Source organism: Nocardia ignorata NBRC 108230, from assembly GCF_001612905.1.
Taxonomy (GTDB): Bacteria; Actinomycetota; Actinomycetes; order Mycobacteriales; family Mycobacteriaceae; genus Nocardia; species Nocardia ignorata.
The window spans coordinates 57,370-115,040 of the sequence record NZ_BDBI01000011.1 but is presented as its reverse complement, the minus strand read 5'-3'; the positions used below and the strand labels follow the sequence as shown (position 1 = coordinate 115,040).

Here is a 57,671-nt window from a genome sequence, read left to right as displayed (position 1 = left end):
TATTCCTCGCTGGAGGAAAACCTGTCGTGGTACATCATGCACCGGTTCATGTCGGTGGAGCGGGCCAAGGCGGTTCGCCGCGGGGTGAACGAGCTCGTCGACCGGCTGCGTCCCGACGCTCTCACGCTGGTGGAGGCGATGGGTGTGCCGGAGTCGATGCTGCGGGCCGAGATGTTGCACGACGCCAGCGTTTTCGACCGCAGCTGACAGCCCACACCCCCGCGACGGCGAGGGTGACCGCTGCCGCCGCGCCACCGAAGACATCGGTGGCGTGGTGGTAGCCCCGCTCGATCATCCCCAGGGTGACCGGGACGAGCATCAGCGCGGTGAGCGCGACGACTACGAGCCGCGCCCGGGCGCTCGTCACCAGACACGCGAATGTCGTTGCGACTGCGACCAAGTGGACGGTGTGGCCGCTCGGATAGGCGAGATAGTCGTGTAACTGCCTGTCCCACAGAGGTTTCAACAACCACGTATTGATCGCCACCGCGAGCTCCGGGACGACGAGCATCGTCGCCGCGCGCCACCATCGGCGCCGCACCAGGAACCAGCAGCAAAACCCCAGCAACCCGATCAGCACGGTCGCGCCGTTGCTCGGCGACACCAGAATCGAGCCCCACTCGGGGGAGACCGAACGCTGCACCGGTTCGGCGATCGCCCGGTCGATATCGGTCGCCCCGTCGTCGGCCGGAAACGTCAGCGGGATCAGGGCGGTGACGCTCGCGCAGGCCGCGAGGACGGTAGTGCGAAGTGCCTGGCCGGGGTGGATCACGGCCCCGACGATAGCGTTCGGTTCAGGCAGGCCCGTAGGTGAGCACGGCGGTGACCACGAACCACAGCACCCACACGATCGCGATGATCATGCCGACGGCGAGGGTGATCCGCAGGAACGCACGCCCGAAATCCAGATCACCACCGACCCGGGGATACAGCTTCCACGGGCTGTACCAGGGTGCGACGAGACCGCGCCGCGACTGCGCCTCCTGCTCGAGCCGTGCCTGCTCCTCCGCGTACGCCTCGGCCTGGGCCTGGGTGGGCCCACCGTGCCACAGCGTCACATCGATCGGCCCGAGGAACCCCTCGTTGAGCAGATCCTGCGGGGCGGGCAGGTACGGCAGGATGCCGAGGCCACGGAACGCGATGGCGATGTCGTTGGCCGTCCACCGGTTGTGTTCCTTCTCGGCGAGCACCTCGAAGTACTGCTCGAGCCGGTAGGGATCGTCGGTGACGACCACGTCGAAACTCGGGTCGTGCCAACCCTGATGGATGTCGATATCGGCGCCGGGCTGCGGCACGATCAAGCCGAGACCGTGCACCGCACGCTGCCCGAGCCCACGCGCGGCGAGGTAGTCCTGCAGCGCGAAGGTGTGCTCCCTGGAGCGTTCCAGCGGCGTCGACTTCTCACCACCGGCGAACTGCGCGAGTTCACCGGAGACCATCCACGGGCCGTTGAGCGGGATCTCGAGCACACCGTGCTGGGTGGCGGTGAACGTTTCGGCCTCGATCACCACACAGCTGGTCGGCGTCCACACCACCGCGTCGAACTGGTGCAGCCGATCGTTGTGGAACAGGCTGCAGTTGATGGTGGCGACACCGTGCGGACTCGACGGGTCCTTCCAGGTGCGCAGCCAATTGATCAGTGCCCGCTCGGCATCGGTGCCTGCCGCATTCTGCACGCGCACGAGCATGGAGGTCCGCCCTTCTTGGTCGGTGGCGCCGCAAGCCGAGAACCGTTGGCGTACATCGTAGCTCGCCGGCGAGCCGATGCCGGTCAGGATGCGGCCGGTGGCTGGTCGGCGCCGCGCGGCTCAGCTGGGCTCGGCGGCGAGCTCGCCCGCCTCGACGGCGGCGACGAGCTGCGCGTGATCGGCTTCGGTGCGGTCGGCGTAGCGTACCGCGAAGCGCGCCACGGCCTCCTCGAAGCGGTCGTCGTCGGGACCGTCGCCGTCCAGGTACCCGGCCAGCGTGCGCGGATCGAGCGAGCGCGCGTGCGCCCGCGCCAGCAGGGCACCCGCCAGCCTGCCGTAGTCGTCGAGATCGTCGGCCGACAACCCGGCCGGGTCGATGGCGCCCTTGAAGTTGCGGAACTGGCGCACGATGAACGGCAGTGGCGTGTCGAACTCGATGGTCGTCCAGCCGAGCAGGATGTCGGTGTCGGACTGCACGCTGCGCGCCCCGGCGACGATGCGCTCACCCTCGTGCCGGTGCGTGGTCGCCGGAAGGAACGGCGCCAGCGCGGACGGCCTCGCCTGTTTGGCCTGCAGCACCAGCGACTCGCCGTCGTTGCCGTGTAGCAGCACCACGTAACTGTGCAGCCCCACGCTGCCGGTGCCCACGACCCGGAACGCGACATCGGAGACCGCGAACCGCGACAGCAGCGTGCGCCGCGACTCCCGGATGGTGCCCGCGTAGCGTTCCAGCCCGTCGATCACCGCCTCGCGGACCTGCTCGTGGACCGGGGTGAGGACCGGCGGATCGCTGATGAAGCAGTGCTTGCGGATGCCGGTCTCGTGATCGTCGATGTGCTCGGTGAGCTTCGCGACCACTTTCGCGCTGGTGTTCTTGCGCGCCTTCTTGGCGGCCTTCTTGAAGTCGTCGTGCAGGTCCTGGGCCTTGGCCTTGGTGAGAATCGACTCGTCGTGCAGATCGGTCCAGGACTGCAGGAACGGCAGCTCGGCGAGGCCGGCGACGGTCCGGCGATAGGAGGCCGCGGCGTCGCGGGCCGCGCGCAGGCAGTCGTCGGCGTCGGCACCGCTCTCGCGTCCGGCCAGGACGAGGCTCGCGGCGAGACGTTCGAGATCCCATTCCCACGGCCCGAAAATCGTCTCGTCGAAATCGTTGATATCCATCACGATCTCGCCGCGCTGGGTGCCGTAGAGGCCGAAGTTGGCGGCGTGCGCGTCGCCACAGATCTGGGCGGGCAGGCCGCTGTCCGGACCGGCCGCGAGATCGGCGGCCATCAGGCCCGCCGCGCCGCGGAAGAAGCTGAACGGCGAGGCCGCCATCCTGCCGATGCGCAACGGGATCAGGTGTTCCAGCCTGCCCTGATTGCTGGCCTCGACGAACTCGAGCACCCCCGGTCGGTCGGGGCTCTCGGCCGGGCGATCGCGCTCGGTCACCGGCACCTTCGCGGCGGCGGCACGGCCACGGGCGCGGGCCTGCTCGGGGGAGACGGAGGAGCGCAGATCGATACCACTGTCGGACACGACTGTCGAGGTTAGCGGTTCGGCGGCCGGACAGCGCCACGACCGATCACCTGCCGCGAAATGGGCGCGGGTTTCGGCGTGGCCGGATGGCGCGTCGGGGGGTCGGTGCGGTAAGCAGGGGCGTGGCAACCGAATCGGGAACGCCTGGCACGAGCGACACCGACGGCGGTGGCGTGTTCAGCGACCGCATCCTGACCGTGCCCAACGCCCTGAGCGTGCTCCGCCTCATCGGCATCCCCGTCTTCCTGTGGTTGATGCTGGTCGAGCACGCCGACGGCTGGGCCTTCGCCCTGCTGATCGCCAGCGGCTTCACCGATTTCCTCGACGGCAAACTGGCCAGACTGCTCGATCAGTCCTCGCGCCTTGGCGCCCTGCTCGACCCGTTCGTCGACCGCCTGTATCTGCTGACGACACTGGCCGCCTTCGTCCTGCGCGACCTGATTCCGTGGTGGCTGGCAGTGATCTTGATCGCTCGCGACCTTGTTCTCACCGTGACGCTGTCGGTGTACAAACGGCGTGATCTGCCCGCGCCGGAAGTGATCTACCTGGGCAAAGCGGCGACCTTCGCGCTGATGTCGGGTCTGCCGTGGCTGCTCACCGGGGAAATGGTCTGGGTGGGCGCGGGTTTCGGCTGGGCCTTCGGTTGGGCACTGTTGATCTGGGGCACCGCACTGTACGTGTGGACCGGGGTGCTCTACGCGGGTCTGGCGGTCGCGGTCGCACGATCGATACCGCCTGTGCCGCACCGAGGGCGCTAGCCGTTACTGTTGCGTGCAACGTTCACGACGAAAGGACGTCCTGTGACCCGGACCCCTGAGGATCTGCACTACACCGAAGAGCACGAATGGGTGCGGCGGACCAGCCCCACAGCGGTCCGTGTCGGTATCACCGACTACGCCCAGTCACAGCTCGGTGACGTGGTGTTCGTCCAACTGCCCGACGCCGACGCCGACGTCACGGCGGGCGAGAGCATCGCCGAGGTCGAATCGACCAAGAGCGTGTCCGACATCTACGCCCCGCTCAGCGGCAAAGTCGTTGCGGTGAACGAGGATCTGGTCCAGGCCCCGGAGACGCTCAACAGCGACCCCTACGAGGCGGGCTGGTTGTTCGAGCTCGCCTTCGACGACGCGGCGAGCCTGGACGCGGCGCTCGCCGAACTGCTGGATGCGGCGGGTTATCAAGGAGTTATCGGGGGCTGACGCAGCCTTCACAGTTCTCCCTGCACGGGCACGCCCCGGCAGGGTACGGTCAATGCCGAAGACAGCACCTGCTTGCATGGATAATCAGGTTCGAGGAGGAGAGAAACGGTGAGCGAGAACAGGGACCCGGGTTACGGGGAGACCGCGGCCGAGACGACATCGGTCTTCCGCGCGGATTTCCTCAACGAGGTCGATTCGTCGCGCTCCGGAGAGCCGGCCGGCGAACAGCCGGTGCAGGGCGTCGAGGGCCTGCCGGTCGGTGCCGCCCTCCTGGTGGTCAAGCGAGGCCCGAACGCGGGTTCGCGCTTTCTGCTCGACCAGCCGACCACGTCGGCCGGTCGTCACCCCGACAGTGACATCTTTCTCGACGACGTCACCGTCAGCCGTCGGCACGCCGAGTTCCGGCAGGACGACGACTCGTTCCAGGTGGTGGATGTGGGCAGCCTCAACGGCACCTACGTCAACCGGGAGCCGGTGGACTCCTCGGAGCTGCAGAACGGCGACGAAGTCCAGATCGGCAAGTTCCGGCTGGTCTTCCTGACGGGGCCGCGCGCACAGGCCACCGAGTCGTCGACGGGAGCGGGTTCGCGATGACCCGTCCGGTGCTGGTGCTCGCGAAGGGCGCAGTGCTGTGACCGGGGCGGCGCAGTGGGCACGCGGAGGGATGTCGATCGGCTCCGTGCTCGACCTGCTGCGACCAGATTTTCCCGACATCACCATCTCCAAGATCAGGTTCCTCGAATCGGAGGGCCTGATCCGGCCGGAACGGACACCGTCGGGTTACCGGCGGTTCTCGGTGGCCGACTACGAACGGCTGCGTTTCGTGCTCACCGCACAGCGCGATCAGTACCTGCCGTTGAAGGTGATCAAGGAGCAGTTGGAAGCGATCGACAGCGGTGCTGCGACGTTGGGTGTGCGTGAGGCGCGAGCTCGCGCGCACTCCCTGCGTGGCGTCAAGGAGTACACCGAGGACGACGCGCCCGCCGCGCCGCGCCGCCTCGGTGTCGTTCCGGGGGAGATCACGCCCGAAGAATTACGTTTCGATGTCGCGGTGCGGCTCACCCGCGCCGATCTGCTCGCCAAGGCCGGCATCGAGGAGCGTTTCCTCGATGACCTGCTCCGGGCCGGACTCATCGTCCCCGGGGCGGGTGGATTCTTCGAGGCCGATGCGGTGACGCTGGCGCGTGCGGCCAAGGCGATGGCCGAATTCGGTTTGGAGGCACGGCATCTGCGTGCGTTCAAGCTGGCCGCCGACCGGGAGGCGGCGCTGGTCGCCCAGATCGCCGCACCGATCGCGAAGAGCCGCGACGCCGACGCGCGGGCCCGCGCCGAGGAAACAGTTCGCGAATTGGCCGCGTTGTCACTGAACCTGCATGCGGCACTGGTGAAAGCCGCGGTGCGCAACGCGTTGGGTAGCTGACGCGCGCGAGCGCCGGGTGGCCGGATTCGCCTAGACTCGTGATACCGGGCGGGGCAGCGGTCGTGCCGTCGGCGGCGAGTATGGGAGGCAGGACAGTCGCATGAGTGAGATGCGCGTTATCGGCATCCGTGTCGAGCAGCCACAGAACCAGCCCGTGCTGCTGCTGCGGGAGGCGGCGGGCGAGCGGTATCTGCCGATCTGGATCGGGCAGGCCGAGGCCACCGCGATCGTGCTCGAGCAGGAAGGGGTCACCCCCATTCGTCCGCTCACCCACGATCTGATCAAGATTCTCATCACCGAACTCGGACACACCCTCAAGGAAGTGCGGATCGTCGATCTGCAGGAGGGCACCTTCTACGCCGATCTGGTCTTCGACGGCGACCTGCGGGTCTCGGCCAGACCGTCGGACTCGGTAGCCATCGCGTTGCGCGTGGGATGCCCGATCTTCGCCGAGGAGCCGGTGCTCGCCGAAGCCGGGCTGGTGATGCCCGACGAGCGCGAGGACGAGGTCGAGAAGTTCAAGGAGTTCCTCGACTCGGTGTCTCCCGACGATTTCAAGGCGACCGACAGCTAGGGCCGGACTATTTTCTGACCCTGAAGTAGAGGTCGAGGGAATCGCCGCTCACGGTGCTTGGTCCGATGACCGTATGGGTCCGACAATGACAGGAGTAACCTCGAAAGTCGGGCAACATCCGTCGTGACTCCGGTACTCGAGAACGTCGGCAGAGCAAGGAGCGGTCAGTGGAAGAGCAAACGCAGGATGTAGTGCAGCCTGGCTTGTTCCCGGACGACTCGGTTCCGGATGATCTGGTCGGTTACCGGGTGCCGAGCGCGTGTCAGGTCGCGGGAATCACCTACCGTCAGCTCGACTACTGGGCGCGGACCGGGTTGGTCGTCCCGTCGATCCGGGGCGCGGCGGGATCGGGGAGCCAGCGGCTGTACTCGTTCAAGGACATCCTTGTCCTCAAGATCGTGAAGCGCCTGCTGGACGCGGGCATCTCTTTACAGAACATCCGGATCGCCGTCGATCACCTGCGCAGTCGTGGCGTGGGCGATCTGGCCGGGATCACCCTGTTCTCCGACGGCACCTCGGTGTACGAATGCACCTCACCCGAGGAAGTCGTCGATTTACTGCAGGGCGGGCAGGGCGTCTTCGGAATCGCGGTCAGCGGCGCCATGCGGGAACTGACCGGCGCCATCGCGGACTTCCCCGCCGAACGAGCCACCGCCATCACCGACCGCCCGGAGGACGAACTGTCCTACCGGCGCAAGGCCAGGGAAAACCGCAAGACGGGCTAGCGGTGATCTCGCGCGTACGCGGTGAACTCCGTGTACGCGCGATCACTTGTGCGGGGTGTGGTTCAGCCGTCGGCTGAGCAGTCAGAAGGTGCCGTGGGCGGGCGGCGGAGTGCCGTGGAGTAGGGCACGGCCGAGGTGATGGTGTTTCCAGCGGACCGGGTCGTGCAGTGTGTGCGTCCGTGCGTTGCGCCAGAAATGGTGCAGGTTGAGATCCGCTGCGACACTGCGGGTTCCGCTCACCTCGAACAGTGCGCTCGACACGTCCACTGCCGCGCGGTCGGCGACGATCTTGGCCGTCGCGACGGCGAGGGACGCTTGACCCGCCGCGGTCTGCTCGTCGGTGCCCGAGAGCGGGGCCCGGATCGCCGAATCGACGGCGGTCGCCGCAGCGGTCAGGGTAGCTTCGGCCGTTGCCACCGTCACCACCAACTCGCCGAACCGCTGGATCAGCAGCGGGTCGTCGACGGCACGGTCGACACCGGCCTCGAACCACGGCCGGGCATGTTCGCGCACGAATTCCGTTGCGGCGGTGAGAGCTCCGCGTGCGATACCCGTGTCTATCGCGGCGTGCAGGAGCTGGGCGTACGCGCCGTAGGCGGTGGGTCCGGCGAGGGCTTGCGCCCGGGGAACGAGCTGCTCGGCTCGCACCCGCACACCGTCCAACTCGACGGTGCCGCTGCCGGTCGTGCGCTGACCGAGGCCGTTCCAGTCGTCCACGATCCGGACGCCCGGCGTTCGGGCCGGTAGGTAGGCGATGTATTCGCCCGCGGGCAGGCCGCTGCGCGCGTCCGGGTCGTCCAGTCGGGTCAGCACGGCGAGCAGATCAGCGAACAACGAGCCGGTGCAATAGTATTTCGTGCCGTCGATCCGGAATTCGTCGTCCACCGGACGCAGCGTGGTCGAGATATCGGTGATGGTCCGGCCACCGCGTTCGGATTGGGCATTGGCGATGCGCGCACCGCCGAGCACCGCTCGAAAGTATTCGCGTCGCTGTCCGGCTGTGCCGGCCAGTCGCAACAGATTCAGATAGACGAAATGACTGTGTGGGATCTGTGCGATGTTCGGATCGGCCACCGCCAGCAGCCGCACCACTTCCGTGACCACGCTCGGCCCCAGATCGGCCCCACCGAATTCGGCGGGAACCGTGATCGCGAGCAGACCGGAGGACGCCAGCCGATCCAGCTGCACGTAGGGCAACTGGCGGTCGCGATCACGGGCGGCGGCGCCGGGCGCGAACTCGCGGGCGAGTTCGGCCGCGACGGGCACGGCCTGGTCGGGGGAGGTGATGAGCTGGGCGGTGGCCGCGGTCATCAGCCGACCACCGTCGCGGGAACCCGGGCCGCCTCGAGTTCACGAACCAACGGCAGCACCTTCGCCCCGAAGTACTCGATGTCCTCCTGGAAATGCAGGAATCCGCCGAGAATCAGGTCCACCCCGAGATCGCGATAGGCGACGATCCGCTCGGCCACTTGCTCGGGTGTGCCGATCAGCTGCGTGCGGAATCCGTCGTTGTACTGCACGAGATCCTCGAACGACGAATCCGCCCACATACCCTTGCGGTCGCTGGTGGACGCACCCGCCTGCTGCACCGCGTCGCGGAAACCCTCGACCGCGGTCTTGTTCGCCTTCTCGATGATCTCGCGCAACGTATCGCGCGCTTCCTTCTCGGTGTCGCGGGCGATGATGAACCCGTTGAGCCCGAATTTCACCTCGCGGTCGTTCTCCCGGGCGACGGCTCGCAGGTCGTCGAGCTGTTCGGTGACGCCGTCGAAGTCCTTGCCGTTGGAGAAATACCAGTCGGCGTAGCGGCCGCCGTTGCGCCGGGCAGCCGTCGAATTGCCGCCCTGGAACAGTTCGGGATTGGGCCGCTCCGGGGTGTTCAGCGGTTTCGGCTTCAAGGTGAAATCGCGGATGCGGTAGAAGTCGCCGCCGTAGTTCACCTCGTCCTCGGTCCAGATCTTGCGGATCACCTCGAGGAATTCGCCGCTGCGCCGATACCGTTCGTCGTGCTCGAGCCACGGCTCGCCGAGCGCCTGGAATTCGCCCGCGAACCAGCCCGACACCACATTGATCGCGAACCGGCCGTTCGAGAGGTGATCGGCGGTCGCGCCGAATTTCGCGAGCACCGCCGGATGCCACAGCCCGGGATGAATGGCGGCGATCACCTTCAGCCGTTCGGTGGCCAGCAACAGCGCCAGGCTGAAGGACGTGGATTCGTGCTGGAATTCGGCACCGTAGGACGCGGTGTAGCGCACCTGCGAGAGGGCGTAGTCGAAGCCGTTGCGTTCGGCGGTCTGCGCGAGCTTCTTGTTGTACTCGTAATCCCAGCTGGTGCGCTGTTCGATATCGCTGGTGACGAGGCCACCGCTCACATTAGGCACCCAGTAGGCGAACTGGATCTGATCGGTGATCCGCTCGGTTGTCATAGCTGCTCCAGAGGTTGGTGCGGGAGGGGGTTGGCTGTCGCTATCCGACGGCGACCGGTGCGAACGTCGATCGTGCGAAGCGGCCCGCCGGTGCGAACTTCGCCAGCAACTCGCCCGCGTCCACACCGGAGACCTGGGTGATGTAGGCGGCGGCGTCCTCGGGGGTGTCGATGGCGAGGAACGGCTGTGGCCGGTGCAGCAGCCCGACCAGCGCCGAGGCGAAGCGCGGGTCGACGGCGGCGGTGGCGAAGAACTGACCGCCGATGTCGGCGAACTCGGGGTCGCTGAGGAACAGCCGGGTCACCTTGGCGGCGGCATCGCTGCGGGCGGCCAGGAACGCGGCGTACTGCTCGCCGATCCACTGCTCGTCGAAGGGCCCGTCGTGCACCGCGGCGGCCGCGACCAGGCGCTGTGCCTGGATCAGCCCACTCTGGGCGCCCTGCCCGGCGACCGGATCGTAGGCGACCGCGGTGTCGCCGAAGGCCGCGACCGGGTGGCCGCTCTCGGTGCGTCCCACACCCGCCCGCACGACCGGCCGCACCGCGCCTTTGAGCCAGGAGTGGGGGTCTTCGGCGATCACCTGGGTGGCCTGGACCTCCGGCAGATCCCAGTCGATGTAATCGCGGTAGAGGTCCTTCACGATGCGCAACGCCGACTCGGCGGAATCGGCCGCGGCGAATCGGGTCTCCCAGTCGCTACCGGGACGCGCCCAGCCGAGGAAGGCCCAGCTCGGACCCACGTCTTTGTGCAGGTACGGGCCCCACCACGCTTCGCCCTGCTCGGCCAGGATGGAGAACAGACTGTGCGCGCCGCCGGCCGGGCCGCGGTGCGCGAACACACCGGAGTCGTAGCCGAGGCCGGTCACGGTGACGGTGAGCAGCGAGCGTTGCGGCTTGTCGTAAACGGTGCGGGTGGTGTCGATCGGGAAGAGGTCGGACAATCCGCCGCGACCGGTGGCGACCAGGGTGAGGTCGTTGGCGGCGGCGATCACGTCCAGTGACTGCGGGGTGACGTTGTCGACGACGAACTCGCCGCCGCGCGCACGGAAGGCGGTGAGTCGTTCGTCGGCCTTGAGCCGGGTGTCGACCGCGACCCCGACATACCCGTCGAAGGTGCCGTCGAAGGCGATCACTTCGGCGTTCTCCGGTCCGGCGATGCGGACACTGAGTCCGGTGTGGCGGGGTGCGCGGCCGGTGTAGCTGTCGAGCCCGAGCGCGGCTTCGGCCTGCTGGGTTTCGCCGAATTCGAGGGCGGTGCCGGTGGCGGGCACCTCGTCGCGCAGTGCGCGTTGATCTCGGTCGCTGTAGAGGGTGACGGTGAAACCGGCGTCGAGTAGTCCTAGCGCCGCAGTGACGCCGGTTTGGCCGGCGCCGATTACCGCGGCCGAACGAGTGGAGCGGGAAGCGGGAGTCTGCGATGTCATACCGGAATACTGCGCTGACCTGCACCCGATGAAGAGTGTTGCGATCAGCGCGAATTCATTCCTACGCGCCCGCCGGTTCGTTCACCGACCCCGGCCGTGACACCGCGTGCGGTAGCACGGTGGACCGCGGACCACCGACGCGATACCCGGCACCACGATGGTGCTCGGGTAGCCGATCACCGGCTCCGAAGAGGGCGTTGCGCAACGTCCCCGGCTCGTATTCGGTGCGGTACACACCGCGTTCGGTCAACACCGGAACGACATGGTTCACGATGTCCTCGAATGTGCCGGGGGTGATGGCGTAGGCCAGGTTGAACCCGTCCAGATCGGTGTCGGCGACCCACTTCTGCAGCAGGTCGGCGACAGTTTCGCCGGAACCGGTGAACACCGGCCCCATGCCGCCGATACCCGCCCAGCGCCCGATGTCGCGCACCGTCCATTCGCGGCCGTCGTCGTCGAATTCCTGGAATGCCGCCACCGCCGACTGGATGGCGTTGCTGCGCACCTCACCGATCGGGTCGTCGAGGTCGTATCGCGACAGGTCGATTCCCATCCAGCCCGACATGAACACCAGCCCGCCCTCGACGCTCGCGTAGGACAGGTATTCCTCGTGTTTGGCCCGTGCCGCCTCGTCCGTCTCGTCGGTGATGATGGTGGCCAGCGCGTAGATCCTGGCCTCGTACCGTCCACGTCCCGCCGCCTCCAACGCGTCGCGAACTCGCGAAACGGTCTGGGCCAGTACGCGTTTGGAGGGACCTGCGATGAAGATCGCCTCGGCGTTCTCGGCCGCGAACTGTACCCCGCGCGGCGAGGCGCCCGCCTGATAGATCACCGGCGTGCGCTGCGGTGACGGCTCCGACACGTGAATCGGCATCGCCGAAATTCCTTGCCGCCGAAGGCAGATAGCCCGTCACCACATTCCAGCCGAGGCGTCCGCGCGTGAGGTGGTCGAGGGTCGACATGCGGCGCGCGAACGGAAAAGGATGCTCGAACCCGGTGCCGGTGGTGATGCCGAAGCCCAGATGCTCGGTCACCGCCGCCATCGCCGACACCAGCAGCAGCGGGTCGGCGACGGGTGTTTGCGCCCCTTGGCGTAGCGCGGCGGTGTCGTCGCCGCCGTACACGTCGTAGGCGCCGAGGACATCGGCGATGAAGATGCCGTCGAACCGCCCGCGTTCCAGGAGTTTCGCCAGCTCGGTCCAGTACCCGATATCGGTGTAGCGGTGGGACTGGTCGAGCGGATGACGCCACAGTCCCGGTGACTGGTGGGCCACGCAGTTCATGTCGAACGCGTTGAAGCGGATCGGCCTGCTCATCGCGTCACCTCCGTCCGGCGCTCGCCCGCGCTCCAACCGAACGGCAACTCGGTGCCGTTGAGCAGGTGGTCACCGACCGCGCGGGCTTTGAAGATCGCCGGATTGTGCACGGAGACGGTGCGCGCATTGCGCCAGTGCCGGTCCAAGCGCAGCTGTTCGGACACGATGGACGCGCCACCGAGCTCGAACAGCTGGGTCGTGGCGGCCAGCACGATATCGATCACCGCGAGTTGTGCTTGCGCGGCGGCCAATTCGGCGGCGGCTAGGTCACCGTGGTCCTTCGCCCCGGCGTCGAGGACGCGGTCGAGAATGTCCGCCACAGCCAGCACGGTCGCGCGCGCGGTGAACGCCGCCGCCGACAACTTGCCGATCACCTGCTGGACGAGGGGGTCCTCGCGCGGCAGGTCGGCCGAGGCGTGCGTGTAGGTGCGGGTGCGCGCACTCACCCATTCCGTGGCGTCGCGCTCGGCGCGGGCGGCGATCCCGGCGAGCACCGCGAGCTGCACCAACTGCAGGTAGGCGGTGCCGTAGGTGGGGCCCGCGACACCGTAGCCGGGCCCGAGGATCCGATCGGGCGCCACCACGACATCGGTGAACTCGGTGGTGCCGCTGGCGGTGAGCCGCTGCCCGAAACCGTCCCAGTCGTCGTGCTGCACCACCCCCTCGGCGTTCGCGTCGACCAGCACACCGAGGCGCTCACCGTCACGATCGGCGGCGACCAGGATGTGATCGGCGAACAGTGAACCGGTGCTGTAGTACTTCACCCCGTTCAGGAGCAGCCGGTCGCCGTCCTCGGTCAGCCGGGTGCGATACCGGTCGACGCCGCCCACGCCGGGTTCGGTGATCGCGTTACCGACCAGGGCGCCCTCGGCCACCGCCCGCAACCACCGCTCCCGCTGCGGGCCCGGCTCGGCCAGCCGCTGATCCTCCACGAACGACCAGTGCACCCGCAGCGCCTGCGGCAGGTTCGACTCGGCGGCCGCCAGGTCGATGAGCAGCCGGAACAGCTGACGCACGCTCGCACCGTAGCCACCGAACTCGACCGGTACCCGCAGGGCACCGAACCGGGCCTCCTTCAGCCAGGAGACCTCGTCGAACGGCAATCGCCGGTCGACCTCCCTGGCCACCGCACCGGCGGCGATCCGGTCGAAGATCGGGGCGAAGACGGCATCGAGCTCGGAATCTGTGATCGCGGACGCGGTGGAGGAAGTCATGCCGACACGATCGCGCAGCGGGCCGCCGGATTCACCGGTTGCGCGCAGGGGGATCGAAACGTCTCCCGTCCCAGTGGGGGAGTGACGAGCACTACACCCCCGGCGGACCCCTGGTGGCGCGACCGGGGGTTTGCTGCCTCTAGACTCGGAGGTGCGTCGCCGTCGTGCGGGAGAGTCCTGGGATCGCAAGAGTCCGGGCGCCGAAGGAGCAGCACCTCCCCGTCAATCTCTCAGGCAACAGGGACCGCGCGGTGATTCGACGCCTCTGGAAAGCGGTGGCATCCGGCTGCCCGCCCACGGGGAAAGGGGCACGGTCTCGACCGGCTACCGAATCTCTCAGGCGCACAGACAGAGGGGGAGGGCTGGTACCCGTCGGCCACGAGGCCGACCCGCCCGACCTGGAGCTGCCGTGACCCGTTCGTTCGCCGACCGCCACATCGGACCCGATTCCGACGAACTCGCCCGGATCCTCGCGACCATCGGCGTCGAGTCCGTCGACGCGCTCGCGACCACGGCGTTGCCCGCCACCATCCTCGACGAGTCCGGCCTCGCCGCGCTGCCCGCGCCCGCGAGCGAACACGAGGTACTCGCCGAGCTGGCCGGCCTTGCCCAGGCCAACACCGTCGCGACCTCGATGATCGGGCTCGGCTACTACGACACGCTCACCCCGCCCGTGCTGGTGCGCAACCTGCTCGAGAACCCCGCCTGGTACACCGCCTACACCCCGTACCAGCCCGAGATCAGTCAGGGCAGGCTCGAGGCGCTGCTCAACTTCCAGACCATGGTGTCGGACCTGACCGGCATGGACGTGGCCAACGCCTCGATGCTCGACGAGGCGACCGCCGCCGCCGAGGCGATGACGTTGCTGCGCCGCGCGGGCAAGTCCAAGTCGAACCGGCTGCTGCTCGACACCGACCTGTTCCCGCAGACCAAGACCATCATCGGCACCCGCGCCGAGCCGCTCGGCATCGAACTCGTCGAGGCCGACCTGTCCACCGGGGTGCTGCCCGAGGGCGACTTCTTCGGCGTGATCGTGCAGACCCCCGGCGCGTCGGGCCGCATCGTCGACTGGACCGAGGTGTTCACCGCCGCCCACGAGCGTGGCGCGCTGGTCGCCGCCGGTGCCGACCTGCTGGCGATGACTTTGATCACCTCGCCCGGCGAACAGGGCGCCGACGTGTGCTTCGGGACCACCCAGCGTTTCGGTGTCCCCATGGGCTTCGGTGGCCCGCACGCCGGATACCTCGCTGTGCGCACCGCGTTCGCCCGTCAGCTGCCGGGTCGCCTGGTCGGTGTGTCGGTCGACGCCGACGGCGCTCCGGCCTACCGCCTGGCGCTGCAGACCCGTGAGCAGCACATCCGCCGCGAGAAGGCCACCTCCAACATCTGTACCGCCCAGGTGCTGCTGGCCATCGTCGCCGCCATGTACGCGAGCTACCACGGTGCCAACGGACTGCGGGCCATCGCGCGCCGGGTGCACGAGCACGCCGCCGCCGTCGCGACCGGTCTCGGCGGTGCGGTGGTGCACGGCGCGTTCTTCGACACGGTGCTCGCGCACGTGCCCGGTGGTGCGGAAGCCGTTGTGGCCAAGGCGAAGTCGAAGGGGATCAACCTGCGACTGGTCGACGCCGACCACGTCTCCATCGCCTGTGACGAGGCCACCACCGAAGCCCATGTCGCCGCCGTCGTCGAATCCTTCGGCACCGCACTGACTCCCGAGTCCGGCGCGGGCGCCGAACCGGTCGGTATCGAGACCCGCACCTCGGAGTACCTGACGCACCCGGCGTTCACCCGCCACCACACCGAGACCGCCATGCTGCGCTACCTGCGTTCGCTCTCGGACAAGGACATCGCCCTGGACCGCAGCATGATTCCGCTCGGTTCGTGCACCATGAAGCTCAACGCGACCGCCGAGATGGAGGCCATCACCTGGCCCGGTTTCGCCCGGCTGCACCCCTTCGCCCCCACCGAGGACTCGCCGGGCATTCGCAAGCTCGTCGCCGACCTCGAGCAGTGGCTGTGCGAGATCACCGGCTACGACGCGGTGAGCCTGCAGCCCAACGCCGGTAGCCAGGGTGAGTACGCGGGACTGCTCGCCATCCGCCGCTACCACCTGGACCGTGGCGACGACCACCGCGACACCTGCCTGATCCCGTCGAGCGCACACGGCACCAACGCCGCCTCGGCGGCCATGGTCGGCATGCGGGTCGAGGTGGTGAAGTGCCAGGAGAACGGCGACATCGACCTCGACGACCTGCGCGCCAAGATCGCCGACCACGCCGAGCGGCTGGCCTGCATCATGATCACCTACCCGTCAACCCACGGCGTGTACGAGCACGAGGTCGCCGAGCTGTGCGCGCTGGTGCACGACGCGGGCGGTCAGGTGTACGTGGACGGTGCGAACCTGAATGCCCTTGTCGGACTTGCCCGTCCGGGCCGCTTCGGCGGCGACGTGAGCCACCTGAACCTGCACAAGACCTTCTGCATCCCGCACGGTGGCGGCGGTCCGGGCGTGGGCCCGGTGGCGGTGCGTTCGCACCTGGCGCAGTACCTGCCGGGTGATCCGCTCGAGAACGGTTCGCACGCGGTATCGGCCGCCAACTACGGTTCGGCCTCGATCCTGCCGATCACGTGGGCCTACATCCGGATGATGGGTGCCGATGGGCTGCGCTCGGCCACGCTGACGGCCATCGCGTCGGCCAACTACATCGCCCGCCGTCTCGACGCCTACTTCCCGGTGCTCTACACCGGCGAGAACGGGATGGTCGCCCACGAGTGCATCCTGGATCTGCGCGAGATCACCAAGCAGACCGGTGTCACCGTCGACGACGTGGCGAAGCGACTGGCGGACTATGGTTTTCACGCACCGACCATGAGTTTCCCGGTGGCGGGCACGCTGATGGTGGAGCCGACCGAGAGCGAGAACCTCGAGGAACTCGACGCCTTCATCGACGCCATGATCGCCATCCGCGGCGAGATCGACCAGGTCGCCGCCGGTGTCTGGCCCGTCACCGACAACCCGCTGCGCGGCGCGCCGCACACCGCGGCCTGCCTCGTCGGCGAATGGGACCACCCCTACAGCCGTGAAACCGCCGTCTACCCGCGCGGTGTGGGACATGCCCGGCCGAAGATCTGGCCTGCCGTGCGCCGCATCGATGGCGCGTTCGGCGACCGCAATCTCGTCTGCTCCTGCCCGCCGCTCGACGCGTACCAGGACTGATCCCCGCTGATCCGGGCCCCGCCGATGTTGTTCGGCGGGGCCCGGATTCGTTCGCGGCCCGGAATTCGGGCACCCGGTGGGCTGCCCGGCGTGGCGACGGTCGGTACGGTGGCGGGTGGGGCGGGATGTTCCCATGACCAGGAGGGGATCGAATCGTTGAGTATCGGCGAGATAGTGCGCGAGATCGAGGTAGCCGGAGCACCGTACGGGGTCACCGTCGGACCGGACGGTGCGTTGTGGTTCACCCTGGTGACCCAGGGTGCCATCGGGCGGTATGCCGAGGGGCAGGTCGAGACCTTCGCCCTCGACCCCGTCGGTGGCCAACCCACGGTGATCGTGGCGGGCGACGATAACGCCCTGTGGTTCACCGAGTTCCACGGTGGCCGGCTGGGCCGGATCACCCTCGACGGCGCGGTGAGCAGCCTGACGATGGACGGCCCCTACGGTGTCTGCGCTGGGCCCGGCGGGATGTGGTTCACCGAATTGCAGGCCGGTCGGGTCGGCCGGATCGCGGGCGACGGTGGGATCGAGGGGGTCGCGGTCGACGGAATGCCGTCGATGATCACCGCGGGCTCCGACGGCGCGGTCTGGTTCACGGTGAACCAGGGCAATGCGATCGGCCGCATCGACACCGACCTCACAGTGACACTGCACCCGCTGCCCACCCCTTCGGCGGCCCCGGTCGGCATCGCCGCAGGCCCCGACGGCGCGGTGTGGTTCACCGAGATCGGCGTGGGCGCGATCGGTCGCATCGACAGCACGGGTACGGTTACCGAATGCGCTCTGCCAGACCGTGATTCACGCCCGCACGCAATCGTCACGGGGCCCGACGGTGCGCTCTGGTTCACCGAATGGGCCAGCGGAAACCTCGGCCGGATCGACACCGACGGCAAGATCGACCACCTGACCCTCCCCGGCGCCGAGCCCCACGGACTCACCGTGGACTCCACCGGCCATCTCTGGGTGGCTATGGAATCCGGTGCTCTGGTAGAGGTTTCACCAGGCTGACCTTTGGGGTACCTCTGCCACGCCAGGTGGGTACTGCTGCGGTCATCGACTTGTGGTGGCCGCAGCATCGGTGATTGCCACGAAATCTGCGTAGCGCCCGCCTTTTTCGACGAGTTCATGGTGGGTGCCATGCTCCACGACACTTCCCTTGTCGAGGAACAGGACGTGGTCGGCGGTTCGGACCGTGCGCAGGCGGTGGGCTACGACGATGACGGTTCGTCCGGCCATCAGGCGTTCGATGCCCTGGTGGACGGCTGCTTCGTTGGCGGGGTCGAGCGCCGAGGTGACTTCGTCGAGCAGGACGATGGGTGCGTCCTTCAGGAGGGCGCGGGCGATCGAAACACGTTGGCGTTCACCACCGGACAGCAGCGCGCCGCCCTCACCGACGGCGGCCGACCAGCCGCCGGGCAAACGGTCGACCACCTCGTCCAGCCCGGCCGCGGTCGCCGCCGCCCGCACCTCGGTGTCGGTGGCATCGGGGCGGCCGAGGCGGATGTTGTCCTCGATCGTGCCGTCGAACAGGTACACGTCCTGGAAGACGATGGCGATGGACGACATCAGGGTGGCGGTGTCGATGTCGCGCACGTCGACACCGCCGATGCGGATCGCGCCCGCGTCGACATCGTGGAATCGGGCGAGCAGTTGGAGCACCGTGGATTTCCCGGCGCCGGAGGGCCCGACGATCGCGAACCGCTGACCCTGCGGCACCTGGAACGTCAGCCCGTCCAGCACGGTGTGCCCGTCGCGCGCGAAGCCCACGGCATCGAACGCGAGATCGTGGCGGAGCGGTCGGATCGGATCACGCGGTTCAGCAAGCGGTTCGGTACTGAGCAGGTCGTCCAGCCGGGTGAGCTGGGAGTGCGCGCTGCGCAGCTTGCCACCCAGATCGGCCAGTGATAGCAACGGTTCGGCGCAACGGGCGGCGAGCACCAGGATCGCCAGCAGCTCGGCGGCGCCGATCCGGCCGCCGAGGGCGAGGTAGGCCCCGAGCGCGAGCAGCACGGTGAACATGGTCTGGACGACGAGCGTGAGACCGACCATCCCCGGCAGCGCGGTTCGGACCGAGCGATGAGTGGCCCGCTGCAGCTCCCGCAGCGCATCGTCGAGCAGACCGAACCGCTCGGTGCTTCGGCCACCCGCGCGCAGCACCGGCTGGGCCCGCAGGTATTCGATGACGCGGCCCGCCGCCTCGTGGTCACGGGCGTGGCGTTCGGCGTCGGTGACCGCCAGCGCACGACTCGCCCGGATCTGCACCACGGCTACCAGGGGGACGGCGACCAGCGCGGCCAGTCCGAGCCGCCAATCGAAGACCGCGATCACCACCACGATGGTCGCCGGCGTCAACGTCGCGGTGATGAACGGGCTGAGCAGGTGCGCGATCACGCCCATCGCCTCGAGCACACCCCGGCTGGCCAGCACCGACACCTCACCCACCCGGTCCGGCCCGAACCAGCCGACCGGCAGCCGCGCCAGGTGGTCGCCGATGCGGTGGTAAGTCCCGCGCAACAGCGTGGTGCCCGAGCGGAATCCCGACAGATCGCTGACATAACGCAGCACGGCGTACACCCCGACCGCGCACCCGAACCCGATCAGCCACGGCCAGGCCCGCGCGGGTTCGCTGCCGAACAGCTCACGCAACACGGGAACAAGCAGCAGGTAGGACAACCCTTCGAGCACGGCGGTGACACCCATCAACACCACGGTCCGGCGAACCGGACCCGCGTACTGATGGCCGAGCACCCGTAACAGTGTGCGGATCATGACAGCTCGCTTCCTTGTTCGGCCCGCCAGAACGCGGCGAACGCGCCGCTCTCGGCCAGCAGCCGGGTGGGTGCGCCGCGCTCGACGATCACGCCGTCCCGCAGCAGGACGACGGTGTCGGCGTCGGCGATGGTTTCGTGTCGGTGGGCGATGACGAGCACCGTGCGGTCACCGCGCAGGTTCGCCATGGCCCGGCGTAACGCCCGCTCGGTCTGTGGGTCGGCGAAGGCGGTCGCCTCGTCGAGCACCAGTACCGGGGGGTCGGCCAGTAGGGCACGGGCGAGCGAAAGCCGTTGTGCCTCACCGCCGGAGAGCCCGGCCTGTTCGCCGAGAACGGTGTCGTACCCGTACGGCAGGTCGAGGATCCGTTCGTGGATCACGGCCAGCCGGGCGGCCTCGATCACCCGTTCACGGTCGGCGTGTGGCACCGCGAGCGCGATATTGTCGGCCACCGAGGCGCGCAGCAGCCGCACATCCTGGAAGACGAACGACACCGACCGGTAGAGCCGATCGCTGCCGATGTCGCGCAGATCGGCACCACCGAGGACGACGCTGCCGTGACTCGGGTCGAAGAATCGCAGAAGTAGTTGCGCCAGTGTCGATTTGCCGCTGCCCGACGGTCCGACCAGCGCGGTGACGGTACCCGGCTCGAGGACCAGATCGATACCGCGCAGCACCTCCCGGTCGTCGTAGCCGAAGCGCACGTCCCGCAACTCGACCCGGTGCCCGCGCGGAGCCACGGGTCGCGCCGGTTCGGGCAGTGGCCGCACGGCGAGCACCTCGTTGATCCGGCCGATCGCGTGACCGGCCGCCTGCAGATCGTCGAAACCGTGTTGCAGCGCCGCGACCGGCGCGGTCAGGCCGAGCCCGAGCAGCAGGAACGGCAGCAGATCGGCGGCGGCCAGCTCGCCACGGGTGAGCAGGAAGGTGCCGCCGCTCAGAATCACCAGCAGCACGAACGGCGGCGACAACGCCAGCTGCATCCCGGCCGCCACCGGGGCGAGACCACGGACGAAACACAGGAACGTATCGGCGAATTTGTCTGCGGCCGTGCGGAATCGCCGATGCGCCCGATCGCCACCGCCGAAGGCCTTGACCACCGCGATGCCCTGCACGAACTCCACCACCGCATCGGCGATGCGACCCATCGCGGCGTCGAACTCCCGCTGTTCACGTTCCCTCGTCGGCAGCAGGAGCAGTGGCACGTGCAAGAGTGCGAGCAGGACCGGAACGAGCGTGATGAGCGTGAGCCGCCAGTCCACCGTGCACAGATACGCCAGCGACACCAGTGGCACCACGAACGCCGACACCAGCTCACCGGGCGCGTGCGCGAGCACCGGATGCACCGCGCTCACGTCGTCGCCGACCACCTTGGCCAGCTCACCGGTCCGGCGCCCCGAGAACCAGCCGATCGGCACGCGCCCCAGCTGGGCGGCGAGCTGCCGCCGAAACGCCAGCTGCACCCGGCCGTCGAGCACATGGCCGAGACCTGCCGCCGTACCGGTGAACACCAACCGCACCAGCAGACCGATCGCACCGATCGCCACCGCGAGCCACACCCGGTCGTGATCGGCCGGCCCGGCCGACAACAGCACCCGGCCGACCTCGACCACCGCGAGCAGCGGCGCCAGCCCGGCCAGTGAGCCGATGACCTGCGCGATCATCACTGCGGCGAAGCCGGGCACGTGGGGGCGGACCGATGTCACAAGAGTCGGCGGCGGGGAATGCGTCACCGACTCCGCCTCGGGACGTTCGATTGTCGTCGTCATCGCACACTCAATTCGGAAAGTCACTGTCTGTAGACAGCGACTGTACGAGCGTCGTTACAGACAGTCAATGTCTGAATGAGAGTGACAGTCACCAGACAGTGGCTTCCTGATAATCTGGCCGCATGGCTGGACTACGCGAACGCTGGCGGCTCAACGCCATGCACACCGTTCAGGAACGCGCCCTCGACCTGTTCGACGCGAAAGGCTTCGCCGCGGTCACCATCGAGGAGATCGCCGCCGCGGCCGAGGTCTCACCCTCGACGGTCTACCGGCTCTTCGGCACCAAGGAGGGCATCATCGTCGCCGACGAGTTCGACAACCTCAGCGACGAACAGTTGGCGAAGGTCGTCGACCCGCACGATCCGATCGGCAGCCTCATCCGGTCCGTCCGCGAATACGACACGGGCACGAACGAATCGGGCTCCGAACCCGGCCCGTGGCGGCGCAGCCTGCGCTATCACTTCACCGAACCCTCGGTTCGGCGCGCGGCCTATGCCTCGGCCGACCGCACCAGCCAGCGGCTGTCACCGCTGCTCGCCTCGACCGGCCGCTTCACCCAGGCGCAGGCCAAGGTGGCGACCAACGCGCTCGTCTTCGGCTACCTCGCCGCGCTCGAACAGTGGTTCCTCGACGGCGGCGACCGCCCCGTCGCCGCCTATGTGGACGAGGCGCTCGACCCTTTACGGGCCGTCTGGGGCGACTGACTACGGGGTGGTCAGTGCCTTGACCACGGCCGTTCCGAAGCCGATATCGTTGCTGGTCGGCATCCGGGTGTAGGTGCCGCCCGTCTGTGCGGACAACTCCTGCAAGGTCTGGGTGCCTTCGCCGCCGACCACGATGATGTCCACCCGCACCGGCTTGCCGGACTGGTTGGCCGCCGCGATCTGGGCGAGCAGGTCGGCGCCGGTCAGCGAGGAATCGTCGTCCGGTCCGTCGGTGATGAGCAGAATCGAATTGGTGCGGCCGGGGGAGTAGTTCGCCACCGCGGCGCGGTAGGCGGCGAGCAGACTCGGATACGCCTGGTCGGTACTCACCGTGCTCGGCTTCAGTGAGGTGACCGCCGATCCCACGGCATTGCGCTGGGTGTCGGTGAGCAGACCGGTGGCCACGTTCACCTGGTAGGGGTTGGTTCCGTCGAGGTTCTTGCCGAACGTCCACAGGCCGAGCCCGAAGTCTGGCGGCATCACCTGCAGGGTGGAGGCGAGCGCGGCGCCCGACGTGGCGAGCCGGGTCATCGAGCCGTCGGTGGTGCCCATGGACGACGAGACATCGAGCAGCACAGTGGCATTCACGCCGAGCACCGGGTTGTCGATGGTGGCGCGCACTTTCTCGAGTGCTGCCTTCCCCGGATTCGCGGGCGCCGAACCGATGGCCGGGCCGAAACCGTCGGCGGCGAAAGCGGCCGCCTGCTCGGGAGCCCGCAGGAAGTCGATGAAGCGCGAGGCGATGAGGTTCTGGATCTTGTCGACCCACGGACCCGACAGCACCGCCGCCGGGTAGTCGGCCAGCGGCGCGGTGCCCGCCGGACGGAACGCGGTGAGCCCACCGGTCCCCAGTTGCTGAGCGGTAGCGGCCACCGCGTGGATATCGTTCGCGGCCGGATCCGCGCTGATCGCGGCCATCGCCGTGGTCAGGTCGGCGGGTTTCTCGGCAGCGGCGGCCAGACCGGAAATGGCGGCCACCACCTGCCCGGACGCGGCGGCCTGCTCGGTGAGCGGGTCGGTGCCCGACACCGCCGACCCGATCGCGGCGGCGGCCGCGGTGGTCGCATCACCCGGGGGCAGCGCCATCCGCAGTCCACCCCAGCCGTTCAAGCCGATCTCGTCGAGCGAGCCCTGCTGCAATCGGGGCAGGTCGGCCCAGGTGATCTGGTGCTGTTCGAGTGCCTGTCGCAGCGGATCAGGCACCGCGAGCACGACGGGACTCGTCGCGATGGACGCCGGTGTGCCCTCGATCAGACCGGGCACCCGAACCAGCTCGATCGAACGACTCGAGTCGGCGATCCACAGCCCGGGTTTCGGACCGAGGCCCGGTTCCCAGGTGCTGGTGTCGGCCAGCGCGCCGACGAGCGCCGCCGACGGCCGGGCCGTCACCTCGACGCGCGCGCAGTGGTCGCGCACGCGCGGCTTTGTCGCGTTGAACCGTTCCGCGGCCGCACGCACCGGACCGGCCACGGCCGGGTCGACGGTGACATCGAGGGCAGCGGGCCCCTCCACACATTCCGCCGCGGCGGCCACATCGGATTCGGCGGCACGATCGCGCAACTGGAACCAGGCGAACACGGCCACGAGTACGACCACGAGCACCGATGCCGCGATAACCGGACCTTTGCTGATACGTCGAGATCTGGTCCCGCTGCGATGTGTACCCACGCGGCAAGTTTAAGGACTCGTTGCCGGTGCGGCGCACCGCGCATCCCCCGGCGCATCGTCGCAGCTCACAGCCGGAGGCCGGGCGTCGTGGTCGACGCCCGGCCCCCGGTCGGTCATTCGCGGATCACGCGGCCGCGGTCGTATTCACGACCACCCCACACCCCGGACTGACCGGTGCGCGCCGCGTACTCGGTGCACCCCGCGAGCAACGGGCAACCGGCGCAGATGCGGCGGGCGTAGTCGAAATCCTGCGACGGGTACGGAAACCACGCCTCGTGGTTGGGGTCGCCCCGGCAGGCGGCACGATGCCACCGCCCGGAATCGGACAGGGTGAGCAGGTCGGTCAGTGCGGTGGTCACGGCGCGTACTCCTTCCAGATCCGGCGCTGTGTGCGGGCGAGCGGGTCGGGTGCCTTGGGCTCCCACAGCAACCGCATCCCCGCCTCTTCGGGGGTGCGGTCGGCCTTGGTCGTATTGCAGGGTGCGCAGCAGGCGACGAGGTTGCCCCAGGTGTTGGGGCCGCCCCGGCTGCGCGGGCGAATGTGGTCGACGGTGGCCGCCCAGTTCGCGCAGTAGCCGCAGCGGTGCTTGTCGCGGCGCAGCACACCGGCCAGGGTGGCGCGGCTGTCCTCGCCGACCGGTCGCACATGCGCCAGGTACACGTAGCGCAGCAACCGGATCGTCTCCGGCAACGCCACCTCGAGCCGCTGCGAGCGGATCGGGAAGCGCGGCACCCGGTCGATGACGGATTCGGCGGCACCGCTCAGCAGCAATGTCACCGCGCGATCGGCGGTGATCTCGTCGAGCGCCTCGTAGCTGGCGTTGAGCACCAGCACGCGGCTGTGTATCCAGTTGTCGGCCGCGGGAGCCGTCGGGACGACGGCATGACGAATCATCATCGGGATCACCATGTTTCGAAGAAGCGAGCGGAAGGGAGAGGTGGGGTGCGCTCAGTGCGCGATGGGGAGACGACCGGCTTCGCGCATCTCGGCGCTGCGATGTCCGGTGCTCTGATATCCGGGCTTCGAATCATGCTGTCGTACAGCTGGTGTCACGGTCGTCTCCTCCTCTCAGCGTGCTCTGCCGGTCTCGTCTGGCGCGATGTCGGCCTCGTGTGAATCATGGTGACACACCGTGTCCGGAATGTCGGCTCATTTATTTTCGCTGGGCGACAGCGCATCCCACCGGCACCCAGGGTGATTCCGGCGTGGCAGTGACGCCGCCGCGTGAGAGCTGAGCCGCCGCCCACACGGCGAATCCGGCCAGGGCGTAGAGCGCGCCGAACAGGCAGGACGCCCACCATCCCCACACGGTGTAAGCCCACGTCGTGGTGACCGCGCCGAGTGCGGAGCCCAGTGAGTAGAAGGCCATGTAGGCACCGATGACGCTGCCCGCGCGATCGGGATGTGCGGTGGTCAGCACATGTTGACTGCTCACGTGCACAGCCTGGACGGCGAAATCGAGCAGAACGATGCCGACGACGAGCAGTACCGCTGTCCCGGTCCGCGCGAGGAACAACCAGGATGCGGCGAGCACCAGCAGGGCCGAGCCGGTGACCCGCTGCACGTGACCGGAATCGGCCCATCGGCCGGCCCGGCCCGCGCCGAGGGCGCCCGCGAGACCGAACAACCCGAACAGCCCGATCTCGGTCGTGCCCAACGACCAGGGGTGCGCGGCGAGGGGGAGCGCCAGGCCGCTCCACAGCGATCCGAAGGACGCGAAGACGAAGAAGGTGATCGAGCCCCGGCTCAGAAACAGCCGGTCCGTGGTCACCAGCCGTCCTGTGGACCGCAGCACCTGGGTGTACCGATCTTCGCGGGTTCTGACGTCCGGACTCAAAACCTTCCGGGTGAGGACGGCGAGCGTCGCGCAGAGCACCGCGAGCGCCGCGTAGGCCGCCCGCCACCCGAGCGTGTCACCCAGCAGGCCCGCGACGACACGGACCCCGAGGATGCCGATCACCACACCGGAGGTGACGGCGCCGATATTGCGGCCCCGTTCACCGGGCGCGGAAACGGCGGCGACATATGCCACGGTCACCTGGACGACGACCGCGAACACCCCGGCGACCGCGAGCCCGGCGACCGCGACGACACCGGTGGGCGCGACGGCGGTGATCGCGGCCCCGACCGAGGTGAGCGCGAGCATGCCACCGATGAGCCGACGGCGGTTCACCAGGTCACCGAGTGGGACCAGCAGAATCAGCCCGGCGAAATACCCGATCTGCCCGGCGGCGATCAGGACGCCCGACGACTGCGGCGACAGCCCCAATTCCGCACCCGCCACGGCGAGAACCGGCTGGATCGCGTAGATCGTGGAAACCGCCGCGGCGCACACCACCGCCAGCATCACCCGTTGTGCTCGCGTCAGTCGTGTACCCACCGCACCTCCAAAGAGTAGCAAAATGAAACCAAATCAAAGGTAGGCAATAATGGTTTCGAATTGCAACCTATTAGGAGGTGGCCCATGGCTCCGACGGTCCGTGTCGACCGCGAATGGACCGATGCCACCTGCCCGGTGGCGCGAACTGTCGACCTGGTGGGTGATCGGTGGAGTCTGCTCATCGTGCGCGACGCCATGGAAGGGCCGGCGTCGTTCACCGAGTTGCGACAGCGGCTCGGGATCGCGCGCAACATCCTCGCCGACCGCCTCCGCCGACTCGTCGACGACGGCATCCTCGGCACCAGCGCGACCGCGAGCGGCAAACGGTACGTCTACGAGTTGACGCCGGCGGGGCGCGACCTGTTCACCGTCGTCGTCGCGCTGCGGCAGTGGGGGGAGAGTCATGCCTTCGCCGACGACGAGCCCCGCTCGGCGCTCGTGGACCGCGACGGCCGGCCACTCGCCGAACTACGCCCGTGCGATCGGGCAGGCGCGGTCGTCACCGCCGCCACCACCGAAGTGCGGCGAGTGGACTGCGGGTGAACTACTTTCGGCCGGCAGCCACCAGTTCTGCGCACCGCTCGCCGACCAGCATGACGGTGATATTCGGATTCACCGTGGTGTGCGCCGGGAACACCGAGGCGTCGGCCACGCGCAGTCCCTCGATGCCCTCGACCCGCAGTTGCGGGTCGAGCGGGCTCATCGGATCATCCGGTGCGCCCATCCGCACGGTGCCGACGGGGTGGTACACCGTGTTGTGGGTGCGCCGGATGTAGTCGGCCAGTTCGGCATCGGTCTCGGCCTGCGGACCCGGATACAGCTCCCGTTCCACCCATTCCGAAAGCGCTGCGGCGGAAGCGATCTCGCGAGCCTTACGCAGGCCCGCGATCATCACCCGCATGTCGTGGCCCTCGGCATCGGTGAAGTAGCGCGGGTCCACCCGAGGTTTGTCGCGGAAGTCGCGCGAGCGCAACCGCACGGTGCCGCGCGAGCGGGCGTGGGTGACATTGGGGGTGAGGCAGAAGGTGTTCTCGGCCGTCGGGTAACCCTGGCGCAGCGTGTGCATGTCGAAGGGGACGCTGCCGTAGTGCATCATCAGGTCGGGCCGGTCGAGCCCGTCGACGGTGGTGGTGAAGATGCCCGCCTCCCACCATTGCGTCGAACTGCGCACCATCGGCTGTTTCGTCTCGAACCCGATCACCCCCTCCGGGTGGTCCTGCAGGTGCGCACCGACGCCGGGGGAGTCCACCACCACGTCGATTCCGTTCTCCCGCAGGTGATCCGCCGGACCGATACCCGAGAGCATCAGCAGCTTCGGCGAGTCGATGGCCCCGGCCGAGACGATCACCTCCCGCTCGGCGGTGACCCGGGTCGCGCGGCCGAAAGCGTTGTCGGTGTACTCCACACCGACCGCGCGCCCGTCCTCGATGAGGATCCGCTTGGCCCACGCACCCGTCCGAATGGTGAGATTCGGCCGGTCCAGAATCGGGTGCAGGTAGCTCACCGACGACGAGGAACGGGTGCCGTCGGTGCGGCTGTTGATCTGGAAGAAGTTGGCGCCGTTGACAACCGTGCGATCGGCATTGAACTCCGCACGCGGAATCCCGACCTCCGCGCAGGCGTCGAGCACCGCCACACCGCAGGGGTCGTTCGGTGGCACCGTCATGATGTTCACCGGCCCGCTGCGACCGTGGTGCTCGCCGGGGGCATCGTTGGTTTCGATCCGGCTGTAGAGCCGGTACACCGAGTCCGCCCCCCAACCGGTCGCGCCGTGCTCGCGTTCCCAGCTGTCCAGGTCCTCGCGCGGTGCCCAGAACGCGATGCAGCTGTTGTGCGACGAACAGCCGCCGAGCACCTTGGCCCTGGCATGGCGCATGAACGAATTGCCGTTCTCCTGCGGCTCGATCGGATAGTCCCAGTCGTAGCCGGATTCCAGCAGTTCCATCCAGCGATCCAGGCGAAGGATCGCTGGATCGTCCACATCGGACGGACCGGCCTCGAGCAAGCACACCGTCACCGACGGATCCTCCGAGAGGCGAGCGGCCACCGCAGCGCCCGCCGAACCGGCGCCGACGATCACGTAGTCGTAGGAATTCACCGCTGGTCCTCCCGCAGCTCGAACCAGCCGGTGACCCCCGGCCGGAGGTTCTCGTACACGTGCTTGGCCTCGCGATACTCGTGCAACCCGGACGGACCGAGTTCGCGGCCGACACCGGACCGGCCGAACCCGCCCCACTCCGCCTGCGGCAGATACGGCCCGAAGTCGTTGACCCACACCGTGCCCGCGCGCACCCGGGCCGCCACCCGCCGCGCCCGCGCCGAATCGCTGGACCACACCGCGCCCGCGAGGCCGTATTCGGTGTCGTTGGCGATGGAGATCGCCTCCTCCTCGGTCGTGAACGTCTCCACCGTGAGCGTCGGGCCGAACGCCTCGTCGTGCACACACGCCATCGTGCGGTTCGCCCGGTCGATGACGGTCGGCAGATAGAACCAGCCGTTGTCGAGATTGCCCGAGCCCTGGTCGCCGACGGCGAAGGTACCGCCGGTACGGATATCGGCCCCGTCCGCGCGGGCCTGCTCCACATAGGCGTGCACCTTGTCGCGATGCGCCGACGAGATCAGCGGACCGGTCTCGGTGCCGTCGGCGAACGGCAGGCCGAGGCGGATCTGACGGGCGCGGCGGACGAGTTCGTCGACGAACCGGTCGTGCGCGGACTCCTCGATCACCAGTCGCGCCCCGGCCGAACACACCTGGCCCGAGTGCAGGAACGCCGCGTTGAGGGCGTTGTCGACACAGGCGCTGAGGCGTTCGTCGGTGTCGCAGGCGTCGGCGAAGATGATGTTCGGGTTCTTGCCGCCCAGCTCGAGGGCCACCTTCTTCACCGTCGCCGCCGCCTCGCGGGCGATCACGCGGCCCGTGGACAATCCGCCGGTGAAGGAGACGAGGTCCACGTCGGGATGGGCCGACAGGGGAGCGCCCGCGGTCGGCCCGGCGCCGAGGACGAGATTGGCCACGCCAGGCGGCACCCCGAGGTCGTCGAGGACGGTCATCAGCAGGATCGCGGTGTGCGGAGTGAGTTCGGCGGGCTTGAGCACGAAGGTGTTGCCCGCGGCCAGCGCCGGTGCCACCTTCCATGCGGCCTGCAGCAGCGGATAGTTCCACGGCGTGATGAGCCCGCACACCCCGACCGCTTCGTAGACGATGCGCGAATCGATGTCGGCGTTGCCCGCGTCGACCACCCGGCCCGCGTCCTCGGCGGCGAGCTTGCCGAAGTACCGGAAGCAGTTCTCGATATCGGTCATGTCGATCTCGGACTCGTAGGGCCGTTTGCCCGTGTCCAAGGTCTCGGCGCCGACGAACTGTTCGCGTCTGCCCTCGATCGCGTCGGCGATGTCGAGCAGCAGATCGCCGCGTTCACCGGCGGTGGTGCTGCGCCACGGTCCGTCGTCGAAAGCGCGCCGGGCGGCGGCGATGGCGGCCTCGGTGTCCTCCGGGCCCGCCTCGGCGACGGTGCCGACCACGGAATCGTCTGCCGGACAGCGGATCTCGCGGGTCAGACCGGACGCGGCCGCGCGCCAGGTGCCATCGATATAGAGGGTCTGGCTCATGGTTGTCCCTTCACGATTCGTCGGTGTCGACGGTTTCGGGTTCGTGGTGATCGGTGGCGGAGCGGCGCAGGTAGAGATAACCGAGATGACGTTCGTACTGGTCGAGGATGTCGCCGATCACCTGCTCACGGCTGTACCCGTTGAGGGCGTACCCCTGCGAGCCCTCGGCCAGATACACCTCGCAGCGGAAATAGCGGTCACCGGAGCGCTGGGCCAGCACCGCGTACGACGGCGCGGGCGCCGAGACCGGCCACACACCGTATTCGAACCCGGTCTCGGTGCCCTGATCGACGATCAGCCGCGGATACGGCAGCCCCTCGTGGGTGCCCGATTCGTCGATGTGCGCGGTGAGTCCCATCCTGGCGAACTCCTCGGAGACCTCACGCATGGCCGGAATCACGGTGTTGTTCAAGAACTTCCGGGTCGAGGCCGGGCCGGGGTAGTGGACGGTGGCCAGCAGCCTGCGCCGCCAGCTGCCGTGCTCGCTCGGTCCGCGCCCGGCCGCGATGGCATTGGGCAGCGCCGCCCGGTAGCTGTCGATCTTGAACGACTCGTTGCGCACCGCGCGCAGCATGGCGATCCCGATCAGGGCCAGCACGAACGAGAACGGCAGGCCCATGATGATCGTCGCGTTCTGCAGGGTGATGATCGAGCCACCCGCCCCCGCGAACAGCATCGACAGCGTGAGCAGGCCGATCGCGGCCGACCAGAAGATCCGGGTGCCACGCGCGCAATCCGCCATCGGGTCGGGCAGTTTCGAGGTGAAGTTGCCCATCACGAGCGAACCGGAATCGGCGCTGGTCACGTAGAACAGCAGCCCGGTGATGGTGGCTATGCCGAGCAGGAAGGTGGCCCCGGGGTACTGCTCGAGCAGGGAGTAGAAGCCCAATTCGGCTCGGGCCGCGGTCTGTTCGGCGAACTGCTGATCGTCACGCGCCACCTGCAACGCGCTGTTGCCGAACACCGAGATCCACAGCAGGGTGAAGCTGAACGGCACGACGAGCACTCCGAAGATGAACTGGCGCAGGGTACGTCCGCGCGAGATGCGCGCCAGGAACAGCCCGACGAACGGCGCCCATGCCACCCACCACGCCCAGAAGAACAGCGTCCAGCTGTCGAGCCACGTCGAGGGCTGATTCGCCGTCTCCGGATTGCGTTCCCAGGCAAAGGTGTTCAGCGTGCGGTCCAGGAATGTCGACAGGTAGTCGCCCGCGTTCTGGGTGAGCCCGTTGAGCAGGAACGACGTGCGACCGGCCACCAGGATGTAGATCAGCAGGGCGATGGCCATGATGACGTTGAGTTCGGACAAGCGCCGGATGCCCTTGTCGACCCCGGTGGTCGCGGAAATGGTGGTGATGGCCACCGACAACGCGATCAACCCGATCTGGGCCGCTTTGCCCTGCGGGACGCCGAACAGTTCGTGCAGACCGTAGTTGAGCTGGACGATGCCGATGCCCAGCGAGGTGGCGATACCGAAGATGGTGCCGAGCACCGCGGCCACATCGATGGCGTCGCCCCAGCGCCCGTGCACCCGCTTGCCGAAGATCGGGTAGAGGGCGGCGCGGATCGTCAGCGGCAGGTTGTGCCGGAACGCGAAATACGCCAGCGCCCCGCCCATCAGCGCGTACATCGCCCACCCGGTGATGCCGTAATGGAAGATCGTCCAGGTGACCGCCTCGCGGGCGGTGTGATCGGTCTGGGCCGGTCCCTCCGGCGGGTGCAGGTAGTTGTAGACCGGTTCGGCGACGGAGAAGAACATCAGGTCGATGCCGATCCCCGCCGCGAACAGCATCGACGTCCAGGAGAACAGGCTGTACTCCGGGCGCGACTCTTCCGGGCCGAGGCGGTACCGGCCGTAGCGGCCCGCACCGAGGAACACGACGAGCCCGAGGATCACGGTGGCCAGCACGAAATACCACCAGCCGAACCAGGTGGAGATGAAGGTCTTCACCTCGCCGACGACGCTTTCGGCACTCTCCGGCGAGGCCAGCGCCCAGACCGCGAAGGCCAGCACGAGCCCCGCGGCGGTGAGGAACACGGGCTTGTTCACCGACCGCTTGTCGGCCACCGGGTGCAACGTCACCTGCGTCGCCCCGACAGGTGTGCTGTTGTCGCCGGGATTGCTGGGGGCGCCCATGCGACGAAGGTTAGTTCGTCCACCTCGTCCTTTCGTGGACATCCGGTGGTTGCTGCGCCCGTGTTCGAGCGTGCGCGGCGGCCGCGAGGCAGGAACCTACAATCGAGAGGTGGTTCGCCACGCCCAGCCGTCGGCCCCCGACGATTCGGCGTGGCGGAATGCGTGATGCCCGCCGGGCGTTCCACCCACACGCGATGTCGCATGTACCCACGGGTAACATGACATCGACTTTTTCCAGCCGGTTTTCAACCGAAGTGAGGCAGTAGATGACAGAGCGGATTCAGGTCGGCGGGCTCCAGGTGGCGAGCGTTCTCCACGATTTCATCGAGAACGAGGCGCTTCCCGGTACCGGCGTAGATTCCGCCGCGTTCTGGGCAGGCGCCGAACAGGTCATCAACGACCTCGCCCCGCGCAACCGTGCCCTGCTGGCCGAACGCGACGAGATCCAGGGCAAGCTCGACGCCTGGCACGGCGAGAACCCCGGCGCCGGTTACGACAAGGCCGCCTACAAGAAGTTCCTCGCCGAGATCGGGTACCTGCGCCCCGAGCCCGCGCCGTTCCAGATCGGCACCGGCAACGTCGACGCCGAGATCGCCACCACCGCCGGCCCGCAGCTGGTGGTTCCGGTGATGAACGCGCGTTTCGCGATCAACGCCGCCAACGCGCGCTGGGGTTCGCTCTACGACGCCCTCTACGGCACCGACGCCATCTCCGAGGCCAACGGCGCCGAGAAGGGCACCGGCTACAACCGCGTGCGCGGCGACAAGGTCATCGAGTGGGGCCGTAACTTCCTCGACGACGCCGTCACCCTCATCACCGGTTCGCACATCGGTTCCTCGTACTACAAGATCGTCGACGGCGAGCTCGAGGTCGGCCTGGAAGACGGCACCGACATCGGCCTGGCCGATCCCTCCCAGCTGGTCGGCTACCTCGGTGACCCCGAGGCCCCCACCTCGGTGCTGCTCGAGCACAACGGTCTGCACATCGAGATCCAGATCGATCCGAATTCGCCCATCGGCTCCACCGACTCCGCCGGCGTCAAGGACATCGTGCTCGAGTCGGCGCTCACCACGATCATGGACTTCGAGGACTCGGTCGCCGCGGTCGACGCCGACGACAAGGTCGTCTGCTACCGCAACTGGCTCGGGCTGATGAAGGGCACCCTCGCCGAAGAGGTCACCAAGAACGGCAAGACCTTCACCCGCACCATGAACCCCGACCGCGTGTTCACCGCGCTCGACGGTTCCGAGCTGGTGCTGCACGGTCGCTCGCTGCTGTTCGTCCGCAACGTCGGCCACCTGATGACCTCCGACGCCATCATCGACGCCGAGGGCAACGAGGTGCCCGAGGGCATCATGGACGGCCTGATCACCTCGCTGATCGCCGTGCACTCGCTCAACGGCACCGCCGAGCTGGCCAACACCCGCACCGGCTCGGTCTACATCGTGAAGCCGAAGATGCACGGCCCCGACGAGGCCGCGTTCACCAACGAGCTGTTCGGCCGCATCGAGGACGTCCTCGGCCTGACCCGCAACACCCTCAAGGTCGGCATCATGGACGAGGAGCGCCGCACCACGGTCAACCTCGCCGCGTCGATCGAGGCCGCCAAGGACCGCGTGGTGTTCATCAACACCGGCTTCCTCGACCGCACCGGCGACGAGATCCACACCTCCATGGAGGCCGGGCCGATGGTCCGCAAGGCCGAGATGAAGACCCAGACCTGGATCACCTCCTACGAGGACTGGAACGTCGACACCGGCCTGGCCAAGGGCCTGCCCGGCAAGGCCCAGATCGGCAAGGGCATGTGGGCCATGCCCGACCTGATGGCAGGCATGCTCGAGCAGAAGATCGGCCACCCCAAGGCAGGCGCCAACACCGCATGGGTGCCCTCGCCGACCGCCGCCACCCTGCACGCCACCCACTACCACCAGGTGGACGTGTTCAAGCGCCAGTCCGAAATCGCCAAGGGCGGCCCCCGCGCCACCGTCGACCAGATCCTCGAGATCCCGCTGGCCCAGTCCACCGACTGGTCCGACGAGGAGAAGCGCCAGGAGCTCGACAACAACTCCCAGGGCATCCTCGGCTACGTCGTGCGCTGGATCGACCACGGCGTCGGCTGCTCCAAGGTGCCCGACATCAACGACATCGGCTTGATGGAAGACCGTGCCACCCTGCGCATCTCGAGCCAGCTGGTCGCCAACTGGCTGCGCCACGGCATCGTCTCCGAAGCCGATGTGATCGCCAGCCTCGAGCGCATGGCACCCGTGGTCGACCGCCAGAACTCGGGCGACAAGAACTACCGCCCGATGGCGCCGAACTTCGACGACTCGATCGCGTTCCAGGCCGCCAAGGAACTGGTCCTGGAAGGCACCAAGCAGCCCAACGGCTACACCGAGCCGATCCTGCACCGGCGTCGTCGTGAGTTCAAGGCTGCGCAGAAGTAATGATGGCGAGTGCTTGAAAAGTAGCTCGTAGCAGCACTTTTCGTTCGAGGCCCCGCATCGGAGACATCCGATGCGGGGCCTCCGTCGTCACCGGTGATCACCTCGGATACCGGCGTGTCACGCTCAAAACGGTCACAAAAACGGTCACAGGCGGAACGCGCCGACACGCTCCACTTGGGTTGTCTGGCAGCGGGTTCGGATCTCAACTGCGGGCCCACCTTACGGTGATCCGCTGGTCGCGTCGCAGTTCGGTGTTTCCGCAGGACCGCTTCAGCCCCGACTCTCAGCTGCGCACATGTATGCGCTCGTGTTGAAGTCATCCGGCCATCGGCGTGTCGGAATATCGACACGCGGGGGAGATTCAACACCTAGCGATCAGGCGGCTAATTAGATGGCTGCCGCAGCCGTGTTCCCGCTCAATGCTGTGCAGCGCTGCTTGCCAGCTATGGTTCCGGTTCGATTTCGTGTGGGGCGGCAGAATAGTTAGAAGTGGAGATATGCGCATCTAACTATAGAGCGCATCAACTCAACCGATCTCAGTCCGGCCTTTCGATAGAAGCGCGCGTCATGAAGTGGCGGTCAGCGACGCGGTGCCGCTCATCAGCTCGGTCCTATCACCGGTTCGATCGAAGGCGAAGCGGACGGGTAGCTGTGCCCCCATGCTCCGGTCGGCGACATCGGGTCAGAGTGGGAAGGATTCTTCCTAGGCACTGTTCTGCCCTTCTATCACTGTTGAGGCGGCCGTAGCTTGTAGTTATAGCCAGTGAGTAGCTAGCGAATGGGAGAAGGAAAGGTCATGGCAGACAACATCAAGACAGTGGCGGTCAAGGGCTGGGCCTGGGACATCGCGACCGATATCTACTTCCCGCCGGGGTTCGACGAGTCGAAGGTGTATCCCACCATCGTCTCCGCCCACCCGACCGGCAGCTGCAAGGCGCAGACCTCGGGCAACATCTACGGCAAGGCGCTGGCCGAGGCCGGCTTCGTCGTCGCCGCGTTCGACGCCAGCTTCCAGGGTGACAGCGGTGGCGATCCGCGCTCGGTCGAGGATCCGGGCTTCCGGACCAGCGACTTCAGCTTTGTGATCGACCATCTGGTGAGCCTGCCGTACGTCGACGCCGAGAACATCGGCGTGCTCGCGATCTGCGGTGGCGCGGGTTACGCAGTGGCCGCCACCAAGATCGACCGCCGGATCAAGGCGCTGGGCACCGTGGTCGGCAGCAACGTCGGCCGGCTGATGCGTGAGGGCTTCTCGGAGTACAACCCGATGGGCATGCTCGAGGCCATCGCCGCGCAGCGCACCGCGGAGGCACGCGGCGCGGCCCAGGTGATCAACGATCTGCTGCCGCCGTCGGTCGACGCGGCCAAGCAGGCGGGCGTCAACGATATCGATGTGCTCGAGGCCACCGACTACTACAAGACCGATCGTGGTCAGGCCCCCGGTGGCAAGACCAGCTTCAACTTCGGTCGCCAGGCCGCTCTGGCCGACTGGGACGCCTATGACCGCGTAGAGGTCTTCCTGACCCAGCCGCTGTGTGTCGTAATCGGCGACAAGCCCGGAGCCTTCGCGTCGCAGCGGTTGAGCATGGAGCTCTACGGTCGTGCCGCGTCGAAGGACAAGCAGCTCGTTGTGGTCGAGGGTGCCTCGCACTACGACCTGTACGACCAGCCCGGCCCCACCGGCGAAGCGCTGGAGAGCCTGGTGCCGTTCTTCCACAAGAACCTGGGCTGATCCAGCTCGACACGAACCAGGGCCGCCGGACACCGGTGGCCCTGGTTTCGTTCGTGTCGTGTGGCCGACTGGGCCGATCGCGTAGTTTGGTTCGGGGGAGGCGACGATGAACAATCCGCAGATAGCTGTACTGGCCGGTGGGTGTTTCTGGGGCATGCAGGATCTGATCAGTAAGCAGGTCGGTGTGGTTTCCACACGTGTCGGATATGCCGGTGGCACAGGCCGTCCCACTCCGCACAACGGTCGTGGACATGCCGAAGCAGTCGAGATAACTTTCGATCCGACGTCGACCGACTATCGCACGATTCTGGAGTTCTTCTTCCAGATCCACGATCCGACGACTGAGAACCGCCAGGGTAGAGATGTCGGAACCGCCTACCGATCCGCCATCTTCTATCGCGACGACGAGCAGCTGCGCACCGCACTCGGCACGATTTTCGATGTCGAGGGCTCGGGGCTGTGGCGCGGCAAGGTCGTCACCGAGGTCACTGCGTTCGACGAGTTCTGGGAGGCTGATGCCGAGCACCAGAACTATTTGCAGCGCCATCCCGAGGGCTACAGTTGCCACTTTCCTCGACCCCGATGGAAGTTGGGAAACCCTCGATAGTTCTCCGCTGGGGCTACAGGTCAGGTGCGTGGGGGGTGTGTGATTCACAGGGTGGTGGTTCTCGCGGACGAGCGTGACAGTCGAACGGCCAGGCCGCCGAGGCCGAGCACGAGCAGCACCACCACCGACCACGGCGGCAGGTGGTAGGCCACGCTCGAGGCCGCGACCAGCACGGCCGCGCCGACTACGCGCGGCGCCCAATCGCGTCGCGTCTCCCGGTAGAAATAGAAGGCCTGCGAGAGCAGGTAGACAGCAGGGCCGGTCAGGACGAGCACGCCCGCGACACCGGCGGGGGCCGTGTGTGCGTGGCCGAGTAGCATTTCCGCGCCCGCGGCGAACATCACCAGCCCCGCCACCACCCCGTAGATCGCGCTGAGTCCGAGATGCACGGCGGCGATCGGGTCGGGGGTGCGCGTGATGTGCCGAACCACCTGACGCTCGGCCCGCGCGAAGTACATCTGCCACAGACATACCAGCGCCACGAAACAGCCGAAGGCCATGGTCAGCACCAGGGCGTCGTCGTGGTGTTCGGTGATCACCCGGCCCAGCGTCAGCACGGTCTCGCCGAGCATGATGATGAGGAACAGCCGCATCCGTTCGACGATGTGTTCGGCGTCGAAAGCCAGTTCTCGCGAATGGATCCGTCGCCCTGGGATTGGGTGCGCCGCCCAGGTGCCGATCAGGTCGATCGCGGCCGCGGCTGCCCAGAACCACAGGCGGCTCTCGGGTTCCACCGCCGCGCCGATCAGCCACAGGGGGGTGGAGACCGCGAACCACAGCAACACCCGCAGGAAGTGCTCACGCAGCGCTTCGCTGGGCGCGGTCACCGCGGCATAGACGCAGGGCCCGATCAGCGCGGCCAGCATCGGCACCACGAACAGCCACGGACTGTCGTCGAACGCGTGCGCGATTCCGGCGTTGGCGAACAGGCCGAACGCCATCACCACCACGGTGATGATCCGGGTGGTCTTGCGTTCGACGTCGAGCATGGTGATCTCGAACGTGGTGAACGTCCAGATTCCGACCACCGCGATCAACGCGACCAGCGTCTCGGCCGCGCCCCGCCAGCTCAGATGCGACACCAGGTGATGAGTGAGCTGGCCCAACGCCAGGACGAAGACCAGGTCGAAGAACAGTTCGAGCGGCGATACCGCGCGTGCGAGCGGAAGACGCGGTGCGCTCATGGCTTCCTCCGTAGCTGTTCTCCAGCGGTGCCCAGCGAAGTTTCAGCATACCGATCGGTGCGGTCCGGATCCGCTTGTCGCCACGCCGGTGAGCGCCCGCATCGCGGTGCCGAGTGGTCTTCGACCACAGGAGCTCAGGAGAGGACGACCGCGCGGGCGCCGTTCTCCCCGGCGCAATAGTCCACAGCCTTGGCGATGTCGTCGAAACCGAATGTCTCGGTGACCAATTCGTCCAGCAGCAACGCGCCGCGTTCGTAGAGCTCGACCAACTGCGGGATGTCGCGCTTGACATAGGCGGAGCCGTAGAGGCAGCCCTTGACCGTCTTGCCGGACATGACCACATTGTTGAACACTTCGTCCACGCCCACACCGGGCCCCGCGCCGACCAGAACCGCGGTCCCGCCGCGCCGGGCCATCGCCACCGCCTGATTGACGGTCTCCTGGCGTCCCGCGACTTCGATGACGACGTCGGCACCGCGGCGGCCGGTGAGCCGCTGCACCTGTTTGACGACGTCCGGGCCCGCGGTGAGGGTGTGGGTCGCGCCGAGGCGGGTGGCGAGTGCGAGGCGGTCGGTGTGGACATCGATGGCGATGATGGTGGTGGCGCCTGCGATCCGGGCGCCCTGTACTGCGTTCAGGCCCACCCCACCGCAGCCGATGACCGCGACGGCGTCGCCTACCCGGACGCGGCCCGTCTTGACCGCGGCGCCGAAGCCGGTGAGCACGCCGCATCCGAGCAGGGCAGCGGAGGCGATCGGCACCCGGTCGGAGATCCGGATGGCCGCGCCAGCAGGCACGACGGTGCGTTGGGAGAATGTGCCGAGCCCGCAGAACTGGCGTACCGGTGTGCCGTCGAGACTCATCCGGGTGCTGCCGTCGGGCAGCGTGTGGGCGCCGAGCATGGTTCGCGGGCGGCCGCACAGGTACTGTTCGGCGCGCTGACAGTAGTAGCAGGTGCCGCAATTCGCGAGCCACGACAACACGACATGATCGCCGACGGCCAGATCGTCCACGCCCGCCCCGACCTCGGCGACGACACCGGCACCCTCGTGGCCGAGCACCAAAGGCACGGGTGCGGGGAGCTTCCCGGAGAACACCCCCACGTCGGAATGGCAGACACCGGTGGCGGCGACATCGACGACCACCTCGCCGGGACCGGGTGACGCGACCTCGATCTCTGTCAGCAGCAGTGGCGCACCGGCCTGTTCGAACAGCGCTGCTCGTGTCATGGGTTCGTCTCCGTTGTCATGGGCTGTGCGTAGGTGTCGCGCAGCACGTTCTTGAGGACCTTGCCGTTGGCGTTACGTGGCAATTCGCCGACGACGTAGAAGTGTTTGGGCACTTTGTATTTGGCGAGACGTTCACCGAGCCAGCCGCGCAGCTCCTCGATGTCGATGCAGCTGCCTTCGGTTGCGACGACGAGCGCGGCACCTACTTCGACGTAACGCTGATCCGGCACGCCGATCACGGCGGCGTCGGCGACATCGCGGTGTCCGGTGAGCACCATCTCGATCTCGGCGGGGTAGACGTTCTCACCGCCGCTGCGGTACATGTCCTTGGCCCGTCCGGCGATGGTCAGAAAGCCCTCGGCATCGACGCTGCCGAGGTCACCGGAGTGGCACCAGCCATCGATGAAGGTGGCGCGGTCGGCGTCGGGTCGGTTCCAGTAACCGATGCTCACACCGCCGCTGCGCACACAGATCTCACCGACCTCGCCGACAGCGGTGTGTGAGCCGTCCGGCCGGACGACCTTGATCTCGGTCATGGCCTGTGGGGTGCCGATACTGCTCTCGTGGCCTCTGGCCCGATCGAACTCGAGGCTGGTGCTGACCGCGCCGCCTTCGGTGAGACTGTAGGACTGCACCAGTTCGACACCGGGAAGGCGGTTTTCGAGTTCGTCGTAGACCCACGGCATCACGATGTCACCGCCGGTGACGATGCGCCGCAGCGACTGCGGTACGCGTTCGACGATGTTCTCGTCGCCACGCAGCAGATCGAACAGCATGAAGGGGTAGAGCAAAACATCGGTGGCACCGTGCCGGTCGGCGACGTCCAGGAAGTTCTCGAGCGTGAAGTTGCCCGACGGGAAGGTGATCGCGGTGCCGTGGGAGGTCAGAGCCGGCAGCAACAGGACCTCGAAGCCGCCCGCGTGGAACAGCGGCCCACTCGTCTGGCTCACGGTGTCGCTGCCGATGCGCCAGCGTTGCGCCTGGATCGATCCTATCCACAGGGCGTTGCCGTGGGAGAACAACGCGCCCTTGGGTCGTCCGGTGGTGCCCGATGAATACATCAGCGACACCGGGTCTTCGGCGCTAACGACCGGGAAACCAGTGGCATCGGAGTCCTCGGCGGCGAATTCGGCAAGTGCAACAGCTCCATCGAGGGAACCGGAATCGCCGCGCGCGACATAGGTTGTCACCGCGATGTCGTCGCGGATACCGGTCAATGTGGCGCCGAATTCGGGATCGAACACGAGCACGCCGGGATCGGAATCATCGAGCGCGAAAAGCAATTCCGGTGCGGTGAGCCGCCAGTTGAGGCGTACGGCGATCGCGCCGACCCGACCGATGGCCAGGTAGAGGGCGATGTAATCGGTGCAGTTGCGCAGCAGCAGACCCACCCGGTCACCTTTGCGCACCCCTGCCTGTTGCAGCGCCCGCGCGTAGCGCAGCTCGGCGGCGCGCAGTTCGAGCCAGCTCAACGCGGGCTCGTCACCGAGGGCGACAGCGGGCCGGTTCGGATCGACGGCGGGCATCTGCGCGGCGATGGCGTCGGTGATGTAGTTCAGGCTCATCCCCATCGGATGCTCCGGCGAGTGAGGCGGCAGTGACTCATTCGTTGTTCCTTGTCTCTCAGTGGACCGCGCCCGCGGCACGGAGGGCGTCGAGCTCGGGTGGATCGAAACCCCAATCGAGAAGTGCGCCAGTGGTATTCGTCCCCGCCGGTACCGACGGACCTTGGACCCGGCCGGGGGTACGGCTGAACCGCGGCGCGGGCGCGGGCTGTAGCACGCCGTCGACCGGGACGAAACTGTGTCGTGCCAGGGCATGCTCATGCTTCAGCGCTTCGTCGAGGTCGAGAACCGGTGTGGTGCAGGCTTCACGCCCGGCGAAGGCGGTTTCCCATTGCGCGCGGGTGCGGGAGAAGAACACTTCCGCGAACCGGTCACGCATCGACGTCCAGCCCGCGCGATCCCATTGGGTATCGGCGAGTTCGGGCTCCAGTCCGAGGACGTCGAGGAGTTCGGTGAAGAACTTGGACTCGATGGCGCCGACCGCCATCCATCCACCGTCGGCGGTTTCGTACACGCGGTAGAACGGTGCGCCGCCGTCGAGCATGTTCGTGCCGCGCTCGAGCCCGAGCATCCCTGCCTGCCGTTGGCCGTAGAAGACGCCGCCGAGCAGTGCGATGCCGTCGACCATCGCGGCGTCGACCACCTGTCCGCGTCCGCTGCCGCGAGCCTCCCACAGCGCCGACAGCAGCCCCATGGCCAGCATCAGGCCACCGCCGGCGTAGTCACCGAGCAGGTTGAGCGGGATCGCGGGGGCACCACCGCGCGGGCCCATCGCGGCGAGCAAGCCGGTCAGGGACAGATAGTTGAGATCGTGTCCGGCCGTCTGACTGAGCGGTCCGTCCTGACCCCACCCCGTCGCCCGGCCGTAGACCAGGCGGGGATTGCGCGCCCAGCATGCCTCCGGCCCCACGCCCAGTCGCTCGGTGACACCCGGCCTGTTGGCCTCGATGAGGGCGTCGGCCTGTTCGACCAGGCGCAGGACGGTTTTCACGCCGTCGGGGTGTTTGAGATCGATGGCCACCGATCGTCGTCCGCGATCGTTGACGAAGGCCGGCTGACGCCCGTTGCTCGCGCCCAGATCGGTGCGCAGGGCACCTACGGCATCCGGCCGGTCGATGCGCAGGACCTCGGCGCCGAGGTCGCTGAGCAGCATCCCGCACCACGGCCCCGGCCCGAGCCCGGCCAGTTCGATGATCTTGAGACCGGTCAACGGTCCCATGGGTTGCTTTTCGGTCGAAGTCGCTCGATCCATGACTTCACGACCCGACGAGAATCTGTTTGAGCTCGGTGAACCCGAGGATTCCCTCTGGGCCCGATTCCCGGCCCCATCCGGACGCGCCGACACCGCCGAACGGCGCGCTCATCGCGGGACCGAAGGTGTTGACGGCGACCGCGCCGGCCTGGATCCGACGCGCCACTTCGACGCCGAGGTCGGTGTCGGCGGTGAACACCGCACCGGACAATCCGAAGACGGTCGCATTGGCCAGGCGTACGGCGTCGTCGAGATCGCGGTACACCTGTACCGCCGTCACCGGGCCGAACACTTCGCGCTGGACCAGCCCGGAGTCCTCGGACACGTGGGTGAACAAGGTGGGCTCGTAGAACCATCCGGCATCGAGGTGCGGTGGCCGTTTGCCGCCGGTGACCAGCTGCGCACCGTCGGCCGTGGCTTCGGCGACAAATTCCTCGGTGCGGTGCCGCGCGGCCTCGCTGATCAAGGGACCGAGATGGGTTTTCGGATCGAGCGGGTCACCGATGGTCAAACGCTCCCAGCCTGTCCGGAGCTTGTCGATCAGCTCGTCGTGTCTGCGCTCGGACACCAGGATCCGCGACAGCAGCGCGCACACCTGGCCCGCGCCGTTCGTCGCGCCGGGAACCAAAGCCCGCAGCGCCCGATCGAGCGGCGCATCGTCGAGGATCAGCGCAGGCGACTTGCCGCCGAGCTCGAGCTGGGTCCGGGCATAGCGGCCGTGGGTCGCGGCCAGCACGTCCTGGGCGGCGACATGCCCGCCGGTCAGCGACACCAGGTCGACCCTGGGATCACGAGTCAATGCCTTACCGATCTCCACCGGACCACAGACGATATTGACCACGCCAGGCGGAAAGCCCGCGCTCACCGCGCACTCGGCTACCAGCGCCATCGTCAGATGCGATTCGGGCGCGCCCTTGATGACGACGGGACAGCCGGCCAGCAGGGCGGGCACGACTTTGGACGCGATCGTGACGACGGGCCCGTTGTAGGGAAGGATCGCCACCACCACGCCCACCGGTTCCCGGCGCAACAGCACCTGCCCCAGCTCGGACGACCGATGATGTTCGCTCAAAATCTCCTCGGCCTTGTCGAGCGCGGACCGCCATGCCGCCGTGGTGCCGAACCGGTGCAGTGCGCGCCCGTGACGCAGCGGCATTCCCGCTTCGACGGCCCACACCACGTCCAGTTCGTCCGATCGCGCGTCGACGAGGTCGAACCAGCGAGCCGTCGCGGCCATCCGTTCGGGCAGGGGAGTGCGGGCCCAGGTCTCGCGCGCGGCGTCGGCGGCGTCGACGGCCGCGATCGCGTCGGCTACGGAGGGCTGTCGGACAACGGCGACGGGCTCACCGGTGGCCGGCGCGATGATGGTCGAACTGTCGCCCATGGCGGGACCGAGCGCGCCGCCCACCAGCACATCATCGGCATGGGCGACCTCCACTCCGGAGATTTTCACTATTCCACCTTCAGTCGACGATCTGTGTTCTGTCCAGGATGCGGCCCGGGCCATTCCTGAGCCAAGCAGAAATTCTATTCTGCTGTAGAATATATATAATGTTGTTGAAGTGCAATGGGTTGCCGGGGCTCCCGGGTGACCCGAGATCGGACGGCGCGGGCACGGCGGCGCCGCTGCTGTTCCGGCTGCGTGAGCGGCTTCCCGGGAAGGGGCTTCGGGTTCGTTAGAATCGCCGCGGTGTCGGGACGGCCATGGCCTCAGGCGCACGGAGTCGACAGGGAGGATGACGATGGGTGCGCCAAGCGCAGATAGCGATTCGGTCCACAGTGCCGAACCCACGACGCGGGCGATGCGAAAGCGTGCCGATCGCGTTCGGCTGATCGAACACACCGCGGCACGCTTGTTCGCCGAATATGGTTACGAGGCAACGAATTTCGAGGCCATCGGGGCGGCGCTGGACATGCGCGGTTCGAGCCTCTACTACTACTTCCCCTCGAAGGAAGAACTCTTCCTGCGCTGTATGGAGCACGCGGCCGTCGAGGTGTTTCCCCGGCTGCGGGTGATCGCCGAGTCGGCAGGGGCGCCGCTGGACCGGCTCCGCGCGATGTTCCGCGAGGAAGCTGTCATCACGCTGGTGGAATACCCGGAGTTCATCCCGCTCTTCCTCAAGGTGCGGGTTCCGGTCGACTCGCTCGAACAGCGGCGCGACGAGCTGCGGCGCGAGCAGACCGCGATCTTCCGCCGAGTGGTCGACGAGCTCGTCACCGCACCACAGGCTATCCCGGCCGATCGCCTGCACGTGACGTTGAATCTCGCCCTGGGCGGGCTGGCCCTGATCGGCGAATGGTTCAAGCCCGGCAGTGATCTCGGGGTCGAAGAATTCGCCGACCAGGTATCGCAGACTCTGATCAGGATGTTTGTGGCCGATCCCGGCTAGCGGGTTCCGTCGGCCTGCTTAGCGTCAGTCCGCGACCGCCGCTCGCGATGTCTGCGTCGAGGGCTCGGGTTCACTCGGCGGACGTACCCGCATCAGGACCAGCGCGACGAGCGCGGCGATCGTCAGTGGGACGATGACCGCGAGGTACATCGAGCGCGGCGTCAGCACACTCAACGCGTAGCCGGCGACGATCGGCGACAAAATCGCACCGGCCCGGCCGACTCCCATCATCACGCCGTAACCCTTGGCCCGAGCGAGCACGGGGTAGACGGCGGTGGACGTCGCGGTGTATCCGGTGAGCGCCGCGAAGATCGCCGCGCCGAGCACCGCCGCCATGGTCAATGCGATGGGGCCGCGCAGTGTCACCGCGAACACGGCGATCGCGACCGCTGCCACGAGCGAGGTGACGGCGGCGATCCGCGCGCCGGCGAATTTCAGGCCGACCGCACCGAAAAGGGAGCCACCGATGACCGCGCCCAAGCCGATCATGATGCCTGCCATCGCACCGCTGCCTGCATCCCCGCTGGCGTTCTTGATCAACTGCGGAGTCCAGGTGCCGACGAAGTAGTAAGCGGCCGTCAGCATCGAATAGCCACCGGCCAGCAGGATCGTCCGCGTCCGCAGCGTCTGGCCCAACAGCCGGGTTTCGGCGATGGTGGCCACGTGTCGCGTCGGCTCGCCGGTGGCCTTGCGCTGGAGGAACTCGTCGGATTCACGGAGGAAGACCGCGGTGACGACCAGGGAGACGGCACCGAATGCCGCGCCGATCCAGAACATGCCCTGCCATGCGCCACCGACCCACGTGAGCAGCCCGGCTCCGGCGAAACCGGCCAGCATCGTACCGAGCGGATAACCGATCATGACCACACCCAGCGCGATACTGCGCCGATTCGTCGGCGCGCTCTCCTGGCCGAGCACGATGATCACCACGCTGATCGTGCCGATGGCGATACCGGTGACGAACCGGGTGAGCAACAACGTCTCGAAGTTGGTCGACAGGGCCGAGGTCGCCAGTCCGATCGTGTTGACCGCCAAACCGATCAACAGAACTTTGCGACGCCCGTAGACGTCGGCGAAGCGGGCGAGCCCGATCGCGCCGACGGCCATGCCTGCCAGGGCGGCGCTGACCAGGTATCCCTTCTGTGCGTTCGACGCGAATCCCTCCGGGAGATACGGCATCGCGAAGCCCATCACCAGGACGTCGTATCCGTCGAGCATGTTCAGGAACGCGCAGAACAGGACGACAGCTATTTGATTGGGGCGCATGCCGACCGTGGCTGCCCAGGACTTCTGTGAATTCATCGGATCTCTCTTGTTCTGCGCGAAGGAACGCTGCTCCTCGGGGCGCCGTCGCGGGCTGTCGGGGCCGGCGACGGGTGTGGGGGAGTGGCGGTGCGGAATGGGGGCACCGGGGGCCGTCGGGGAGGGACCGCAGGAGCTTTCCCAGCAGCAGGATACGAGAGGATGTATGAAACATAATGCACTTTCGCCGAACCGGTACTGCGAGGAGATCTCTCAGATGCGCGCCGGGTCGCTAGCCCCCCGCGCCATGCCGCCGCGCTCGGGCAACCCGCAGGGAGGGTGCATTGTGAACTATCGATGCAGGTGGTGCCGTCAATCTAGTCGCCTGTTGAATCTCAACGCATCTGACGATAGTATTCACGCCACCCTGTGATCCACGGCACACATGTGCGGTCGGGGCAACTCGACTCTCCTTCGATCCACTACCTGTGAACTCACACGATATTTAATGCTGAGAAGTTTCCTGAATTCTCGGCACCGCACCTGGCAAGACATTGGAGTCCCCATGGCAGCAACAAAGACGATCCGACGTGTATGGGCGCTCGACGCCCCTCAGCTCACCGTCGACTGCGGCATCTTGATGCTCGGCTCGGGCGGCGTGCAGGAGACGATCCCCGCGCCCACATTCCTCATCGAGCACGACGAAGGGCTGATGGTGTTCGACGCGGGCCTGGCGACCAACGGCGCCGGCGATCCCGCTGCCGCATACGGCGAAATGGCCGCAGCGTTCCAGATCGATTTCCCCGCACACTACCGACTCGACCGGCAGATCGAGGCCATCGGCTACACCACCCGCGACGTCCGTCGGATCGTGTTGTCGCACATGCACTTCGACCACACCGGTGGCCTCGACCTCTTTCCACACGCACAGGGATTCATCGGCGCGGGCGAGCTGCGCTACGCCAAGACCCCGTCGAACCTCGACGCCGCCTTCTTCCGGGAGGAGGACATCGCGGCCGCCCAGAAGATCGCCTGGAACGAGGTGCCCGCCGGATACGATCACGACCTGTTCGGCGACGGCAGCGCTACCCTCCTCTCCTTGCACGGGCACACCCCCGGCACGCTCGGCCTGAAGTTGCGCATGCCCGACGAGAGCACACTCGTCCTCACCAGCGACGCCGCGCACAAATGGGACAACGTCGACCTGACCATCGGCATGCCGTTCGACGTCGACCGGCCGAGCAAGAACAACTCGCTGCAGAAGATCAAACTGCTCGCCACCCAACCCGGAACCACCGTGTGGATCAGCCACGATCCCAGGGACTGGGCCGAACTGCGAGCAGGAGGCTCGGAGATCACCAGCGCCGCGACGCTGCGGGCTCGCACGGCGGACTCGGTACCTGCGTGAAGACGCTGACGCCGTCCTGTGCACCGTTCGGGAGGCCGCTTCGGGAATTCTCGGCCCGCTGATTGGGAGTCGCCGAAACGGGTAGGCGCACCGTGGCCTCAGCTAAGCATAATGCGTAATTCTCGCTGGAAGCCGAACTGAAGGGATCACGGATGCCAAGGATCAAGCTTCGACCACTCGAGCAGCAGGTTGCCGTCGTTGCCGGCGGATCGAGCGGTATCGGTCGAGAGACCGCGCTTCGGCTTGCCGCCGCAGGGACGAAGGTGGTGGTGGCGGCGCGCAACGAAGCGGGGCTGTCGACGCTTGTGCGTGAGATCGAGGACGCCGGTGGGGAGGCGGTGTATGTCGTCTGCGATGTGAGCGACCGGGCTCAGGTCGAGTCCGTCGCCGAGGCGGCCGTCGCGAAGTTCGGTCGTATCGATACATGGGTCGCTGTCGCGGCCGTGGTGGTCTATGCGGACTTCGAACACACCACACCCGAGGAGTTCCGCCGGTTGATGGAAGTCAACTTCATGGGACAGGTGCACGGCTTCCAGGTGGCACTGCCTCATCTGCGCCGGGCAGGCGGCGGTGCGCTGGTGTCGGTGGGCTCGGGGGAGACGGTGATCTCCATGCCGCTCAACAGCGCCTACGCCGCGTCCAAGCACGCCGTCGAAGGAATGCTCGACGCCCTGCGGCGGGAGCTGCAAGCCGCGGGTACGCCGATTTCGGTCACCAGTATCAAACCGGCGGCGATCAATACACCGTTCTTCGACAACGGCCGCAACAAGATGGACGTGAAGCCGAAGGGCGCCCCGCCGTTCTACGACCCGGCGGTGGTCGCCGAGTGCGTCCTGTTCGCCGCCACCCACCCGGTCCGCGATCTCTACGCGGGTGGCGCGGCCAAGCTCATGAAGCTGACGCAGCACCTCACCCCGCGACTGGCCGATGTCGTGCTGGCCAAGTTCGGGATTCCGATGGAACAAACCAAGGACGCGGCGACCGACACCGACGGCAATCTCTACGAGCCGAGCGGGGACGCACGCGTCCAAGGGGACTTCGGAAAACAAGCGCTGCCGTTCAGCCCCTACACCTGGCTGGCGACCCACCCCACTGCGCGCCGCCTGCTCTTGGCGGGCGCGGTGGGCGGGCTGGGAACACGATGGGCCGCCCGCGCGCGGTCCGTTGCGTAACAACCGACGCCCGTCGCGGACGATCCACGAATCTCACCCGACGAGAGAGGAAGCTCATGACAACCGACAACATCGAACACGTTCGTATCAAGGCCCTGGCTTGGGACCTCGCGGCAGATATCTACTACCCGCCGGGATTCGACGCCGGACGGAAATACACCACGATTATCAGCGCCCACCCGACCGGCAGCTGTAAAGAACAGACCTCGGGCAATATCTACGCCACCGCGCTGGCCGAGCGGGGATTCGTGGCGATCGCCTTCGACGCCAGCTTCCAAGGTGACAGCGGGGGCGAACCGCGCCTGATCGAGGACCCCGGATTCCGTGCGGAGGACTTCAGCTACGTCATCGACTATCTGGTCACCCAGCCCTGGGTGGACGAGAACCGGATCGGTGTACTGGCCATCTGCGGTGGCGGCGGCTACGCCGTCAGCGCCACCATGACCGAACGACGCATCAAAGCCCTCGGCACGGTGACCGGTGCGAATGTCGGGCGGCGAATGCTCGAGGGCTTCACCGAGTACGACCCGCTGGGTGCGCTCGAGGCGATGGCTGCCCAGCGCACCGCCGAGGCTCGCGGCAAGGACGAGCAGGTCAACGACCTGCTGCCACCGTCCCCGGAAGCGGCCGAGCAGGCGGGTCTGACGGATGTCGACCTGGTCGAGGCGACCGAGTACTACAAGACCGACCGCGGGCGTAAACCCAATGGCCGCACCAGCTTTCTGTTCTCCCGGCAGGCGCGCCTCGTCGGATGGGATGCCTACACCCGCGCGGAGATCCTGCTCACCCAGCCGTTGTGCCTCGTCGTCGGCGACAAGCCCGGCGCGTTCGGCGCCTACCGCGACGCGTTCGAGCTCTACCAGCGCGCCGCGTCCAAAGACAAGGAACTCGTCGTCTTGGAGGGCGTGACGCACTACGACCTCTACGACCAGCCCGAAGCGGTATCGCAGGCGCTGGACCGCCTCGTGCCCTTCTTCACCAAACATCTCTGACGGACCGTCCGCACGGTGAGTCGGGTCGGCGAGCCTTCCCGGCCCTACTCACCGGCCCGGCGTCGGCTCGTCCTCATCGATCGGGCGGGTCAGCAACTGCTCGATGAGAACCTTTGCGGCCGGGCTGAATTCGCGACCGCGGGCAGTGGCGAGATGGATCCGTCGTTCCGCCCAGGGTTCGGCGAGTTCCAGCACGGCGACGCGGCCGGTCCATTCGTGGCCGACCAGGCATTCCGGTTGCACGGTGACGCCGAGCCCGGCATGGACCAGGCTGATGGCGGCACCGCCGCTGCGTAGCACGTGCTTCGGGCTGTACTCCTCACCGATTCGGTGCGCGGCGGCGCGCAGTGCACCGACCAGCGCGCGCGGCGCGATCAGGTTCTCGGGCAACAGATCCCGGATCGTCACGCTCGATTGTCCGCTGAGCGGGTGCTCGAAGGGGACAACAGCGACGATGCGGTCGCGCCGGTACGGCGTCACCTCCACGCCGTCCAGATCCAGGCCATACGCCGAGACGAAGACGCCGAGATCGGCCTCACCCCGCGCCACCTCCTGCACGATATCGGCGTTCTCCACCTCGTGCACCACCAGGTCGACCAGCGGGTACTCGCGACTGAACTCGCCCAGCTCACGAGCCAGGAACGGCACGATCACCGACCGGGCCGAAACGATGCGCAACTCGCCCTGCACGCCCTCGGTGAGCGAGGCGAATTCGGTGCGCATGTCGTCGAGACTGTCGAAGATCATCCGGGCATGGCGGGCCAGGATCGCCCCCGCCTGGCTTGGAACCACCCCTTTCGGGGTCCGCTCCAGCAGTTTGACGCCCGCGATGTTCTCGAGCACCTGAATGCGTTTGGTCGCGGTGGACGCGGCGATGTTCTCGCGGATCGCGGCCAGGCCGATCTGCTGTTCTTCGATCGCGGAGAGGAACAGGCGCAAAGTGAACAGGTCGACCTGCCTGATCAGGTGCAACCGGTTGAGCGTGCCCATCTCACCTCCGCTGTCGGGCCGGACCGGCGTCCCCGATCATACTGCGCGTGCATGCATGGAATATTTAATATCCAGCATTCATGCGATCGGTACTCGCTCGATGAGCGCGACCTTGACATGGTCGGGCCGCTTCAGGGTGCCGTCGGGCACCAGCTCGACGGTCGTCTTCACGTTGAGCGCCGAGCGCACCCGGCCTTCGATGGTGGCGCGCAGGTCGTCGCGCTGCTCGGTTGTCAGGTGCAATGCGTACTCCACCACCAAGGGAAGTGGGCGCTGGGTGGAGTGGCCCTCGAAGTCGGCGCGGATGCGCATCTCCCCGGTCGTCGCGGGCGCCAGTTCCATGACCAGCTCCTTGACCGCGGACGGGAACAGGTTGATGCCACGCACGATCAACATGTCATCCGTCCGCCCGACGCAGCGCACCTTGTAACCCGTTCGGCCGCAAGCACAATCGGTGCCGGTGACAACCACATGGTCACGGGTGCGGAAGCGCAGCAGGGGAGAGGCCTGGCGCCGCAGCGCCGTGTAGACGAGTTCACCGCTGGCGCCCTCGACGGGCGCCACCTGGTCGCCGGTCTCGGCGTCGATGAGTTCGGCGATCATCAGATCCGGTGACAGGAAGTGCATGCCGTCGCCGACTTCGCACTCGCCCCAGTAGGTGCACGCGATGTCGGTGCCGCCCAGCATTTCCCGTGCCGTGGCGCCCCAGAGCGATTCGAGCTTCTCGCGCACCGCGGGCAGCCCACCGCCGGGTTCGCCACCCACACTGATCGCGCGCACGCCCAGTTCGGCGGCGGCGCGACCGACGATCTGCGGTGCCTGCTCGGCCAGGTGGGTGAGGAAGTAGGGGGTGCCGATCAGGGCGTTGGGACGCTGATCGGCCTGCACGCGCAGCAGCCGTTCGGCGCCCGCTTCCGCGCCGATCGGGATGTCCACGATGCCCATGTACTGCAGGATCTGCACGACCGGCAGGCCACCGACGAAGCCTTTGCTCATGCCGAAGCCGTGCAGCAGGCGGTCGCCGGGCCGGAATCCGTTGGCGTAGAGAGCGCGTGCGCCCAGTTCGCTCCAGGTACGGATGTCGCTTTCCGTCAGGCCGACATACGACGGTGAACCCGTGGTGCCCGAGGACGCCTGAATCTGCACGATGTCGGCCTCGGACGCGGCGACGTGCGTGCCAAGCGGTGGGGCGGAGGCGAGGCTGTCGCGCAGTTCCTGCTTCTCGGTGAACGGCAGACCGGCCAGGTCGTCGACGGTTTCGATGCTGTCGACGTCGACGCCGTGTTCGGCGAACTTCGCCTGATAGAAGGCGCTGTGCGCGGCCAGGTAGGTGAGCTGCTCGCGGAGCCGCTCGTCCTGCACTCGGCGCGCCTCCTGCGCCGACAAGGTCTCGACAGCACTCCAGTACCGCGCCGAGAAAGGAACACTTCTCATGATGACTCCCGAATGGCCGTTGCAACGTCGTCGCGCTACCGTCGTGGTCCGGTGACGATTCTTCCCGACCATAGTTCGGCCTCTGCCGCTATTCAATTCACCGTCTTCGAATCACCGATTCGGTATTTTTCACTTGCTAACTTCCGGTCCGACGCTCAGCCTTGAGTTGTTTATGGCTGGCCGCGCTGACCTGCTGGTTTCCTAACTGAAACGATGTCCTGACCGGGATTCGGAGCTCTCGAACAGGCGATTCGAAGATCATCACTTGGCGCATCGGCCGAGCGGAATTAACGTACTGCTCGGCGAACAATCCATCCGAACTCATCGCATACGGAGCACAAAGAATGAATTCGAACTTCCTGGACGATGCGCAGGCCGACTGGCTCGACACCGTGAACAAATTCATGGACAACGAGATCACCGTCGAATATGTGCGCAAGTGCGACAGCGGCCGGGAGTACCCGTACGAGGCCTACGAGAAGATCGCCGCCCAGGGCTGGCTCGGCATCCTCATCGACGAGGCCGACGGCGGTTCCGGCGGCGACATCTTCGACTACTCACTGATGGCCGAAGGCCTCGGCAAGTTCGGTTTCGACTTCGCCTGCTCGGTGCTGGTCCCCACCTTCACCGCGATGAACATTCTCAAATACGGCACCGACGAGCAGAAGGCGCGCTACGTCAAGCCGTTCATCGACGGGCAGATCCGCTTCTCGGTCTCGATCTCCGAGCCCGACGCCGGCTCGGATGCCTCCAACACCAAGACCCGCGCGCGTCGCGACGAGAACGGTGACTGGATCGTCTCCGGCCAGAAGCTGTGGTGCTCGGGTGCGGCGGCCAAGGACACGGTTATCGCGATGCTGGTGCGCACCGACGCCGACGACAAGCACGGCGGCCTGTCGGTCCTGTTGATTCCCAACGACACTCCCGGCCTGGACATCCGCAAACTGCCGACGCTGTCGCGTCACGCCACCGGCACCACCGAGATCTTCCTCGACGAGGTTCGCGTCCCCGCCGATGCGTTGCTCGGCCAGGTCGGCCAGGGCTGGAAGATCATCACCGACCACCTCGAACTCGAGCGCTGTGCCGTCGCCGCCGCTTACGTGGGCAACGCCCAGGAAGCGGTGCGCGCGGCCAACAAGTACGCCCACGAGCGGATCCAGTTCGGCAAGCCCATCTACGAGTTCCAGGTGCTCAAGCACATGTTGGCCGAGAACCAGACCCGCGTCGACGCCGCGCGCCTGCTCTGCTACCGCGCCGCCAAGATGAAGGCCGCCGGTCTGCCCGCCGCCCGCGAGACCTCGATGGCCAAGCTCTACGGCTCCGAGACGCTCAAGCAGTGCGCCCTCGACGGCATGCAGATCCTCGGCGGCTACGCCAACCTGCCCGAGGCCGATATGGAGCGCTACCTGCGCGAGAGCGTGCAGTCCACCATCGGCGGCGGCACCTCGCAGATCCAGCGCACCATCATCGCCAAGTCGATGCGCCTGTAATCCGCCCTTCCGCAAGAACTTTCGAGGAGAACTTCGATGGCCACCATCAACAACCGCATCGACATGCCGCTCGACGAGATCGAGGTCGGCACCGTCTTCCGCTCCGGCGGACGCACCATCACCGAGGCCGACGTGGTGAATTACTGTGCGCTGACGGGCAACTGGATCGAGATCCACTCCAACGTCCACTACGCCGCGCAGACCCGCTTCGGTGAGCGTCTGGTACAGGGGTCGCTGACCTACTCCCTGATGACCGGCCTGATCCAGTTCGGCCCGTCGATCCAGGCGAACTACGGCATCGACAACCTGCGCTACCTCAAGCCGGTGCTCATCAACGACACGATCTACGTCACCGCCGAGGTGATAGCCAAGAAGGACAAGGACGAGAAGTTCGGCGTCATCACCTTCCTGATGAAGGCGCTCAACCAGCACGGTGACGTCGTCCAGCGCAGCGAGTGGAGCCTGCTCATGCTCCGCAAGCGCGAGGATCTCGAAGCCCTCGTCGGCGCCTCGCTGCCGACCGAAAAGGTGCGGGGCTGATTCGATGACCGCACAACCCGTCGCAGCGATCGTCGGCATGGGCGACGCCTATGCCACCCGTGCCGATCGTAAGGACCCGCTGCAACTGGCCGTCGAGGCCACCGTCGCAGCGCTCGCCGACGCGGGGATCACGAAGAACCAGGTGGACGCCCTGTTCACCGGACGCTCGCCGTGGGCCGACAAACGCTCGCAGTGGAACAACATCTTCGCCTCGCACATGCAGATGCCGCTGACCTTCACCAGCGAGCTCACCCTGCACGGCGCCGGCCTCACCGCCACGCTCGCGCAGGCGTCACAGATGATCGCCGCAGGCAAGGCGGAGTATGTGCTGTGCCTGCAGAGCGATGCGACGGAGTTGTTCGTCGACGCGGTGGCCATGGGTGCGGAGGCCGATGCGGATCCACAGTTCGAAGTGATGTACGGACCGACGATCCCGTCCCTCTACGCCCAGGCCGCGCGCCGGTACTTCCACGAATTCGGCATCACCGAAGCCGATCTGGCCGAGGTCGCCGTCGCCAATCAGCGCTGGGGTGCCCATCATCCGCACGCGGCCAAGGCCAAGCACGGCGAGATCGATGTAGCCACCGTGCTCGCCTCGCCGTATGTGGCGACGCCGCTGCGCCGGTGGATGTGTTCGACCTGGGGTGGTGGTACCGGCGGCGCGCTGGTCGTCACCGCACCCGACAATGTGCGTCCCCATCAGCAGCCGGTCTACCTGCACGGGTACGGATCGGCCACCACGCACGAGTACCTGTCGGACCGGATGAACATGCGCACATGCAAATTCGCCGACTTCGGCACCCTGCCCAACCTCACCTATACCGCCACCATCGAAGCGGCCAGGCAGGCCTATGCGATGGCCGGACTCGGCCCCTCCGATATCGACATGATCCAGATGTCGGTGAACTTCGCGCACATGGGCCCGATCGTCATGGAGGACTTGGGCTTCGCGAAGAAGGGCCGGGGCATCGACATCTATCGCGAGGGCCGCACCGGCATCGACGGCGACCTACCGACCGACACCAACGGCGGCTGGCTGTCCTTCGGCCAGCCCGGCATCTCCTGCAACATGGACACCCTCATCGAGACCGTGCGCCAGCTGCGTGGGCAGGCGCTGGGGCTGGCGCCCACCCGCAAGCCGGAGACCGCTCTGGTCCAAGGGGCGGGCGGCATGCTGGCGGCGGGCAGCGTCCTGGTGCTGGCGGCCTGAGCGGAATCGGAGACGAACATGAGCGAGACCACCCAACGACTGGCCGCAGCCGTACCAGTTGCTCGATGCCGCACCCTACTGGGCGGCGCTGGACGAGCGGCGCCTGACCTTTCAACGCTGCGCCGACTGTGCCGAAGCCGTCTGGCCCGCGCACTCGTACTGCCCCTACTGTGCTTCATCCGCACTGAACTGGCAGGAGTCGACCGGGCGCGGCACGGTCTACTCCTTCAGCACGGTGATGCGTGGCCCGACGCCGGTATGGGCGTCGATCACGCCCTACACGGTCGGGTTCGTGCAGATGGCCGAGGGCTATATGCTCTTCGCCCAGATCGACGGTGACCCCGAGGCCATCGCGATCGATCAGGACGTCACCGTCCGATTCGTCGAACGCGGTGCTCAGACCATCCCCGTCTTCACCGCCGCGAACCCCGGATAGAGGTACGTCATGAACCAGCAGAGCGAACTTCCGCTGTCCGGAATCGTCGTGGTCGAACTCGGCGACAGCGCCTCGGCGCCGTTCACCGGCAAGATCCTGGCCGAACTCGGGGCCGAGGTATGGAAAGTCGAACGACCGACCGGTGATTCGTCGCGCGGGTGGGGTCCGAGCATGTGGAAAGGCAGCGGCGCGGCGTTCCACGCGCTCAACCGAGGCAAACAGTCCATCAGTATCGACATCAAGGACCGCGAGCAGCTCGCGCTGCTGCACCAATTGATCGCCGAACGCGCCGACGTGTTCCTGCACAATCTGCGACCCGGCTCCGCGGCGAAGTACGGTCTGGACGCCGAAAGCCTGCGGGTCACCAAACCCGAACTCGTGCATTGCGAGGTCGGCGCGTTCGGGCACACCGGGCCGATGAACAGTCTGCCCGGCTACGACCCGCTGATGCAGGCGTTCTCCGGCATCATGAGCATCACCGGCGAACACGACGGCCCACCGGTGCGCGCGGGAGTGTCGATCATCGACTTCGGCACCGGAATGTGGGCGGCCATCGGCATCCTCGCCGCGCTCCATCGGCGCCGATCCAAGCTGGACGGTGCCGCGGTGAACGCCTCGCTGCTGGAAACGGCGATCGCATGGATGTCGATCGGCGTCGCGGGCTACAACGCCGACGGCGCCCCCGGTGAGCGCCACGGCTCGGGGGTCGCGTTCATCGTCCCGCACCGCGCCTACTCGGCCGCCGACGGTGATCTGATCATCAGCTGCGGCAACGACGGACTGTTCGCTCGCCTGAGCCAGGCGCTGGACCGACCCGAATGGGCGAGCGACGACCGGTTCGCGACGAACACCGCTCGGCTGGCCAACCGCGCCGAGATCGACCGCTCGATCGGAGACCGGCTGGCGGAGCACCCACGCGAGCACTGGCAGAAACGGTTGCAGGACTTCGGTGTTCCCGTGGCGCCGGTGCAGACGACTGCCGAGATGGTGGCCCACGAACAGACCAGGGCGCTCGGCATCATCGGTGCGCCCACCGGGGACGAGATCGGGGTCGTCGGACTGCCGCTGTCGTTCGACGGCAAACGACCGCCCCCCTTGCCTGCCGCGCAGGATATCGGCGGCGCCGACGACCGGTTGCGCGGTGTTCTCGGACAGCGACGCGGCACCGACGGCAACAGCGATGGCTGAGCGCAGCGGCCCGCTGACGGGCATTCGCATCGTCGAACTCGGCGGGGTCGGACCGACCCCCTTCGCCGCGATGCTGCTGTCGGACCTGGGCGCCGATGTCATCCGGTTGGACCGGCCGCCGGGTTACGACGGCGGTGCATCGGTAGACGCCAAGTTCAACCTGCTCAATCGGGGCAGGCGCAGCGCTGTGTTCGACCTGAAGAAGCTCGCTGCGGTCGAGGCCGTGCTGCGGCTCGTCGGCCAGGCTCATGTGGTACTCGAGGGGTTTCGGCCCGGAGTCGCGGAAAAACTCGGCCTCGGCCCCGAGGAATGTATGGCTGTGAATCCGGCTCTGGTATATGGCCGGATGACCGGGTGGGGCCAGCACGGGCCGCTCGCGCGTGACCCCGGACACGACCTCAACTACATCTCGCTGACCGGCGTGCTGCATGCGGTCGGCCGCGCGGGTGAACCGCCCGTCATCCCGCTCAATCTGGCGGGTGACTTCGGCGGTGGATCGCTGTACCTGGCGCTAGGGGTGGTCTCCGCGCTGCTGGAAAGTCGTTCGTCCGGCCGAGGGCAAGTCGTCGACGCTGCCATGGTCGACGGCTCGGCCTCGCTCATGACGCTGTTCTACGGCCTGTTCGCCGCGGGTTACTGGAGCGACGAGCGCGGCGTGAACCGGCTCGACTCGGGCGCACCCTGGTACAACGTCTACGAAACCGCCGATGGCGGCTGGATCAGTGTGGGCGCCAACGAATCCCGCTTCTGGCGCAATCTGCTGCGGATCATGGGTATCGACGAAGCGGAACTGCCCGGCCAGCACGACAAAGCGCAATGGCCCGCGATGCGGGAAAGATTCGCTGCCGTGTTCCGCACCAGAACCCGCGACGAATGGTGTGCTCTCGCAGCCGGCCAGGAAGCCTGCCTTACTCCGGTGCTCTCGCTCACCGAGGCACCGAGCAACTCACACCTGCGGGCCCGTGGCACCTTCGTCGATGTCGAGGGAGTCGTCCAGCCCGCTCCGGCACCGCGTTTCAGCCGCACACCCGGTGCGATCCAGCGACCGCCGGCCCAACCCGGTGAGCACACCGACGAGGTGCTGGGGGACTGGGGCTTCAGCCCGGACGAACGCACAGCCTTGCGCGATCAGGGCGCCATCGGCTGCTCGTGAACACCTGGCCACGTTGTCGCGTGACGCCGCTGCCGCCCGCCGCCTGTCCGCCGCGCCACCAAACCCTCGCGCGGAGCGAAGGCGCGTCGAATCTCGGCGAAGAAGCGGCGCGGCGTCATCGAACCCAACCACCGCGCCTCCCCGCCGACTAGCCGAAGCGCAGCATGACTACTTCGAGCCTGTAGCCCCGAAGTTGGACTCCGAGGGCTGGAGGATGACGAACCCCGCGCCGAGGAATCGCACCTGTGCCACC

Annotated in this window: 49 protein-coding genes, 1 pseudogene and 1 riboswitch (2 of these 51 only partly in view); of the genes and pseudogenes, 24 read left to right on the top strand and 26 right to left on the bottom strand. The window is 67.3% G+C overall.

The features are described 5' to 3' along the window. A protein-coding gene (locus tag NI2_RS09885; protein WP_067489117.1) for an acyl-CoA dehydrogenase family protein crosses the window boundary here: on the top strand, positions 1 to 207 show its final stretch. The gene continues 1,725 nt to the left of window position 1, outside the view; the window shows 207 of its 1,932 coding nt (coding positions 1,726-1,932); its start codon lies off the left edge, out of view; it ends in the stop codon at positions 205 to 207. On the opposite strand, the gene NI2_RS09880 is transcribed toward NI2_RS09885, so the two are convergent. The 3 genes from NI2_RS09880 to NI2_RS09870 form a co-directional block, all read right to left on the bottom strand. Further along, a complete protein-coding gene (locus NI2_RS09880; RefSeq protein ID WP_067488689.1) occupies positions 122 to 772 on the bottom strand; it encodes a phosphatase PAP2 family protein in 651 nt (216 codons plus the stop codon). The two genes, NI2_RS09885 and NI2_RS09880, sit on opposite strands and share 86 nt — an antisense overlap. A 22-nt stretch (positions 773 to 794) precedes the next feature. Beyond that, positions 795 to 1,676 (bottom strand): nuclease-related domain-containing protein, encoded by an 882-nt coding sequence (locus NI2_RS09875; protein ID WP_243749953.1) that lies wholly within the window; start codon positions 1,674 to 1,676, stop codon positions 795 to 797. Between the two features lie 132 nt (positions 1,677 to 1,808). Then, on the bottom strand, positions 1,809 to 3,206 hold the full coding sequence (locus tag NI2_RS09870; RefSeq protein ID WP_067488687.1) for a DUF2252 domain-containing protein: 1,398 nt from the start codon (positions 3,204 to 3,206) through the stop codon (positions 1,809 to 1,811). A gap of 122 nt (positions 3,207 to 3,328) precedes the next feature. Between NI2_RS09870 and NI2_RS09865 the strand changes: the two genes are divergently transcribed. The 6 genes from NI2_RS09865 to NI2_RS09840 all read left to right on the top strand — a co-directional run bounded on the left by NI2_RS09865 (position 3,329) and on the right by NI2_RS09840 (position 7,124). Further along, positions 3,329 to 3,964, top strand: a complete 636-nt coding sequence (locus tag NI2_RS09865) for a CDP-alcohol phosphatidyltransferase family protein (protein WP_067488685.1) — start codon at positions 3,329 to 3,331, stop codon at positions 3,962 to 3,964. A gap of 42 nt (positions 3,965 to 4,006) precedes the next feature. Next, positions 4,007 to 4,405, top strand: coding sequence for a glycine cleavage system protein GcvH (gene gcvH, locus NI2_RS09860; RefSeq protein ID WP_067488684.1), 399 nt, complete (start codon positions 4,007 to 4,009; stop codon positions 4,403 to 4,405). Between the two features lie 108 nt (positions 4,406 to 4,513). Further along, positions 4,514 to 4,999 (top strand): oxoglutarate dehydrogenase inhibitor Odhl, encoded by a 486-nt coding sequence (gene odhI, locus NI2_RS09855; RefSeq protein WP_067488683.1) that lies wholly within the window; start codon positions 4,514 to 4,516, stop codon positions 4,997 to 4,999. Positions 5,000 to 5,069: 70 nt separating this feature from the next. Continuing rightward, positions 5,070 to 5,825: a transcriptional regulator FtsR gene (gene ftsR / locus NI2_RS09850; RefSeq protein WP_084476286.1), complete on the top strand. Its 756-nt coding sequence runs from the start codon at positions 5,070 to 5,072 to the stop codon at positions 5,823 to 5,825. Between the two features lie 100 nt (positions 5,826 to 5,925). Beyond that, the gene (locus tag NI2_RS09845) at positions 5,926 to 6,399 is read left to right on the top strand and encodes a bifunctional nuclease family protein (protein ID WP_067488679.1); all 474 of its coding nucleotides are present in this window, start codon (positions 5,926 to 5,928) and stop codon (positions 6,397 to 6,399) included. Positions 6,400 to 6,566: 167 nt separating this feature from the next. After that, complete coding sequence (locus NI2_RS09840) at positions 6,567 to 7,124, top strand: MerR family transcriptional regulator (protein WP_133734085.1); 558 nt, start codon at positions 6,567 to 6,569, stop codon at positions 7,122 to 7,124. Between the two features lie 81 nt (positions 7,125 to 7,205). Here NI2_RS09840 and NI2_RS09835 read toward each other — a convergent pair whose 3' ends face one another. From NI2_RS09835 to NI2_RS09815, 5 genes and pseudogenes are all read right to left on the bottom strand, one after another. Continuing rightward, positions 7,206 to 8,435: an SfnB family sulfur acquisition oxidoreductase gene (locus NI2_RS09835; protein WP_067488677.1), complete on the bottom strand. Its 1,230-nt coding sequence runs from the start codon at positions 8,433 to 8,435 to the stop codon at positions 7,206 to 7,208. Continuing rightward, complete coding sequence (gene sfnG, locus NI2_RS09830) at positions 8,435 to 9,550, bottom strand: dimethylsulfone monooxygenase SfnG (RefSeq protein WP_067488675.1); 1,116 nt, start codon at positions 9,548 to 9,550, stop codon at positions 8,435 to 8,437. Before sfnG ends, NI2_RS09835 begins: the two co-directional genes overlap by 1 nt. Positions 9,551 to 9,590: 40 nt before the next feature. After that, a complete protein-coding gene (locus NI2_RS09825) occupies positions 9,591 to 10,973 on the bottom strand; it encodes a styrene monooxygenase/indole monooxygenase family protein (RefSeq protein ID WP_067488674.1) in 1,383 nt (460 codons plus the stop codon). Positions 10,974 to 11,034: 61 nt separating this feature from the next. Beyond that, positions 11,035 to 12,289: pseudogene (locus NI2_RS09820) on the bottom strand (LLM class flavin-dependent oxidoreductase). Beyond that, entirely contained in the window at positions 12,286 to 13,503 is a 1,218-nt protein-coding gene (locus tag NI2_RS09815; protein WP_067488673.1) for an acyl-CoA dehydrogenase family protein, read from the bottom strand. Before NI2_RS09815 ends, NI2_RS09820 begins: the two are co-directional and overlap by 4 nt. A gap of 157 nt (positions 13,504 to 13,660) precedes the next feature. Beyond that, positions 13,661 to 13,760, top strand: a riboswitch (glycine riboswitch). 152 nt (positions 13,761 to 13,912) lie between these two features. Here NI2_RS09815 and gcvP point away from each other — a divergent pair. Continuing rightward, positions 13,913 to 16,723, top strand: a complete 2,811-nt coding sequence (gcvP, locus tag NI2_RS09810; protein ID WP_067488672.1) for an aminomethyl-transferring glycine dehydrogenase — start codon at positions 13,913 to 13,915, stop codon at positions 16,721 to 16,723. 156 nt (positions 16,724 to 16,879) lie between these two features. Continuing rightward, positions 16,880 to 17,731, top strand: coding sequence for a Vgb family protein (locus NI2_RS09805; protein WP_371851953.1), 852 nt, complete (start codon positions 16,880 to 16,882; stop codon positions 17,729 to 17,731). Positions 17,732 to 17,773: 42 nt separating this feature from the next. Here the strand turns inward: NI2_RS09805 and NI2_RS09800 are convergent, their stop codons facing one another. Both NI2_RS09800 and NI2_RS09795 read right to left on the bottom strand, forming a co-directional pair. Further along, positions 17,774 to 19,492, bottom strand: a complete 1,719-nt coding sequence (locus tag NI2_RS09800; protein WP_067488671.1) for an ABC transporter ATP-binding protein — start codon at positions 19,490 to 19,492, stop codon at positions 17,774 to 17,776. Next, positions 19,489 to 21,261 (bottom strand): ABC transporter ATP-binding protein, encoded by a 1,773-nt coding sequence (locus NI2_RS09795; protein ID WP_067488670.1) that lies wholly within the window; start codon positions 21,259 to 21,261, stop codon positions 19,489 to 19,491. Before NI2_RS09795 ends, NI2_RS09800 begins: the two co-directional genes overlap by 4 nt. A gap of 122 nt (positions 21,262 to 21,383) precedes the next feature. On the opposite strand from NI2_RS09795, the gene NI2_RS09790 reads away from it, so the two are divergent. Next, complete coding sequence (locus tag NI2_RS09790; RefSeq protein WP_067488669.1) at positions 21,384 to 21,965, top strand: TetR/AcrR family transcriptional regulator; 582 nt, start codon at positions 21,384 to 21,386, stop codon at positions 21,963 to 21,965. On the opposite strand, the gene NI2_RS09785 is transcribed toward NI2_RS09790, so the two are convergent. The 4 genes from NI2_RS09785 to NI2_RS09770 all read right to left on the bottom strand — a co-directional run bounded on the left by NI2_RS09785 (position 21,966) and on the right by NI2_RS09770 (position 26,014). Further along, complete coding sequence (locus tag NI2_RS09785) at positions 21,966 to 23,633, bottom strand: substrate-binding domain-containing protein (protein WP_084476284.1); 1,668 nt, start codon at positions 23,631 to 23,633, stop codon at positions 21,966 to 21,968. A 113-nt stretch (positions 23,634 to 23,746) separates the two neighbouring features. Next, entirely contained in the window at positions 23,747 to 23,992 is a 246-nt protein-coding gene (locus NI2_RS09780; protein WP_067488664.1) for a WhiB family transcriptional regulator, read from the bottom strand. Further along, positions 23,989 to 24,531, bottom strand: coding sequence for an HNH endonuclease (locus tag NI2_RS09775; RefSeq protein ID WP_067489111.1), 543 nt, complete (start codon positions 24,529 to 24,531; stop codon positions 23,989 to 23,991). Before NI2_RS09775 ends, NI2_RS09780 begins: the two co-directional genes overlap by 4 nt. A gap of 256 nt (positions 24,532 to 24,787) precedes the next feature. Continuing rightward, on the bottom strand, positions 24,788 to 26,014 hold the full coding sequence (locus NI2_RS09770; RefSeq protein WP_243749952.1) for an MFS transporter: 1,227 nt from the start codon (positions 26,012 to 26,014) through the stop codon (positions 24,788 to 24,790). A gap of 84 nt (positions 26,015 to 26,098) precedes the next feature. Between NI2_RS09770 and NI2_RS09765 the strand changes: the two genes are divergently transcribed. After that, positions 26,099 to 26,557 (top strand): winged helix-turn-helix transcriptional regulator, encoded by a 459-nt coding sequence (locus NI2_RS09765; RefSeq protein ID WP_067488661.1) that lies wholly within the window; start codon positions 26,099 to 26,101, stop codon positions 26,555 to 26,557. Position 26,558: 1 nt separating this feature from the next. Here NI2_RS09765 and NI2_RS09760 read toward each other — a convergent pair whose 3' ends face one another. The 3 genes from NI2_RS09760 to betT are packed head-to-tail and all read right to left on the bottom strand — an operon-like array spanning position 26,559 to position 31,760. Continuing rightward, entirely contained in the window at positions 26,559 to 28,112 is a 1,554-nt protein-coding gene (locus NI2_RS09760) for a GMC family oxidoreductase (protein WP_067488660.1), read from the bottom strand. Continuing rightward, a complete protein-coding gene (locus NI2_RS09755; protein WP_067488657.1) occupies positions 28,109 to 29,623 on the bottom strand; it encodes an aldehyde dehydrogenase family protein in 1,515 nt (504 codons plus the stop codon). Before NI2_RS09755 ends, NI2_RS09760 begins: the two co-directional genes overlap by 4 nt. Positions 29,624 to 29,633: 10 nt before the next feature. Next, the gene (betT, locus tag NI2_RS09750) at positions 29,634 to 31,760 is read right to left on the bottom strand and encodes a choline BCCT transporter BetT (RefSeq protein WP_084476282.1); all 2,127 of its coding nucleotides are present in this window, start codon (positions 31,758 to 31,760) and stop codon (positions 29,634 to 29,636) included. A gap of 266 nt (positions 31,761 to 32,026) precedes the next feature. On the opposite strand from betT, the gene NI2_RS09745 reads away from it, so the two are divergent. The 3 genes from NI2_RS09745 to msrA all read left to right on the top strand — a co-directional run bounded on the left by NI2_RS09745 (position 32,027) and on the right by msrA (position 36,543). Continuing rightward, complete coding sequence (locus NI2_RS09745; protein WP_067488655.1) at positions 32,027 to 34,204, top strand: malate synthase G; 2,178 nt, start codon at positions 32,027 to 32,029, stop codon at positions 34,202 to 34,204. A 796-nt stretch (positions 34,205 to 35,000) separates the two neighbouring features. Then, the gene (locus NI2_RS09740; protein ID WP_067488653.1) at positions 35,001 to 35,936 is read left to right on the top strand and encodes an alpha/beta hydrolase; all 936 of its coding nucleotides are present in this window, start codon (positions 35,001 to 35,003) and stop codon (positions 35,934 to 35,936) included. A 106-nt stretch (positions 35,937 to 36,042) separates the two neighbouring features. Then, the gene (gene msrA / locus NI2_RS09735; protein ID WP_067488652.1) at positions 36,043 to 36,543 is read left to right on the top strand and encodes a peptide-methionine (S)-S-oxide reductase MsrA; all 501 of its coding nucleotides are present in this window, start codon (positions 36,043 to 36,045) and stop codon (positions 36,541 to 36,543) included. 44 nt (positions 36,544 to 36,587) lie between these two features. Here the strand turns inward: msrA and NI2_RS09730 are convergent, their stop codons facing one another. From NI2_RS09730 to NI2_RS09710, 5 genes are all read right to left on the bottom strand, one after another. Continuing rightward, positions 36,588 to 37,727 (bottom strand): low temperature requirement protein A, encoded by a 1,140-nt coding sequence (locus NI2_RS09730; RefSeq protein ID WP_067488650.1) that lies wholly within the window; start codon positions 37,725 to 37,727, stop codon positions 36,588 to 36,590. 134 nt (positions 37,728 to 37,861) lie between these two features. Beyond that, entirely contained in the window at positions 37,862 to 38,956 is a 1,095-nt protein-coding gene (locus NI2_RS09725; protein WP_067488648.1) for a Zn-dependent alcohol dehydrogenase, read from the bottom strand. Then, positions 38,953 to 40,527, bottom strand: coding sequence for a class I adenylate-forming enzyme family protein (locus tag NI2_RS09720; protein WP_084476280.1), 1,575 nt, complete (start codon positions 40,525 to 40,527; stop codon positions 38,953 to 38,955). The genes NI2_RS09725 and NI2_RS09720 overlap by 4 nt, the downstream gene beginning before the upstream one ends. A gap of 52 nt (positions 40,528 to 40,579) precedes the next feature. Continuing rightward, positions 40,580 to 41,740, bottom strand: coding sequence for a CaiB/BaiF CoA transferase family protein (locus NI2_RS09715; protein WP_084476278.1), 1,161 nt, complete (start codon positions 41,738 to 41,740; stop codon positions 40,580 to 40,582). Positions 41,741 to 41,777: 37 nt separating this feature from the next. Continuing rightward, the gene (locus NI2_RS09710; protein ID WP_166655785.1) at positions 41,778 to 43,226 is read right to left on the bottom strand and encodes an aldehyde dehydrogenase family protein; all 1,449 of its coding nucleotides are present in this window, start codon (positions 43,224 to 43,226) and stop codon (positions 41,778 to 41,780) included. A 349-nt stretch (positions 43,227 to 43,575) separates the two neighbouring features. Between NI2_RS09710 and NI2_RS09705 the strand changes: the two genes are divergently transcribed. Continuing rightward, the gene (locus NI2_RS09705; RefSeq protein WP_067488637.1) at positions 43,576 to 44,163 is read left to right on the top strand and encodes a TetR/AcrR family transcriptional regulator; all 588 of its coding nucleotides are present in this window, start codon (positions 43,576 to 43,578) and stop codon (positions 44,161 to 44,163) included. A gap of 24 nt (positions 44,164 to 44,187) precedes the next feature. Here the strand turns inward: NI2_RS09705 and NI2_RS09700 are convergent, their stop codons facing one another. After that, positions 44,188 to 45,465 (bottom strand): MFS transporter, encoded by a 1,278-nt coding sequence (locus tag NI2_RS09700; RefSeq protein WP_067488635.1) that lies wholly within the window; start codon positions 45,463 to 45,465, stop codon positions 44,188 to 44,190. Between the two features lie 505 nt (positions 45,466 to 45,970). On the opposite strand from NI2_RS09700, the gene NI2_RS09695 reads away from it, so the two are divergent. The 3 genes from NI2_RS09695 to NI2_RS09685 all read left to right on the top strand — a co-directional run bounded on the left by NI2_RS09695 (position 45,971) and on the right by NI2_RS09685 (position 48,977). Continuing rightward, a complete protein-coding gene (locus NI2_RS09695) occupies positions 45,971 to 46,813 on the top strand; it encodes an N-acyl homoserine lactonase family protein (RefSeq protein ID WP_067488633.1) in 843 nt (280 codons plus the stop codon). A gap of 152 nt (positions 46,814 to 46,965) precedes the next feature. Next, complete coding sequence (locus NI2_RS09690) at positions 46,966 to 47,985, top strand: SDR family oxidoreductase (protein WP_208115363.1); 1,020 nt, start codon at positions 46,966 to 46,968, stop codon at positions 47,983 to 47,985. Between the two features lie 56 nt (positions 47,986 to 48,041). Further along, positions 48,042 to 48,977 (top strand): alpha/beta hydrolase, encoded by a 936-nt coding sequence (locus NI2_RS09685; protein ID WP_067488632.1) that lies wholly within the window; start codon positions 48,042 to 48,044, stop codon positions 48,975 to 48,977. Positions 48,978 to 49,025: 48 nt separating this feature from the next. Here NI2_RS09685 and NI2_RS09680 read toward each other — a convergent pair whose 3' ends face one another. Together NI2_RS09680 and NI2_RS09675 are read right to left on the bottom strand one after the other, a co-directional pair. Further along, positions 49,026 to 49,967 carry a LysR family transcriptional regulator gene (locus tag NI2_RS09680; RefSeq protein WP_067488630.1) on the bottom strand — a complete coding sequence of 314 codons (942 nt, stop codon included), beginning with the start codon at positions 49,965 to 49,967 and terminating at the stop codon, positions 49,026 to 49,028. 78 nt (positions 49,968 to 50,045) lie between these two features. Next, positions 50,046 to 51,401: a phenylacetate--CoA ligase family protein gene (locus NI2_RS09675; RefSeq protein WP_067488628.1), complete on the bottom strand. Its 1,356-nt coding sequence runs from the start codon at positions 51,399 to 51,401 to the stop codon at positions 50,046 to 50,048. A 344-nt stretch (positions 51,402 to 51,745) separates the two neighbouring features. Here NI2_RS09675 and NI2_RS09670 point away from each other — a divergent pair, with 344 nt between their 5' ends. From NI2_RS09670 to NI2_RS09645, 6 genes are read left to right on the top strand one after another with little or no spacing between them, the layout of a single operon-like run. Next, positions 51,746 to 52,891 carry an acyl-CoA dehydrogenase family protein gene (locus tag NI2_RS09670; RefSeq protein ID WP_067488626.1) on the top strand — a complete coding sequence of 382 codons (1,146 nt, stop codon included), beginning with the start codon at positions 51,746 to 51,748 and terminating at the stop codon, positions 52,889 to 52,891. Between the two features lie 36 nt (positions 52,892 to 52,927). After that, entirely contained in the window at positions 52,928 to 53,431 is a 504-nt protein-coding gene (locus tag NI2_RS09665; protein WP_067488624.1) for a MaoC family dehydratase, read from the top strand. 4 nt (positions 53,432 to 53,435) lie between these two features. After that, positions 53,436 to 54,641, top strand: a complete 1,206-nt coding sequence (locus tag NI2_RS09660; protein ID WP_067488622.1) for a thiolase family protein — start codon at positions 53,436 to 53,438, stop codon at positions 54,639 to 54,641. Positions 54,642 to 54,699: 58 nt separating this feature from the next. After that, on the top strand, positions 54,700 to 55,077 hold the full coding sequence (locus NI2_RS09655) for a Zn-ribbon domain-containing OB-fold protein (RefSeq protein ID WP_067488620.1): 378 nt from the start codon (positions 54,700 to 54,702) through the stop codon (positions 55,075 to 55,077). 9 nt (positions 55,078 to 55,086) lie between these two features. After that, a complete protein-coding gene (locus tag NI2_RS09650; protein ID WP_067488618.1) occupies positions 55,087 to 56,265 on the top strand; it encodes a CaiB/BaiF CoA transferase family protein in 1,179 nt (392 codons plus the stop codon). Beyond that, positions 56,258 to 57,418: a CaiB/BaiF CoA transferase family protein gene (locus tag NI2_RS09645; RefSeq protein ID WP_067488616.1), complete on the top strand. Its 1,161-nt coding sequence runs from the start codon at positions 56,258 to 56,260 to the stop codon at positions 57,416 to 57,418. The genes NI2_RS09650 and NI2_RS09645 overlap by 8 nt, the downstream gene beginning before the upstream one ends. Positions 57,419 to 57,586: 168 nt before the next feature. On the opposite strand, the gene NI2_RS09640 is transcribed toward NI2_RS09645, so the two are convergent. After that, positions 57,587 to 57,671: the end of an AIM24 family protein gene (locus NI2_RS09640; RefSeq protein WP_084476338.1), read on the bottom strand. 374 nt of this gene lie beyond the right edge of the window; the window shows 85 of its 459 coding nt (coding positions 375-459); its start codon lies beyond the right edge, outside the window — the gene reads right to left on this strand; the stop codon is at positions 57,587 to 57,589.

Excerpts from the sequence above, each read along its gene's own strand:
- ftsR (WP_084476286.1), top strand. The coding sequence starts at position 5,070 with ATGTCGATCGGCTCCGTGCTCGACCTGCTGCGACCAGATTTTCCCGAC.
- NI2_RS09845 (WP_067488679.1), top strand. The coding sequence starts at position 5,926 with ATGAGTGAGATGCGCGTTATCGGCATCCGTGTCGAGCAGCCACAGAAC.
- NI2_RS09835 (WP_067488677.1), bottom strand. The coding sequence starts at position 8,435 with ATGACCGCGGCCACCGCCCAGCTCATCACCTCCCCCGACCAGGCCGTG.
- sfnG (WP_067488675.1), bottom strand. The coding sequence starts at position 9,550 with ATGACAACCGAGCGGATCACCGATCAGATCCAGTTCGCCTACTGGGTG.
- NI2_RS09825 (WP_067488674.1), bottom strand. The coding sequence starts at position 10,973 with ATGACATCGCAGACTCCCGCTTCCCGCTCCACTCGTTCGGCCGCGGTA.
- NI2_RS09815 (WP_067488673.1), bottom strand. The coding sequence starts at position 13,503 with ATGACTTCCTCCACCGCGTCCGCGATCACAGATTCCGAGCTCGATGCC.
- NI2_RS09800 (WP_067488671.1), bottom strand. The coding sequence starts at position 19,492 with ATGATCCGCACACTGTTACGGGTGCTCGGCCATCAGTACGCGGGTCCG.
- NI2_RS09795 (WP_067488670.1), bottom strand. The coding sequence starts at position 21,261 with ATGACGACGACAATCGAACGTCCCGAGGCGGAGTCGGTGACGCATTCC.
- NI2_RS09790 (WP_067488669.1), top strand. The coding sequence starts at position 21,384 with ATGGCTGGACTACGCGAACGCTGGCGGCTCAACGCCATGCACACCGTT.
- NI2_RS09775 (WP_067489111.1), bottom strand. The coding sequence starts at position 24,531 with ATGATGATTCGTCATGCCGTCGTCCCGACGGCTCCCGCGGCCGACAAC.
- NI2_RS09765 (WP_067488661.1), top strand. The coding sequence starts at position 26,099 with ATGGCTCCGACGGTCCGTGTCGACCGCGAATGGACCGATGCCACCTGC.
- NI2_RS09755 (WP_067488657.1), bottom strand. The coding sequence starts at position 29,623 with ATGAGCCAGACCCTCTATATCGATGGCACCTGGCGCGCGGCCGCGTCC.
- betT (WP_084476282.1), bottom strand. The coding sequence starts at position 31,760 with ATGGGCGCCCCCAGCAATCCCGGCGACAACAGCACACCTGTCGGGGCG.
- NI2_RS09745 (WP_067488655.1), top strand. The coding sequence starts at position 32,027 with ATGACAGAGCGGATTCAGGTCGGCGGGCTCCAGGTGGCGAGCGTTCTC.
- NI2_RS09740 (WP_067488653.1), top strand. The coding sequence starts at position 35,001 with ATGGCAGACAACATCAAGACAGTGGCGGTCAAGGGCTGGGCCTGGGAC.
- msrA (WP_067488652.1), top strand. The coding sequence starts at position 36,043 with ATGAACAATCCGCAGATAGCTGTACTGGCCGGTGGGTGTTTCTGGGGC.
- NI2_RS09730 (WP_067488650.1), bottom strand. The coding sequence starts at position 37,727 with ATGAGCGCACCGCGTCTTCCGCTCGCACGCGCGGTATCGCCGCTCGAA.
- NI2_RS09725 (WP_067488648.1), bottom strand. The coding sequence starts at position 38,956 with ATGACACGAGCAGCGCTGTTCGAACAGGCCGGTGCGCCACTGCTGCTG.
- NI2_RS09720 (WP_084476280.1), bottom strand. The coding sequence starts at position 40,527 with ATGGGGATGAGCCTGAACTACATCACCGACGCCATCGCCGCGCAGATG.
- NI2_RS09715 (WP_084476278.1), bottom strand. The coding sequence starts at position 41,740 with ATGGGACCGTTGACCGGTCTCAAGATCATCGAACTGGCCGGGCTCGGG.
- NI2_RS09705 (WP_067488637.1), top strand. The coding sequence starts at position 43,576 with ATGCGAAAGCGTGCCGATCGCGTTCGGCTGATCGAACACACCGCGGCA.
- NI2_RS09700 (WP_067488635.1), bottom strand. The coding sequence starts at position 45,465 with ATGAATTCACAGAAGTCCTGGGCAGCCACGGTCGGCATGCGCCCCAAT.
- NI2_RS09695 (WP_067488633.1), top strand. The coding sequence starts at position 45,971 with ATGGCAGCAACAAAGACGATCCGACGTGTATGGGCGCTCGACGCCCCT.
- NI2_RS09690 (WP_208115363.1), top strand. The coding sequence starts at position 46,966 with ATGCCAAGGATCAAGCTTCGACCACTCGAGCAGCAGGTTGCCGTCGTT.
- NI2_RS09685 (WP_067488632.1), top strand. The coding sequence starts at position 48,042 with ATGACAACCGACAACATCGAACACGTTCGTATCAAGGCCCTGGCTTGG.
- NI2_RS09680 (WP_067488630.1), bottom strand. The coding sequence starts at position 49,967 with ATGGGCACGCTCAACCGGTTGCACCTGATCAGGCAGGTCGACCTGTTC.
- NI2_RS09675 (WP_067488628.1), bottom strand. The coding sequence starts at position 51,401 with ATGAGAAGTGTTCCTTTCTCGGCGCGGTACTGGAGTGCTGTCGAGACC.
- NI2_RS09670 (WP_067488626.1), top strand. The coding sequence starts at position 51,746 with ATGAATTCGAACTTCCTGGACGATGCGCAGGCCGACTGGCTCGACACC.
- NI2_RS09665 (WP_067488624.1), top strand. The coding sequence starts at position 52,928 with ATGGCCACCATCAACAACCGCATCGACATGCCGCTCGACGAGATCGAG.
- NI2_RS09660 (WP_067488622.1), top strand. The coding sequence starts at position 53,436 with ATGACCGCACAACCCGTCGCAGCGATCGTCGGCATGGGCGACGCCTAT.
- NI2_RS09650 (WP_067488618.1), top strand. The coding sequence starts at position 55,087 with ATGAACCAGCAGAGCGAACTTCCGCTGTCCGGAATCGTCGTGGTCGAA.
- NI2_RS09645 (WP_067488616.1), top strand. The coding sequence starts at position 56,258 with ATGGCTGAGCGCAGCGGCCCGCTGACGGGCATTCGCATCGTCGAACTC.